This window comes from Kitasatospora sp. NPDC097643 (assembly GCF_040302625.1).
GTDB lineage: Bacteria > Actinomycetota > Actinomycetes > Streptomycetales > Streptomycetaceae > Kitasatospora.
The window spans coordinates 55,997-98,893 of sequence record NZ_JBEOSA010000030.1; the positions used below are offsets into that span (position 1 = coordinate 55,997).

Here is a 42,897-nt window from a genome sequence, read left to right on the forward strand (position 1 = left end):
GGTCTCGGGGAAGCCGTCGACGGTGACCCACACCGGCGAGGCCTTGCCGTGCGGACCCGGGTCCTCGGCGATCACCGCCGGGGCCGCGGAGGCGGCCGGGGCCGAGGCCAGGGCCAGCCCGGAGACCAGGGTGGCGGCGGTGGCGACCGCCAGGAATCCGCGGTGCTGATGGCGCAATGGAACCTCACGGGGGAGTTCGGGGCCGGACGCGCCCGAAGGGGGAAGTGCGACGTGCGAAGTCGCAGACGTGAGGGGCCGTATGAGGCCGTGAAGGCGCCGCCGGTCCTGCCCCCCAACCACCAGCGACGGCGGCATCATATCGCCACGCTCACCCGCCCCCGCCAGCGGGTTTCCGCCGGCCGGCGGCCCCCGGGACACCGACCCGCAGCCGGTGTCCCCGGGCCGTCCGGTCAGGGCGCCGGCCGGTGCAGGTGCGCAGGAGGAGCGTGGTCCGGCGGGTGTTGTCGGCACCGGCGAGCCGGGCCGTCCGGCGCTCCGGCCCGGGCCGCCGACCAGCGACGGGCTCTGCCGAGCCGCCGCCCTCGGGGTGACCCTGAGACGGACCCCGAGACCCGGCTACGCCTCGCCGGTGAGCCGGCCGGCCGCCGAATCGGCTGGCAGGCGGACGCCTTCGCCCGGACGGCGGCGGAGTATGGAAGTACGCCCGCCGGACCGGCCGGACCGGGTGCCACACCACGGAGAACACCATGAGCGCCCGTCTCGCCCGTCCCCGCCACAACCGTCTCATCGCCGGCGTCTGCGCCGGGATCGCCGAGCGCTTCGGCCTGACCCCGTGGACCGTCCGACTGATCTTCCTGGCCTCCTGCCTGCTGCCCGGCCCGCAGTTCCTGATCTACCTGGCCCTCTGGGTGCTGCTGCCCCAGGAGCCGTGAACCAGGGGCCCTGGCCCGGTGGCCGGGCCCTGCGCAGACGACGACGGGCCGCCCGCTCCCGGGATCACCGGGGCGGGCGGCCCGTCGTCGTGCCGGCGGCCGGACGCGTTCCGCGTCAGCCGGTCAGGCCCGGCAGCGGCAGGGTGTTGGTCAGCCCGCCGATGGGCGTCTTGTCGACGCCGGGGATGTTCGGGACGGCGGCACGGTTGGTGACACCGGCGATCGGAGCCTCGGCGGGAGCCGCGGCCGGGGCGGCCTGGCCCGCGGTCGGGGCGAGGGTGCCGAGGGTGCCCGCGACCTTCTCGCCGCCGGGCAGCTTGGTGGCGGCGTCGGTGACCGTGTTGGTCACCGCGGGGTTGGTCAGCGCGGTGGTGGGCAGCCCGACGCCACCGGGCGCGGGGGCGGCGGACGCGCTACCGGCGCCGACCGCCGCGATGGCGACGCCGAGCGCAGCGGTGCCGGCGGCCTTGAGAGCCTGCTTCATGGTTCGTCCCCTTGGTCCTCATCGGTGGCCGACCTCACGCGGCGGCACGGACGGGTGACCGCGGCCACGAACTGTCAGCAGTGACTGGCACACCGTAGTGATCGGATCGCACCGGGACCAAAGGGCGTTCACTCACCCGAGTGAGTAGTCGGATGAACGCCAACTTCCTTGCGAAAGCAGGTCGTTCACCCGACCACACGTACGGGCCGACCGGGCCCGTACGCCGGGACTCAGTTGCCGCCGGTGCCCGCGCTGAACAGCCACTCGGCCTTGAGCTCGGCGTACCCCGGCTTGATCACGTCGTTGATCATCGCCAGCCGCTCGTCGAAGGGCAGGAACGCCGACTTCATCGCGTTCACCGTGAACCACTCCATGTCCCCCAGCGTGTAGCCGAAGGCCTCCACCAGGTGCTCGAACTCCCGGCTCATGCTGGTGCCGCTCATCAGCCGGTTGTCGGTGTTCACGGTGACCCGGAACTTCAGCCGGCTGAGCAGCCCGATCGGGTGCTCGGCGTACGAAGTGGCCGCCGCGGTCTGGAGGTTGGAGGTCGGGCACATCTCCAGCGGGATGCGCTTGTCGCGCACGTAGGCGGCCAGCCGGCCGAGCTCGACGGAGCCGTCCTCGTTCAGCGTGATGTCGTCGACGATCCGCACGCCGTGGCCGAGCCGGTCGGCGCCGCAGCACTGCAGGGCCTCCCAGATCGACGGCAGGCCGAAGGCCTCGCCCGCGTGGATGGTGAAGTGGTTGTTCTCGCCCTTGAGGTAGTCGAAGGCGGCCTGGTGGCGGGTGGGAGGGTACCCGGCCTCGGCACCGGCGATGTCGAAGCCGACGACGCCCGAGTCGCGGTGGCGGTTGGCCAGCTCGGCGATCTCCTGGGAGCGGGCGGCGTGCCGCATCGCGGTGATCAGGGTGCCGATGCGGATCCGGTGACCGGCGGCACGGGCGTTGGCCTCGCCGAGGCGGAAGCCGTCCTGGACGGCCTCGACGACCTCGTCCAGGGTCAGGCCGCCCTCCAGGTGCTGCTCGGGGGCGTAGCGGACCTCGGCGTACACGACACCGTCGGCGGCCAGGTCCTCGGCGCAGTCCGCGGCGACCTTGATCAGGGCCTCGCGGGTCTGCATGACGGCGCAGGTGTGCGCGAAGGTCTCCAGGTAGCGGACCAGCGAGCCGGAGTCGGCGGCCTCGCGGAACCACTCGCCGAGCTCCTTGGCGTCGGTGGTGGGAAGACCCTCGTAGCCGACGGCGGCGGCCAGCTCGACGACGGTCTCCGGGCGCAGCCCGCCGTCGAGGTGGTCGTGCAGGAGCACCTTCGGCGCGCGGCGGATCTGGTCGGGGGTGGGGATGCGCGGGCCGGTGCCCGCGGTGGTGACAGGGATCTGCTTCTCCATTGCGGAAATATAGCCCCTACGCGCGTAGACCCACCACCGGGCACAGGGCCGAATGGTCCAAACTCCGCCCCGGATTCCACCGCCCGGGCCAGAGGATCCACCAAATGCGAAGGCGCTCAGTCGTGCTGGAGCAGCCGCCCCCGCCGGGAGAGCACGAAGTCCCGGAACGCCGTCACCGGCGGGGTCAGCGGCCGCCCGGCCGCCCAGGCCAGCCCGATCGCCCGCCGGGTCCGCGGTGCCGTCACCTCCAGCTCCACCACCCCCGGCCGCGGCACCAGCGCCGGCGGCAGCAGCGCCACCCCCAGTCCCGCCGCGACCAGCCCGCGCAGCGTCTCGGCCTCCTCGCCCTCGAAGGCCAGCCGGGGGACGAACCCGGCCTCCGCGCAGAACCCCTCGGTGATCGCCCGCAGCCCGTACCCCCGCTCCAGCCCGACGAAGGTCTCCTCCGCCACCTCGCCCAGCCGGATCCGCCGCCGCCCCGCCAGCCGGTGGTCCGCCGGGACGACCAGGTGCAGCCGCTGCTCGTCCAGCGGGCGGGCGACGAAGGCCGGATCGTCCGGCAGCGGCGACACCAGGCACAGGTCCAGCTCGGCCGCCCGCAGCCGCTCCAGCATCGCGGCGCCGTAGTCCTGCACCAGCTGGAACCGCACCTGCGGGTGGGCCGCCCGGAACCCGCGCAGCAGCGCCGGCACCGCGTCCGTCCCCATCGTGTGCAGGAAGCCGAACGCCACCCGGCCGGTCGCCGGATCGGCCTCCGCCCGGGCCGCCTCCGCCCCGCGCTCCACCTCCGCCAGCGCCCGCTCCACCGAGGCCAGCAGCAGCCGGCCGGCCCTGGTCAGCCGGACCGTCCGCCCCTGACGGGCCAGCAGGTCCACCCCGAGCTCCTCCTCCAGCCGGGCCACCGCGCGGGACAGCGTCGGCTGCGGCACCCCGAGCAGCGCGGCCGCCTGTGTCACGTGCTCCAGCCGGGCCACCGCGGCGAACTGGGCCAGCCGGGGCGCCAGTCGGACGGCCGGCAGCTCCGGCCCCAGCTCCGCCCGTGACCTCGACTCCGGCCCGTCAGCAGCTTCGGCCCCGATCATCCCGCCACCACCTCGCCTCATACGTCAGTGCATCAATCCTCCCCTGTTCATGCATTGGACGCATCAGCGACACCAGGCCTACCGTCGTCGACATGCAGCCCGCCGATACCAGGGCATCCGTGCCCACCCCGGATGCCCCCGCCCCCACCCCCACCCTCAGCGGCGACGACCGCCACCGCCCCGGCCAGCGCGCCTTCCGCCGCGCCAACCTCGCCCTGTTCGCCGCCGGTGTCGCCACCTTCGTCTTGCTCTACTCCACCCAGGGCCTGCTGCCGGTCCTCTCCACCGACCTCGACCTCACCCCCGGCCAGGCCAGCTGGACCGCCTCCGCCGCCACCCTCGGCCTCGCCCTCGCGCTGCTCCCGGCCAGCGCCCTGTCCGACCGCTACGGCCGCACCGCCGTGATGACGGCCTCCGTCCTGGCCGCCGCCGGCCTCGCGCTCGCCCTGCCGTTCGCGCCCGACCTCACCACCCTGGTCGTGCTGCGCGTCCTCCAGGGCGCCGCCCTCGCCGGCCTGCCCGCCACCGCGATGGCCTACCTCGCCGAGGAGGTCCACCCGAGCGCACTGGCCTCCGCGATGGGCCTGTACGTCGCGGGCAACAGCATCGGCGGCATGGGTGGCCGACTGGTCTCCGGCTGGACCGCCGCCGCCCTCGGCTGGCGCTGGGGCCTCGCCGCCTCCGCCGCCCTCGCCCTGCTGGCCGCGCTCGCCTTCCGGCTGCTGATCCCGGCCGCCCGGCACTTCACCCCGGCCCCGGTGGACGCCCGCGCCCTCGCCCGCACCGTCGGCCGGCACCTGCACAACCCGCTGCTGGTCCGGCTGTACGCGCTCGGGCTGCTGTTCATGGCCGTGTTCGGCGCGGTCTACAACACCGTCGGCTACCGGCTGACCGCCGCGCCCTTCCACCTGCCGCAGTCGGTCGCCGCCTCGATCTTCGTGGTCTACCTGGTCGGCACCGGCACCTCCGCCGCGGCCGGCCGGCTCTCCGCCCGCCTCGGCCGGCGCGGCGCGCTCTACGTCGCCATCGGCGTCACGGCCGCCGGGCTACTGCTCTCCCTCGCCGAGTCCCTGCTCTGCGCCCTGCTCGGCCTGGTCCTGATCACCGCCGGCTTCTTCGCGGGCCACGCCACCGCGTCCTCCGCCGTCGGCCGCACCGCCACCGAGGGCCGCGCCCAGGCCTCCGCCCTCTACCTGATCGCCTACTACCTCGGCAACAGCCTCGGCGGCACCCTCGGCGCCGACGCCTACCACTCCACCGGCTGGCCCGGCGCCGCCACCCTCGCCCTCACCGCCCTCACCCTCGCCGCCGCCGTCACCCTCTACGCCACCCACCAGGCGCACACCACGGCCCGGCAATCGATCGCCAACACCTGACGGATGCCGCCGATACACTCCGGAATATGAGCATCGATCCTGCTGTGTACGCCCGGCTGCGCGAGATCGCGGATCAGCTGCCGCAGGTACCGGGGATAGGGAAGATCGAGATCGCCGATGGCGAGATCGTCATGACGATGTCGCCGGTGAAGCGCCACGAGCTTGCCGTCATCCGCCTTGCACGGCAGCTCAATGCCCAGCTACCGCAGACCCATCCCGGCTACATCGCCCACGGCGGCGCGGACTTGGAGGACGTAGGCCTCGGCCGGCTGCGGAATCCCGACCTGATGGTGTTCCCCGAAGCGGCTCTGGACGATGACGAACCGGCCTTCCTCCCCCACGAGATCCTGCTCGTCGTGGAGATCGTCTCCAAGTCCAACCCCGAGAACGACTACCACGGCAAGGTTCGCGACTACGCGGCCATGGGCATCCCGCTGTACCTGCTCGTGGACCCCCGCAAGGGCACCGGCATCATCCACGACGAACCCGGCTACACCCGCCGCAAGGAGTTCGTGTTCGGCGACACGATCACCGTCGGCCCGTGGGCCCTCGACACCAGCGTCCTGCGGACGTACGCCTGAGCGCACGCCCGCAGGACACCGCACGGATCACGCGATGCGGTCCAGCACGATCGGGTTCGGGGTGAACGCCGTACCCGCCGGGGCGACCTCGATGCCGCCCTCCAGGGCCGCGATGGCGTAGTCGTAGCGCTCCGGGGTGTCGGTGTGCAGGGTCAGCAGGGGCTGGCCGGCCACGACGGTGTCGCCGGGCTTGGCGTGCATCTCGACGCCCGCGCCGGCCTGGACCGGGTCCTCCTTGCGGGCGCGGCCGGCGCCGAGGCGCCAGGCGCAGACGCCCACCGCGTACGCGTCGAGCCTGGTCAGCACGCCCGACGCCGGGGCGGGGATGACGTGCTGCTCGCGGGCGACCGGGAGCGGGGCGTCGACGTCGCCGCCCTGGGCGGCGATCATCCGGCGCCAGTGGTCCATCGCGGAGCCGTCGCGCAGCGCGTCGGCCGGGTCCTTGCCGTGGACGCCCGCCGCGGCGAGCATCTCGCGGGCCAGCGCGAGGGTGAGCTCGACGACGTCGGCGGGGCCGCCGCCGGCCAGCACCTCGACCGACTCGCGGACCTCCAGCGCGTTGCCCGCGGTGAGGCCGAGCGGGGTGGACATGTCGGTGAGCAGGGCGACGGTGTTGACCCCGGCCGTGGTGCCCAGGCCGACCATGGTGCGGGCGAGCTCGCGGGCGTCGTCGAGGTTCTTCATGAACGCGCCGGAGCCGACCTTGACGTCCAGGACGAGCGAGCCGGTGCCCTCGGCGATCTTCTTGGACATGATCGAGGAGGCGATCAGCGGGATCGCCTCGACGGTGCCGGTGACGTCGCGCAGCGCGTACAGCTTCTTGTCGGCGGGCGCCAGGCCGTCGCCGGCGGCGCAGATCACCGCGCCGGTGTCGCGCAGCACCTGGAGCATCTCCTCGTTGGAGAGCAGGGCCCGCCAGCCGGGGATGGACTCCAGCTTGTCGAGGGTGCCACCGGTGTGGCCGAGGCCGCGGCCGGACAGCTGCGGGACGGCGGAACCGCACGCGGCGACGAGCGGGGCCAGCGGCAGGGTGATCTTGTCGCCGACGCCGCCGGTGGAGTGCTTGTCGCTGGTGGGCTGGGCGAGCGAGGAGAAGTCCATCCGGACGCCGGAGCGGATCATCGCGTCGGTCCAGCGGCTGATCTCCCGCAGGTTCATGCCGTTCAGCAGGATCGCCATGGCCAGGGCGGACATCTGCTCGTCGGCGACCTCGCCGCGGGTGTAGGCGTCGATGACCCAGTCGATCTGAGCGTCGCTCAGCTCTCCGCGGTCGCGCTTGGTCCTGATGACGGAGATGGCGTCCATGCGTGCTCCCAGAGGTTCAAAAAGCGAAGAGTGTCGCGAGATGACCGGGTTCCGGCCTACTCGCGACACTCTACGCGCGTAACAAATACAGATGCTAGAGCCGCTCCGGCTTACAGCCGCTCCGGCCCGAACGCGTCCGGCAGGACCTCGCTCATCGGCCGGACGCCCGAGGGCAGCTCGACCAGCAGCTCCGGCCCGCCGTGCTCGTACAGCAGCTGACGGCAGCGCCCGCACGGCATCAGCAGCTCACCCGAGCCGTCGACGCAGGTGAAGGCGGTCAGCCGGCCGCCACCGGTGGCGTGCAGCGCGGACACCAGTCCGCACTCGGCGCACAGCCCGAGCCCGTACGAGGCGTTCTCGACGTTGCAGCCGGTGACCAGCCGCCCGTCGTCCACCAGCGCCGCCGCACCGACCGGGAACTTGCTGTACGGGGCGTACGCGTGGCTCATCGCCTCGCGCGCGGCCGCGCGCAGCCGCTCCCAGTCGATCGCGGAGGCCTGCGGGGACGTCGTCACTTGCCCTGACCCTTGCGGTAGATCTGGCCGTCCGCCTTCGGCGGCCGCAGTCGCTGCGAGGCCAGCGAGAGCACCACCAGGGTGATCACGTACGGCGTGGCGACGATCAGCGGACGCTGCACCTGGTCGGTGAGCGAGTACCAGGCGATCAGGCCCACCGAGACCACGACGGCGATCGCCGCGCCGGTGAACTTGCGCCGGTACAGCTGCCAGAGGGCGAGCAGCGCCATCGCGATGCCGACGATCAGGATCAGCACGTGCACCGACTCCGGGTCACGCAGCTGGAGGCTGTCGGTGAAGCCGAACAGGCCCGCGCCCATGGCGAGACCGCCGGGCATCCAGTTGCCGAAGATCATCGCGGCGAGGCCGATGAAGCCTCGGCCGAGGGTCTGGCCGTCCTTGTAGAAGTGCGCCGCGACCAGCGAGAGGTACGCGCCGCCGAGGCCGGCGAAGGCACCCGAGGCGACGACCGCGTAGTACTTGTACTTGTAGACGTTGACGCCCAGCGACTCGGCCGCGGTCGGGTTCTCACCGCAGGAGCGCAGCCGCAGGCCGAACACCGTGCGCCAGAGCACGAAGTAGCTGACCACGATCAGCGCGCCGGCCAGCAGCACGACCACCGAGATGTTGGTGACCAGACCGCCCAGCACGCCGGCCACGTCGGAGACGAAGAACCAGTGGTGGTTCTCGATGTCCTTCAGGCCGGAGGAGAGGCCCGGGATGGTCATGTACGGCAGCGGATCGGCCGGCGGGGACTGGTTCGCACCGGCGCCCACCGAGATGTAGTCCTTGTAGTAGATCCGGTTGACGTACGCGCAGATGCCGGGGATCAGCAGGTTGATGCCGACGCCGGAGACGATGTGGTCGACGCCGAAGGTCACGGTGATGATCGCGTGCAGCAGGCCGCCGAGCGCACCGCCGAGCATGCCGGCCACCAGGCCGAACCACGGGTTGACCAGGTACCCGGCCCAGGCGCCGCAGAAGGTGCCGGCGACCATCATGCCTTCGAGGCCGATGTTGACCACACCGGCCCGCTCGGACCAGAGACCACCCAGACCGGCCATGCCGATCGGCACGGCGGCGCTGAGCGCGGCGGTGATCTGACCGGAGGAGGTCAGCGAGTGGTTGCCGGTGGCCATGCCCACGGCGGAGAACAGGACCAGGGCACCCGCGATCAGCAGCAGCACCACCGGCCAGGACAGCTTGCGCTTCTTCGCGGGCGCGCCCGGCGCCTTCGGACGGGCGGCAGTTGCCGTACTCACGCGGACACCTCCTTCTTCTCAGTGGCCGCGAGCTGGGCGGCGAGCTCGGCGCCGACCTTCTTCTGCTGGCGGATCAGGCCGTAGCGGCGCACCAGCTCGTACGCGACGACGACGCAGATGACGATGGTGCCCTGCATGACCGCGACGATCTCGAACGGGAACTCACCGTTCTTGGGCAGCGGAAGCTGGTTGCCGGTGGCGTCGAGGAAGGCGAACAGCAGGGCCGCGAAGGCCATGCCGATCGGGCTGTTCCGGCCGAGCAGGGCGACCGAGATGCCGAGGAAGCCGAGGCCGCTCTGGAAGCTCTGGCCGAAGGTGTACGAGTTCTGCAGCAGCTCGGGCAGGCCGATCAGACCGGCCAGACCGCCGGAGACGGCCATCGAGATCATGACCATCTTCTTGACGTTCACGCCGGACGCGGTGGCCGCGGACTCCGAGCGGCCGGTGGCGCGCAGGTCGAAGCCGAAGCGGGTCCGGGTCAGGGTGAACTGGAAGGCCACGCCGACCAGGACGGCGATGAACAGGAAGCCCCAGAGCACGCCGCCGGCCGTGTCGAACGAGAAGAAGTGGCTGGACTCGGAGACCGGAGCGGTCTGGATCGAGTTGCTGGTGGTGCCCTGCTTCGGGGCGAAGATGCCCGGGACCAGCAGCAGACCGACGATCGCGATCGAGATCGCGTTCAGCATGATGGTCGAGATGACCTCGCTGACGCCGCGGAAGACCTTCAGCGCGCCGGCGATGCTGGCGTACAGACCACCGGCCAGCATGGCGGTGACCAGCAGCAGCGGGATCTGGATGATCGACGGCAGGTCGATCTGGCTGCCGATGTAGGCCGTGAACAGCGCGGCGACCCGGTACTGGCCCTCGACGCCGATGTTGAACAGGTTCATCCGGAACCCGAACGCGGCGGCCGCGGCGGCCAGGTAGTAGGTGGTGGCGCGGTTGAGGATCGCCACCTGGCCGTCCGCCTTGGTGGCGTACGTGATCATCACGTTCCACGCCTCGAACGGGTTCTTGCCCGAGGTCGCCAGCAGGACGGAACAGATCACCACGGACAGCACGACCGCGAGCACCGGCGCTGCCAGTGCGAGCACGATCCGCTCACCGCTGATCCGCTTCACCAGGCTCGGCTTGGCGGTGGCGGGGTTGGGACTGGTCATGTTTACTCCCCCGCCTGCGGGTCGTCGGCGGTGTCGGACGGATCGGTGCCCTCGGCCTGGGTGCCCTCGGCGAGCTCCTTGTGGAACGCGGTGAGGTCGTCCTCCACGGACTCGATGTGGCCACGGGCCGCACCGGTCATCGCGGTGCCGAGGTCCTCGGCGGTGACGGTGGCCGGGTCGGCGTCGGCGACCAGGCGGCCGCGGTAGATGACCCGGATGGTGTCGGAGAGGCCGATGAGCTCGTCCAGGTCCGCGGAGATCAGCAGGACGGCCAGGCCCTCGCGCTGCGCGGTCCGGATGTGCTCCCAGATCTGCGCCTGCGCGCCGACGTCCACACCCCGGGTGGGGTGCGCGGCGATCAGCAGCTTGGGCTGGTGGCTCATCTCGCGGCCGATGATCAGCTTCTGCTGGTTGCCGCCGGAGAGGGAGGCCGCGGTGACCTCGATGCCGGGGGTACGGACGTCGTACGCCTCGACGATCCGCCAGGTGTCCTTGCGGGCGGCGGCGGGGTCGAGCAGCAGGCCCTTGGAGTTGGGCTCCTCGGTGACGTGACCGAGGATCCGGTTCTCCCAGAGCGGCGCCTCCAGCAGCAGGCCGTGGCGGTGCCGGTCCTCGGGGATGTAGCCGATGCCGGCCTCGCGGCGGTCGCGGGTGAGCGAGCCGGAGAGGTCCTTGCCGTCCAGGGTGATGGCGCCGGCGTCCAGCGGCAGCATGCCCATGATGGCCTCGACCAGTTCGGCCTGGCCGTTGCCCTCGACACCGGCGATGCCGAGGATCTCGCCCTTGTGGATCCGCAGCGAGATGTCGTCGAGCACGACGCGCTCGATGCCCTCGGCGTCGGTCTTGGCGATCCGCAGGCCCTGGACGTCGAGCATCTCGGTGGTGGTGACGGTCGACTCGCGGCTCTCCGGGGAGGGCAGCTCGGCGCCGACCATCATCTCGGCCAGCTGGCGGGCCGTGACGGCCTTCGGGTCGGCGTCGCCGACGGTGGTGCCGCGGCGGATGACGCTGATCGCGTCGGCCACCGCCAGCACCTCGTGCAGCTTGTGCGAGATGAAGATGACGGTGACGCCCTCGGACTTGAGCTCGCGCAGGTTGTCGAACAGCGCGTCGACCTCCTGCGGCACGAGGACGGCGGTGGGCTCGTCGAGGATGAGGATCTTGGCGCCGCGGTAGAGCACCTTGAGGATCTCGACGCGCTGGCGGTCGGCGACGCCGAGGTCCTCGACCAGGGCGTCCGGGCGCACGCCCAGGCCGTACTGGTCGGAGATCTCCTTGATCTTCGCCTTGGCCTTGGCGCCGATGCCGTGGATGTTCTCGCCGCCGAGGACGACGTTCTCCCACACGGTCAGGTTGTCGGCCAGCATGAAGTGCTGGTGGACCATGCCGATGCCGCGGGAGATGGCGTCGCCGGGGGTGTTGAACTCGCACTGCTCGCCGTTGATCGCGATGGTGCCCTCGTCCGGCTTCTGCATGCCGTAGAGGATCTTCATCAGCGTCGACTTGCCGGCGCCGTTCTCGCCCATCAGGGCGTGCACGGTACCGCCGCGGACGGTCAGGTTGATGTCGTGGTTGGCCACGACGCCGGGGAAGCGCTTGGTGATGCCGCGCAGTTCGACGGCCGGTGTCGCCGTCCCCGCGCTGGGGGTTCCGTCCTTGCGCAGGGGGACGGGATCGGATGCGGTGATGGCGATCTCCTGGTGGTCTGGAGGCGCGTCGTTGCGCTGGGAGGGCCAAGGGAAGACGTGGGGACAGGACGGGGCCCGGGGGTACGCGTTGAGCGCACCCTGCCGGGCCCCTCCCGTGATGCTGTGTCAATCATCGCGCTGCCGGGCGGGCGGCAGTCGCAGCGACGTCCTTGACGCGCGGACCTTACTGGGCCGGCGTGGTCGGGATCTGGGTCGCACCGGACTTGATGGCGTCCGCAGCGGCCTTCAGCTTGTCCTGGATGTCGTCGATCTTGCCACCGGTGGTGGCGAGGGAGACACCGTCGGCCTTCAGGTCGAAGAGCTTGATGCCGGTGAACGGCTGGTTCTTCTTGACCGAGTCGATGTACGAGTACACCGCGTTGTCGACGTTCTTCACCATCGAGGTGAGGATGCTGTTCTTGTACTTCGACAGGGCCGGCTGGCTGGCCTGGTCGGAGTCGACACCGATGGCCAGGGCGCCCTGCTTGTTGGCGACGGCCTCGATGGCGCCGTTGCCGGAGGAGCCGGCGGCGGAGTAGATGACGTCCGCGCCCTTGTCGAGCTGGCCCTGGGCGGCCTCCTTGCCCTTGTCGGGCGAGGCGAAGCCGGAGAAGTCCGGGGGCGTGGTGAGGTAGGTGGTCTCGACCACGATGTTCGGGTCGACGGACTTGACGCCCGCCTTGTAACCGGCCTCGAACTTCTTGATCAGCTCGGTCTGCACACCGCCGATGAAGCCGACGTGCTTGGCCTTGGACTTGTTCGCGGCGGCGACGCCGGCGAGGTACGAACCCTCCTGCTCGGCGAAGACGAGCGAGGTGACGTTGGACGGCTGGTCCTTGTCGTTCGAGTCGATGATCGCGAACTTGACGTCCGGGTGGTCCTTGGCGACCTTGTTGACCGCCGGCTGGTACACGAAGCCGACCGCGATGATCGTCTTGTAACCGCCGTCGATCAGGTTCTTGAGGCGGGTCTCCTTGTCGGCCTCGGCCTCGCCGGCCTTGGCGTCGGCCTCGGTCACCGAGACACCGAGGTCGGACTTGGCCTTGTCGAGACCGCGGGCGGCGGAGTCGTTGAACGACTGGTCGCCACGGCCACCGATGTCGTAGGCCATGCCGACCTTGAGCGAGCCCTCGGAAGAGCTGGAGGAGGCGTTGTCAGTGCTCTTTGCGCCGCAAGCGGCGAGCGAGGCCATGCCCAGGGAACCCGAGAGCACAACCGCGGCGAGCTTCATTGAACGGCGCAAGGGAGTATCTCCTTCTCACACGCACCCATTTAGCGTGGTCGGACGCCACCGTAACGCGCGTAGAACACGGTTGTGTTACGGGCTGCCGGAGCATTCGGGTTGTTATCAAACCGTGGTCTGACGGTCGCCCCGAGGCTCCTTTCCCGTGCGCGGACGGTGGCTGCGAACTGGTGGCGCCCAGTTTACGGAACCACGAATAAAGCCCAAATGATGACAAACTGGACAGATCGCCGCTCAGTGCCCGTCCGGTCCCTCCAGCGCCAGCGCCGCGAACAGCTCCACCCCGATGCCGATCGCCCGCTCGTCCACGTCGAAGCGGCCCTGGTGCAGGTCGCGCACCGTGGTGTCGCCCGGGGCGCGGACGCCGAGCCGGGCCAGCGCGCCCGGGGCGTGCTCCAGGTACCAGGAGAAGTCCTCGCCGCCCAGGCTCTGCTCGGTGCCCTCCACCACCTCACGGCCGTCCCGGCCGAAGCGCGCGTTCATCGCCGCGTCCAGCAGCTCCACCGAGACCGCCTCGTTGACCACCGGCGGCACCCCGCGGTGGTAGTCCAGCGTCCACTTGGCCCGGTAGGTCTCGGCGAGCTTGGCGATCAGCTCGTGCAGCAGGTCCGGCGCCTCGCGCCAGCCGTCCAGCTCCAGGCAGCGGACCGTCCCCTCCAGTTCGGCGTGCTGCGGGATGACGTTCGGCGCCGAGCCGGCGGCGATCCGGCCCCAGACCAGGCTGACGCCCCAACGCGGGTCCATCCGGCGGGCCAGCGCGGCCGGCAGGTCGGCGGCCATCCGGGCGACCGCCGTCACCAGGTCGGTGGTCAGGTGCGGGCGGGCGGTGTGGCCGCCCGGGCCGTCCAGGTGCAGCACCAGGCGGTCGCAGGCCGAGGTGATCGCCCCGGTGCGCAGGGCGATCCGGCCGACCTCCACCTTGGGGTCGCAGTGCACCGCGAAGATCCGGTCGACGCCGTCCATCCCGCCGGCCTTGATCACGTCCAGCGCCCCGCCCGGCATGACCTCCTCGGCCGGCTGGAAGAACAGCCGGACCGGGCGGCGCAGCTCGCCGCCGCGGGCGGCCTCGGCCAGCACCAGGGCGGTGCCGAGCACCACCGAGGTGTGCACGTCGTGGCCGCAGGCGTGGGCCCGGCCCGGGACGGTCGAGCGGTACGGCACCCCGGTCTTGGCGTCGTCGATCGGCAGCGCGTCGATGTCGGCGCGGAAGGCCAGGAACCCGGCGCCCGGGGCCGTCCCGGCCGGGACGATGTCGACGATCAGCCCGGTGCCGCCGGGCAGCACCCGGGGGGTCAGCCCGGCCGCCGTCAGGCGGTCCCGGAGCAGTCCGGTGGTGCGGAACTCCTGGCGGCCCAGCTCCGGGTGCCGGTGCAGATCACGACGGAAGGCGATCAGCTCGGCCTCCAGCCCCCTCACCCGGGCGCGCAGTTCGGCGGTGGGGCGTGCGGTGGCCAGAGTGGCGCCCGGCTGAGCGGGCTCAGGACGGTTCATCTCAACAAGGGTAGGCCTGTTGGGGGGATTTGGCCCGACTTCCGCAAAACTCGTCCCCGGATGGGCGCATACCGGCTGGACAGGTGGGTATGACATCTCGTTTCAGCCGCCTTCCCCGGGGTTGCTTGTCCTGTGCAACGATCACCCGGCCCGGTGGTCACGGCCACCCCGGGCTTGACGCGCACTCAGAAGCGTTCCACCGGCCGGTGGGTGCCCCAGACCCCGCGCAGCGCGTCGCAGACCTCGCCGACGGTGGCCCGGGCGGCCAGCGCGTCGCGCATCGGGTACAGCACGTTCTCCGTCCCCTCGGCGGTGCGGCGCAGCCCGTCCAGCGCCCGGACGACGGCCGCGGAGCTCCGCCCGGCGCGCAGCCGGGCCAGCCGTTCGGCCTGCTGCCGCTCGATCGCCGGGTCCACCCGCAGCGGCTGGTAGGGCTCCTCGGCGTCCAGCCGGAAGCGGTTGACCCCGACCACCGTCCGTTCGCCGGCGTCGGTCTCCTGCTGGAGGCGGTAGGCGGTGCGTTCGATCTCGCCCTTCTGGTAGCCGCCCTCGATCGCGGCCACCGCGCCGCCCAGTTCCTCGACCCGGGCCATCAGCGCGAGCGCGGCGGCCTCCACCTCGTCGGTCAGCGCCTCCACCGCGTAGGAGCCGGCGAAGGGGTCGACGGTGGCGGTCACGTCGGTCTCGTGGGCGAGCACCTGCTGGGTGCGCAGGGCCAGCCGGGCGGCCTTCTCGGTGGGCAGCGCGATCGCCTCGTCGAAGCTGTTGGTGTGCAGCGACTGGGTGCCGCCGAGCACCGCGGCGAGCGCCTGCACCGAGACCCGGACCAGGTTGACCTCGGGCTGCTGGGCGGTGAGCTGCACCCCGGCGGTCTGGGTGTGGAAGCGCAGCATCTGCGAGCGCGGATCCCGGGCGCCGAACTCCTCGCGCATCACGCGGGCCCAGATCCGGCGGGCCGCGCGGAACTTGGCGACCTCCTCCAGCAGCGTGGTGCGGGCCACGAAGAAGAAGGACAGCCGGGGGGCGAAGTCGTCCACGGCCATGCCGGCGGCGATCGCGGTGCGCACGTAGGCGATGCCGTTGGCCAGCGTGAAGGCGATCTCCTGCGCCGGGTCCGCCCCGGCCTCGGCCATGTGGTAGCCGGAGATGGAGATGGTGTTCCAGCGCGGGATCTCGGCCCGGCAGTACCGGAAGACGTCCGCGACCAGCCGCAGCGAGGGCCCCGGCGGGAAGATGTAGGTGCCGCGGGCGACGTACTCCTTCAGCACGTCGTTCTGGACCGTACCGGTGAGCCGGGCGGGCGCCACCCCCTGGGCCTCGCCGACCAGTTGGTACAGCAGCAGGAGCAGGGCGGCGGGCGCGTTGATGGTCATCGAGGTGGACACCTCGCCCAACGGGATGCCGTCGAACAGCACGGCCATGTCCTCGACGCTGTCGACGGCGACGCCCACCTTGCCGACCTCGCCGGCCGCGAGCGGCGCGTCGGAGTCGTAGCCCATCTGGGTCGGCAGGTCGAAGGCGACGGACAGCCCGGTGCCGCCGCCCGCGATCAGCTGCCGGTAGCGGGCGTTGGACTCGGCGGCGGTGCCGAAGCCCGCGTACTGGCGCATCGTCCACGGGCGGCCGGTGTACATCGTCGGGTAGACGCCCCGGGTGTACGGGTACTCGCCCGGCCGGCCGAGCCGAGTGGCCGGATCCCAGCCGGCCAGGGCCTCGGGGCCGTACAGCGGCTCGATCGGGAAGCCTGACTCGGCGCGGCGCGGCTCGGCTGCCATGGGTCTCTCCACGGGATCGGCGGGCGGGAGCACTCGCTGGCAATGTAGGACGTGACCGGCGGGCAGCGGCGGAGACGCGGTTGAGATGATCGGGTGAACGACCGAACGTGCGAACCTGACCGACCAGCCCCCAGGGAGTGGCAATGACCGAGCAGAAGGTGGCCGTGGTCACCGGTGCCAGCAGCGGGATCGGCGCGGCGACCGCCCGCCGGTTGGCCGCCGAGGGCTTCGACGTGGTGCTGACCGCCCGGCGGACCGAGCGGATCGAGGAACTGGCCAAGGAGATCGTCGCCGGCGGCGGCTCGGCCAGAGCGATCACCCTGGACGTCACCGACCGGCCCGCCGTGGACGCCTTCGCGGCCGAGGTCGGCCGGGTGGACGTCCTGGTGAACAACGCCGGCGGGGCGGTCGGCGCCGAGAGCGTCGAGCAGGGCGACCCGGCCGACTGGCTGGCGATGTACGAGGTGAACGTGCTCGGCGTGCTGCACATGACGCAGGCGCTGCTGCCGGCCCTGCGGGCCACCGGCGACGGCACCGTCCTGGTGCTCTCCTCGACCGCCGCGCTGGCCGCGTACGAGGGCGGCGGCGGGTACGTCGCCGCCAAGCACGCCGCGCACACCATCGCCGCGACGCTGCGGCTGGAGCTGTGCGGGGAGCCGATCCGGGTGATCGAGATCGCCCCCGGCATGGTGAAGTCCGAGGGCTTCGCGATCACCCGCTTCCGCGGCGACGAGTCCAAGGCGGCCGCCGTGTACGCCGGCGTGGCCGAGCCGCTGACCTCGGAGGACATCGCGGACACCGTCGCCTGGGCGGTCACCCGGCCGTCCCACGTGAACATCGACCTGCTGGTCGTCCGGCCCCGGGCGCAGGCCGCCAACCACAAGGTCCACCGGGCCTGATCCGGGTCCGGTCGAGCGGCCCGGGGGTGGTGATCCACTGCGTCACCCGCCAGTGGTACACACGTGCGATGACTACCTTTCGGGCCGCCCGCCCACGGGGCCTGGTGACCGCGCTGGCGGCCGGTGCCCTGCTGCTCGCCTCCGGCTGCGACGACACCGCCAAGCCGGCCCAGGACCAGGCCGCCGCCAGCCCGGCCACCAGCACCGCCGCCACCCCCTCGGCCACGCCCACGGCCACCCCGACGCCGACCCCCAAGCCCACCGGCGAGGCCGACCCGGCGCTCAAGCCCTTCTACGGCCAGCAGATCGCCTGGGCCGACTGCCCGGCCGACCCGCAGGCCGAGAAGGCCAAGATCGACATATCCGCGATGCAGTGCGGGAAGCTGCACGTCCCGCTCGACTACGCCAACCCCGCCGCCGACGCGCTCGACATCGCGCTGATCAGGCTCCCGGCCGCCAAGCCGGACCAGCGGGTCGGCTCGCTCATGGTCAACCCGGGCGGCCCGGGCGAGTCCGGGGTCGACATGGTGAAGTACGGCGCCAAGGAGTTCGCCGGCGCCCTGCACAACCGCTTCGACGTGGTCGGCTTCGACCCGCGCGGCACCGGCGACAGCTCGCCCGTCGTCTGCTACGACGACCAGCAGCACGACGCGGCCAACCAGCTGGACACCCCGCTCGACCCGGCGGCCCACAAGGCCGAGCGCGTCAAGCAGTCCACCGCGCACGCCGCCGCCTGCCAGGCGAAGTCCGGCAAGCTGCTGCCCTTCGTCGGCACCCGCAACACCGCCCGCGACCTGGACGTGCTGCGCGCGGCCGTCGGCGACAAGAAGCTCAACTACCTCGGCATCTCCTACGGGACGTACCTCGGCGCGCTCTACGCCGAGGAGTTCCCGAAGAACACCGGCCGGCTCGTCCTGGACGGCGCCGTCGACCCCGCCCAGGACAGCCTCGACCACGGCGTGGACCAGCAGATCGGGTTCGAGAAGTCCTTCGAGCGCTTCGCCCGGGACTGCGTCGAGAACCACGCCGACGAGTGCTCGCTGGGCAAGGACCCGGAGAAGGCCGCCCAGAAGGCCGCCGACTTCCTGGACGGCCTGTACGACCACCCGATGACCACCAAGGACGGCCGCAAGCTCGGCCGCGACCTGGGCTGGACCGGCACCATCTCGATGCTCTACGGCGACGAGCAGAAGTCCTGGAAGTACCTGCGCGCCGGGCTCGGCTGGGCGATGAAGGGCGACAAGGGCGACTACCTGCTGGCCTTCGCCGACGCCTACAACGGCCGCGACGAGAAGGGGCACTACAGCCCGCTGGAGGAGGCGAACGGCGCGATCAGCTGCGCCGACGTCGCCCGCCCCGCGCCGTCCCCGGAGCGCGCCCAGGCCGCGGTCGCCAAGCTGAAGGCCGAGGCGCCGCTGCTGGCCAAGGACGTCACGGTGGACGACTACAGCGAGCCCGGCTGCGCCTACTGGCCGTTCAAGACCCAGGAGAAGCCGCACACCATCCGGGCCGAGGGCGCCGCCCCGATCCTGGTGGTCGGCAGCACCGGCGACCCGGCCACCCCGTACGCCTCCGCCGAGTCGCTGGCCAAGGGCTTCGCCAACGCCACCCTGCTCACCCGGGAGGGCGAGGGCCACGGCGCCTTCGGCAAGGGCAACGCCTGCATCGACCAGGCGCTGGAGGCCTACCTGACCGAGGGGACCATGCCGGCCGCGGGCACCCGCTGCTCCTGAGCCGGGGCGCCCTCCGGGGGGCGCCGCGCGGCGATTAGCAGACGAAGGCGGGGAGGGCGCTGACAGGAAGGTGTCAACGTCACAACTTGATAGCTCGTTCGGATGAATTCCGCGTGCGCCCTCCCCAACTGATGAGCGCTCAACTACCGTTGAGCCGCTGCTCGGCGGGCGCCGAAAGCCTCCCCGCAGCCCCCATACTTCAGCTGCTCCACCCCATCCCACCGGCACCTTCCCGCCCTCACGAGGAGGACCCGCTGGCCAGCGACATCCCGCCGCAGCGGCTCGAACCCGAATCCGAACCGACCCTCCTCGGGCTGCACCGCTTCAACGAGGCCGACGTGGGCGCCGCCGAGGAGGCCCTGCTGGCGTGCTGCGGCAGCCACCGCTGGGCCCTGCGGCTCACCGCGCACCGGCCGTACCCCGACATAGAGTCCCTGCTGGCCGCCGCCAGCGAGGCGTCCTACGACCTCCGCCCGGCCGACCTCGCCGAGGCGCTCGCCGACGAGAGCTGGATGCCGCAGCCGCTGCTCGGCATGCGGGCGCCGGGCAGCCAGGCGGCGCACACCGCGCTGCGGGCCGCCCACGCGGCGTACGAGGCCAGGTTCGGCCACGTCTTCGTGGTCTGCCTGGAGGGCGTGGCCCCCGAGGAGATGCTCGACACCGTGCTCTCCTCGATCCGCACCCGGCTGGCCAACGACCCGGACGAGGAGCGGCTGATCGCGGCGGACGAGCTGCGCCGGATCGCCCTCACCCGGCTGGAGCACCTGGTCGCCACCCATTCGGAGGCCGCGGCGCGCTGAGCGGTGCACTGTGTGACCCGCCGAGTGACCCGCTCCTCCGCTACCTCCGCGCCTGCGCGGCGCGCAGCTTGGCCACCTGCTGCCGCACGATCCGCTCGTCCGGCGCGGTGGCCGGCTCGGTGGCCACGCCGAAGGTGGTGAACACCGCCAGCACCGGGCCGACCCGGGCCAGCACCGCCCGCTGGGAGAGCACCGCCGTACCCGATTCATTCGTGAGGGTGAATCCGGTCGCCGCGTCCGCTCCCCCGGGAGTGGGCGTGTCCTCCCGCCGCAGCCGGTGCCTGGTCCGGATCGGCTCCCGCCGGCCCTGCTTCTCGGCCGGCGGCGCCGAGGCCGTCGAGGTGAACGAGGCGCACGGGCCGAACAGCCGCTCCAGCTCCCCCTGGAGGCCGGCGGCCCGCCCGGACCGGTAGCCGAGCAACCCGCCGTACACCCCGCCCCGGGGGTCGGCCGCCCGGGCCACGCTCAGGTCCGTCTCCGCGTACGGGTAGCCCGGGGCCGGCGAGGCCGGGGCGGCGCCCGCGGAGCCGGCCGGGGTCACCGCGTCCAGCAGCGGCTGACAGGCCGGGACGTCCGCGACCTCCCGCCCGGCGCCCGTCCCGGTGTCACCGTGACCGGGCGTCATCACCGTCACCGTGTAGCCCGCCCCGAGGTCGGCGTCGGTCAGCGCGGCCGCCCGCAGCTCGGCCGCCGACAGCTCGCGCCCGGGCGCGGCCCGGTCGACGGAGGCGCCGTCGACCGTGGTGCAGCCCACCGCGAGCAGCAGCGCGCAGACGGGGAGGACGGCGGACGGTCGGGCGGGGCGGAGCGGCACGGGGGCCTCGGCAGGGGTGTCGGCGGCGGGCTCGGTGCGGGAGCGGGGCGCCACCGTAGCGCAGCCGGACCGTCACCCAGCGCGACCGATCGTGCTTTGGTTCCCGCCGAACTAGGCCAGTCGTGCCTGATTGATCACACCTGAGGCCCCCGGAGGCGGTTCGCGAGAAGGCGTCGATAGGATGCTCGCGGCCGGTGGACCGTACCCGGCCGGGCTGACCGACACCGAAGCCGGCCGAGCCCCCAATCGCTTCCGGAGGGTTTTTCCGTGCCGGCTGGAACGCTGTACCGCGGCCGGGAAGGCATGTGGAGCTGGGTGGCTCATCGAGTCACCGGCGTCCTCATCTTCTTCTTCCTGTTCGCCCATGTCCTGGACACCGCGCTGGTGCGGGTGTCGCCCGAGGCGTACGACACCGTCATTCAGACGTACAAGACGCCGCTCGTGAACCTGATGGAGTACGGCCTGGTGGCCGCCATCCTGTTCCACGCCCTGAACGGCCTGCGGGTCGTCGCGGTGGACTTCTGGGCCAAGGGCCCGAAGTACCAGAAGCAGATGCTCTGGACCGTCGTCGGCGTCTGGGTGCTCCTGATGGCCGGCTCCTTCTACGGGATCCTGCAGCACACGCTGATCTCCTGGTTCGGGAAGTGAGCTGACACATGTCCACGGAAATCTCCGACGCCCTGGTGGTCCCCTCCGCGCAGGCGCACACCGGCAAGGGCCTCGGCACCGGCAACCCGGCCGACGCGTTCGTCATCGAGCCCCCGCGCCAGCGGACCAAGAAGACCCCGCGCCGCACCCGCACCAACTTCGAGATGCTGGCCTGGCTCTTCATGCGCCTGTCCGGTGTCGTCCTGGTCGTGCTGATCCTCGGCCACCTGCTGATCATGCTGGTGCTCGACGGCGGCGTCTCCAAGATCGGCTTCGCCTTCGTGGCCGGCCGCTGGGCCTCGCCGTTCTGGCAGGTCTGGGACCTCCTGATGCTGTGGCTCGCCATGCTGCACGGCGCCAACGGCATGCGTCAGGTCATCAACGACTACGCCGAGAAGGACTCGACCCGGCTCTGGCTGAAGGGCCTCATGGGTACCGCCACGGTCTTCACCGTGCTGCTCGGGACCCTGGTGATCTTCACCTTCGACCCCAACATCTAATCGGGCAATCGGCAGAGGCCAGAGGCGAGTTAACCCCCCATGCAGATTCACCAGTACGACACCGTCATCGTCGGCGCCGGTGGCGCCGGCATGCGCGCGGCCATCGAGTCGACCCAGCGCAGCCGCACCGCGGTCCTGACCAAGCTGTACCCCACCCGGTCCCACACCGGCGCGGCCCAGGGCGGCATGTGCGCCGCCCTCGCCAACGTCGAGGAGGACAACTGGGAGTGGCACACCTTCGACACGGTCAAGGGTGGTGACTACCTGGTCGACCAGGACGCCGCCGAGATCATGTGCAAGGAGGCCATCGACGCCGTCCTCGACCTGGAGAAGATGGGCCTGCCCTTCTCCCGCACCGAGCAGGGCCGGATCGACCAGCGCCGCTTCGGCGGTCACTCCCGCAACCACGGCGAGGCCCCGGTCCGCCGCAGCTGCTACGCGGCCGACCGCACCGGCCACATGATCCTCCAGACGCTGTTCCAGAACTGCGTCAAGCACGGCGTCGAGTTCTTCAACGAGTTCTACGTCCTCGACCTGCTGATCAACGAGGGCAAGACGGCCGGCGTCGTCGCCTACGAGCTGGCCACCGGCGAGATCCACGTCTTCCAGGCCAAGTCGGTCGTGTTCGCCTCCGGCGGCACCGGCAAGTTCTTCAAGGTCTCCTCCAACGCCCACACCCTCACCGGTGACGGCCAGGCCCTGGTCTACCGCCGCGGCCTGCCGCTGGAGGACATGGAGTTCTTCCAGTTCCACCCGACGGGCATCTGGCGCATGGGCATCCTGCTCACCGAGGGCGCCCGCGGCGAGGGCGGCATCCTGCGCAACAAGGACGGCGAGCGCTTCATGGAGCGCTACGCCCCCGTCATGAAGGACCTCGCGTCCCGTGACGTCTGCTCCCGCGCGATCTACACCGAGATCCGCGAAGGCCGCGGCTGCGGTCCGGACGGCGACCACGTCTACCTGGACCTCACCCACCTGCCGCCGGAGCAGCTGGACGCCAAGCTCCCGGACATCACCGAGTTCGCGCGCACCTACCTCGGCATCGAGCCCTACACGGACCCGATCCCGATCCAGCCCACCGCGCACTACGCCATGGGCGGCATCCCGACCAACGTCGAGGGTGAGGTGCTGCGCAACAACACCGACATCGTCCCGGGCCTGTACGCGGCCGGCGAGGTCGCCTGCGTGTCCGTGCACGGTGCCAACCGCCTCGGCACCAACTCGCTGCTGGACATCAACGTCTTCGGCAAGCGGGCCGGCATCGCCGCCGCCGACTACGCGCAGACGGTGGACTTCACCGAGCTGCCCGAGAACCCGGCCGAGAAGGTCCAGTCGCTCGTCGACGGCCTGCGCGAGTCCACCGGCACCGAGTCCGTGGCGCAGATCCGCAAGGAGCTGCAGGAGACCATGGACGCCAACGCGATGGTGTACCGCACCGGCGCCACCCTGAAGCAGGCGGTCGAGGACATCGCCGCGCTGCGCGAGCGCTACAAGAACGTCTCCATCCAGGACAAGGGCTTCCGTTACAACACGGACCTGCTGGAGGCCGTCGAGCTGGGCAACCTGCTCGACCTGGCCGAGGTGCTGGCGGTCTCCGCGCTGGCCCGCGAGGAGTCGCGCGGCGGCCACTACCGCGAGGACTTCCCGACCCGTGACGACGTGAAGTTCATGCAGCACACCATGGCGTACCAGGAGGTCGCGGCCGACGGCAGCACCTCCATCCGCCTCGACTACAAGCCGGTCGTCACGACCCGCTACCAGCCGATGGAGCGTAAGTACTGATGAGCACTCCGACCGTGGAGAAGCACTCGGCCGCTCTGGACGCGGCCGAGGCCGGTGCCACCCAGCTGATCACCGTCACCTTCCGGATCCGCCGGTTCAACCCGGAGGAGCACCCGGACCCGGTGTGGGTCGACTACCAGCTGACGATGGACCCGAAGGAGCGCGTCCTGGACGCGCTCAACAAGATCAAGTGGGAGCAGGACGGCACCCTCACCTACCGCCGTTCCTGCGCGCACGGCATCTGCGGCTCCGACGCCATGCGGATCAACGGCCGCAACCGGTTGGCGTGCAAGACCCTGATCAAGGACGTCGACCCGGAGAAGCCGATCACGATCGAGGCCATCAAGGGCCTCACGGTCCTCAAGGACCTGGTCGTGGACATGGACCCGTTCTTCCAGGCGTACAAGGACGTCATGCCGTTCCTCATCACCAAGGGGAACGAGCCGACCCGCGAGCGCCTGCAGTCCGCCGAGGACCGCGAGCGCTTCGACGACACCACCAAGTGCATCCTGTGCGCCGCGTGCACGTCGTCCTGCCCGGTCTTCTGGAACGACGGCCAGTACTTCGGCCCGGCCGCCATCGTCAACGCGCACCGCTTCATCTTCGACTCGCGCGACGAGGGTGCCGAGCAGCGCCTGGAGATCCTCAACGACCGTGAGGGCGTGTGGCGCTGCCGCACCACCTTCAACTGCTCCGAGGCCTGCCCGCGCGGCATCGAGGTCACCAAGGCGATCCAGGAAGTCAAGCGCGCCCTGGTCACCCGCCGCTTCTGACCCCGCCTGACCACGACGAAGGGCCCCGTCCACCCGGACGGGGCCCTTCGTCGTGCCGTCAGCGGAGGACGCCGTAGTCCTGCGGCTCACTCCAGCCGGCGAAGTTCACCAGGTGCCGGTCGGCGTTCACGGCCCACAGGTCGGGCGTGCCGTCGCCGTCCACGTCGCCCGAGCTGCCCAGCGTCGGGTAGGCGGCCGTGCTGAAACCGGTCGCGACGACGTTCGCCTTCGGGTTCGCGAGGGCGGCGAAGTCGAAGGTGCCGTCGGCCTTCTTCGGGATCGGGTAGGCGTGCAGCTGCCCGGTGGCCCGGTCCCGGGCCCACAGGGCGAGGTTGCCGGCGGCGTCCGGGCCGGGGGCGATCAGGTCGTAGCCGCCCCAGTCACCGGTGCTGGTGAGCTTGCGGACCTCCTGCCAGCCGTAGGCGAAGTTGCCACCGGCGTGCAGCCAGAGGTTGCCGCCCTCCAGGGTCAGCAGGGACGGCGAGTCCGAGGCGTCGATCGGACCGAGGGCGACGATCTGGTCCGCCTTCGACCAGTCGGCGGCGTAGTCCGCGGGGCAGGCCACCTTCGTGCCCGCCTCGTCGACGCAGCTGCGCGAGCGCCGTGCTCCGGTGAGGCCACCGGTGAAGGAGCCGTAGTCGGCGTTCTGGTACAGGTAGAGGTATCCCTCACCGGGCCTGTGCAGGAAGAAGTCGTCCGAGGACGGCGCGTGGGTGTCCGACCAGCCGCGATGGGCCACCTGGTAGGTCGACCAGCTCGTCCGGTCGGGCGAGCTCACGGCCCTGATCGTCGAGTTGGGCGTGGTGTCGCCCGCATTGACGCTGATGTACTGAAGGTTGCCCTGCGCGTCGGGCAGCACGATGTCCGCGACTCCGTCGCCGTCGACGTCGCCGAGGGTGTGCGGCGGGTTCGGGTTCGACGGGGCGTAGAAGGTGTAGGACGCCGCGCTGACGTTGCCCGCGTTGTCGATCACCTGGACGTTGAGGTTGTTGGTGCCCCAGTCCAGGACCCGCAGGTTGACGGTCGCCGTGCCGTCGTCCTCGGGCGTGACGGCGTCGGGTGCGTCACAGCCGGCGACGCCGAGCATGCCGAAGCCGTACCGGAAGCAGGCGACGCCGGAGGTCTCGCCGCCGGCCGGGGCCTGGTCGGCTCCCTTGAGGACGAAGGTGCCGGTCTGGCCCGCGTACTTGGTGGCCTTGCCGCTCGCCGGAAAGTCGGTCGAGCCGACCGTGACGGTCGGGCTGGTCGTGTCCAGCGTGAAGTGGCAGTCCGCCGAGGGGGCGGAGGTCTGCGTTCCCTGTAGCGCCCAGGCGTGCCAGGCGTAGCTGTGCCCGTCCAGCAGACCGGGGACGGTGATGCCGGCCTCCTGGACGTAGGCCTGGGCCTCGCCGGTGAACACCGGCTCCTCGGCTCCGGTGGTCACGTCCCAGACGCCGAACCGGGCGCCGGTGCCGGTGACCTTGGCACTGAGCGCCGGGCCGCTGATGGTCCGGCCGATCCAGGTCGGGTCGCCGGTCGGGCCGCAGGCGCTGGTGCGGTGCTCGACGCCCTGGCCGGTACCGAGGACGGCCGGCCCGGCGGCATCGGCCACGGCCGAGGTCGGTACCGCGACGAGCCCGGCGGCCAGGGCCGCCGCAGCGGCCCCGCCGAGCCTGCGGACATGCAGGTGCTTCATCAGATCCCCACCCCTTGTATCGAGATCACCCGAACACGCGATCAAGCGGTGGAGATCCTGCCAGGGGGGCCTGACAGCAGCAACGGGGATTTCAGTCGGTGGCCGGGGTGGTGCGGCGGGTGGCGCGGAGGCCGCGGAGGCCGATGGTGCCGACGGCGATGCCGAGGGTGAAGGAGGTGACGGCGAGGAGGAGGTGGATCCAGAAGAAGGCGGTCGGCTGGGAGTGGTCGCCGTTGGTGAAGGCCTGGCCGCCGGAGTCCTTCCAGAGGTTCTTGACGAAGGTCGTCCAGATGATGATCGACCAGACGCCGAAGGCGGTCAGGAACCAGGAGGTGCGGCGGCTGAGCTTCATGGGGTCCTCGGCGGGGTGTGGAGGTGGTGTGCACAGCCAGTATGCGTGGGCCGCCGATCGGCGTACGGCGGGGCCCTGCTGCGGACGTCGGGGGTCCGGAATGGGTACGGTCTGCTGGTGCCCACACGCCGTCACAAGTTCGCGCACCTGTTCGCCGCGGCCGCCGCGGTCCTGCCGGTCCTGCTCACCGCCCCGGGGGCGGTCGCCGCACCGTACGCGCCGCCTCCGCCCGCCGCGATCGGCGGCGAGCGGCTCGGGCTCCCCGGGGTCCAGGTCGCCCCGCTGGCCGGCGCGCCCGCGTTGCCGGGGGACCTCACCGGTCAGTCCTGGATAGTCTCCGACGCGGTGTCAGGCGAGGTGCTGGCGGCCTACAACCCGCATCTGAGGCTGCCCCCGGCCAGCACCCTGAAGATCCTCTTCGCCGACACCGTGCTGCCCAAGTTCGACCGCAACCTGGTCCACAAGGTCGCGGACGAGGAGATCCTGGGGATCGGCGCCGGCAGCAGCCTGGTGGGCATCAAGGAGAACCTGGAGTACCGGGTCGAGGACCTGTGGCGCGGGGTGTTCCTGAGCTCGGGCAACGACGCCGTGCACGTCCTGGCGCACATGAACGGCGGCGTCCCGCAGACCGTCGCCGAGATGCAGGCGCGCGCCGACGGCCTTCAGGCCCGGGACACCCGGGTGATCTCCCCGGACGGCTACGACATGGACGGGCAGGTGTCCTCCGCCTACGACCTCACGCTGTTCGCCCGGGCCGGGCTGCGCAACCCGGACTTCCGGATGTACTGCGCCACCCGCGACGCGCTGTTCCCCGGTGCCGTCGACAAGAACGGGCAGCGCGGCAGCTTCGGGATCGCCAACACGGACCGGCTGCTGGGCAAGTACCCCGGCCTGATCGGGGTGAAGAACGGCACCACCACCAACGCCGGTTCGACCTTCGTCGGCGCCGCCGAGCGCAACGGCCGCACCCTGCTGGTGACCGTGATGCACCCGGCCTCGTACCAGAAGGTGTACGACGAGACGGCCGCTCTGCTGGACTGGGGCTTCGCGGCGGCCGACAAGGTCCAGCCGGTCGGCCGGCTGGTGGACGAGCTGCCGGCCGGTGCCGCCGAGCCGACCGGCCAGGCCGGCGGCACCGCCGGTACGCCCGCGCCCCCGCCGCACCCCTCGCCGACCGCCCAGCCCACCACCGCGCCCGCCGCCGCCCGGGCCGCCGAGCCCGCCGCGGCGGACGGCCTCGGCCTGACCGGCTGGCTGACCGTCGCGGTGGCGCTGTCCGGCGGCGGCGTGGTGGCGGTGGTCCTGCTGCGGCGCCGTCGGGCGGCCGGCGGACCGGCGGCCGACTGACCGGCGGGCGCCCGGCGGCCCGGCCCGGCCTCAGTGACGAGGCCGGGCCGGCGCGTTCCCGCCCTGCTCCGCCTCGTCGGCCGCCGCCACCAGGGCCAGCCCGTGCGCGCGGGTGCGCTGCCGGGCGGCCTCCGGGTCGGCCAGGGCCGTCCAGGCGACGCAGAACATCAGCAGCCGGCAGACGAAGTTGATCCACAGCAGCAGCGCCACCGGCACGCCGAAGGCGCCGTACACGCTCTTGCCGGCCACCGAGCCGAGGTAGGAGGCGAGCAGGATCTTCAACGCCTCGAAGCCGACCGCGCCGATCAGCGCGCCCTGCAACACGTCGCGTCGGCGCTGGCCGACGATCCCGGGGAAGGGCGCCAACAGGTAGGCGAACAGCAGCGTGTCGCAGGCGACCGCGATGAGCAGGCCGACCCCGGTGAACAGGTAGCCGCCGCTGCTCAGGCCGATCCAGTCGGCGATCCGGCCGGCCAGTGTCGTCCCGGCGGCGGAGGCGGCCAGCGAGACCAGCGACACCAGGCCGAGGCCGCCCAGCACCAGCACGTCCCAGGCCTTGCGCAGCACCGGGTTGCCGTCCTCCTGGGGCAGCTGCCAGATGTCCCGGATCGAGGTGCGCATGGTGTCCACCCAGCCGAGGCCGGAGATCAGCAGCAGCGCCCCGCTGACCAGCCCGACGGCGCCCGCGTTGGCCACCAGGGACGGCAGGTTGAGCGCGTCGGAGATGCCCGGCAGCTGGTCGGAGATGTGCTTCTGGATCTCGGCGACCCGGCTGTCGCTGAGCGTCGCGGCGGCGATCGCCAGGCCCACGGTGAGCAGCGGGAACAGCGCGAGGAAGCCGAAGAAGGTGACCGCGCCGGCCAGCCGGTTGCCGCGGGCGGTGCTGAAGTGCTCGTACACCCGGTACGGCCGGCTGCGCAGCACCCGGGCCACGAGCGGGCCGATGACCGGAAGTCGGGTCAGGAAGTCCACGCGACCGGTTATACCGGCCCGTCCCCCCGGCCGGGGGCCGGACTCGGCGTACGCCGTCCGGGTCAACGGCGGACCCCGGCGGCAGCGCCCGCCGACGGACCCTAGCGGCGGACCAGCCGGCGGGCCCGGGCGAGGGCGCGGACGGCCTGGTAGGCGCCGTAGCGGCCGTGGCTGAGCAGTTCGGTGCGCACGCCGTCCACCCCGGCCGGCGGGCGGTAGCCGGCCGGCCGCAGCCGCGCGCAGTGCGCGGCCGCGCGGCGGAAGTACTCGCGGCGGTCGCCCGGCGGGACCCGGCCGGGCTTGGAGACCACGGTGTTGAGGTGGTGCAGCATCCGGCCGTAGACCACCGGGCGCCAGTGGTCGAGGTCGGGGCGGCCGTCCAGGAAGGCGAAGACCAGGTCGTACTGGGCGAAGACGTCGAAGTGCTTGCGGCTCGCGGTGGCCAGGATGTTCCCGCCCTCCTGGCGCTGGCGGTAGTGCACGCCGACCTCGTCGAGCAGGGTGATCCGGGCCGCGGCGAGCAGCGCCGGGTACGTCCAGGGGGTGTCCTCGTAGTAGCCGGCCGGGAAGACCAGCCGCTGCTCGGTGATGAAGCCGCGGCGGTAGGCCTTGTTCCAGACGACCTGGAGCAGGTCGAGCAGGTCGGGGCGGGCGGCGAGGTCGAAGACGTCCGGGGAGGCGGCGCCGAAGACGTGCGCGGAGGCGGCCCGGACGATCCGGCCGTCGACGTAGGTGCGCGCGTAGTCGTAGACCAGGACGTCCGGGTCCCCGGTGGCGGCGAGCCGGTCGTCGACGGCCTTGAGCAGGTTCGGGGTGAGGGTGTCGTCGCTGTCGAGGAAGACCACGTAGTCGCCGGTGGCGACCTCCAGGCCGGCATTGCGGGCCCGACCGAGGCCGACGTTCTCCGGCAGGTGCAGCACCCGGACCCGGGGGTCGGCGGCGGCCGCCTCGTCGAGCAGCTCGCCGCAGCGGTCCGGGGAGCGGTCGTCCACCGCGATCAGTTCGAAGTCGGGGCCGCCCTGGCCGAGCACCGAGTCGAGGCACTCGGCGAGGTAGTCCTGGACCTGGTACACGGGGACGATCACGCTGAAGCGGGGCACGGGGCCCAGCGTAGTGGCCCGGAAGGGGCTCAGAGCCCGGAGGTAGGATCGGGCGCACAGACGCACCGATTCAAAGTGCGGCCAGGCCCCCACGGGCCGCCACGCTCCTTCCCGAGAAAGGCCTGCGTAGCCGATGGCTCCCCGCCTCTCCATCGTCGTTCCGATCTACAACGTCGAGCGTTACCTGGTCGAATGCCTCGACTCGATCGCCGCCCAGACCTTCACGGACTTCGAGTGCGTCATGGTCGACGACGGTTCGAAGGACGACAGCGCGGCCCTCGCCGAGGCGTACGCGGCCAAGGACTCCCGCTTCCGCCTGGTCCGCCAGGTGAACAAGGGCCTCGGCGCGGCCCGCAACACGGGCATCCGGCACATCGACCCGGACTCCGAGTTCCTGTGCTTCGTCGACAGCGACGACTCGATGCCGCCGAGCGCGTACGAGCTGATGATCAGCACGCTGGACGAGACCGGCTCGGACTTCGCCACCGGCAACGTGCTGCGCTTCCGCGCGGTGGGCTACTACCAGTCCGGCGGGCACTCCCGGCCGTTCAAGGAGACCCGGCTCAAGACCCACATCACCGAGATCCCGGCGCTGGTCACCGACCGCACCGCGTGGAACAAGGTGTACCGCCGCTCGTTCTTCGACGCGGCCGGCATCCTCTACCCCGAGGGCATCCTGTACGAGGACGCCCCGGTCAGCGTGCCGCACCACTACCTCGCCAAGAGCGTGGACGTGCTCTCCGAGCCGATCTACCACTGGCGCGAGCGCGAGGTCGGCGAGATGTCGATCACGCAGATGCGCACCAACCCCAAGGGCCTGGTCGACCGCGTCACCTCGGTCGAGCTGGTCCGCGGCTGGCTGAAGAAGCAGACCGAGCCGCGCTTCGCCGAGTACCTGCGCTCCTACGACGAGAACACCCTCGTCGAGGAGATCCCGATGTTCTTCTGGTCCGTCGTGGACGGCGACAAGGAGTACCGGGACGCCTACGCCAAGAACGTCAGCCGGCTGCTCCGGGCGATCGGCCCCGAGCTGGTCCGCAAGCTGCGGGCGCCGCTGCGGCTGAAGTACCACCTGACCCTCGCGGGCCGGATCGACGAGTTCGTCGAGCAGATCAAGTACGAGGGCGAGAGCAACGGCGGTGTCCAGGCCCGCGGTCTGCTGCGCCCGTACGCCGACTACCCGTTCCTGCGCGGCGGGCGCAAGAGCGTGCCGGCCGGGGTGCTCAAGCTGGACAACTCGCTGGTCATGCGCAGCCGCCTGTACGAGACGGCCTGGGTCGGCGGCCGGCTCCAGCTGACCGGGCACGCGTACCCGGAGCAGCTGGGCGCGGCCAACAAGCACGACATGGTCCGCACCCTGGTGCTGCGCGAGGCCAAGGGCCGCCGGGTGCTCGCGGTGCCGATGAAGACCACGTACAGCCCCGAGGCCACCGCCAGCTGCAACCACGACCTGTACAACTGCGACTGGGCCGGCTTCACCGTCTCCCTCGACCCGCAGAAGCTCAAGCACCGCGGCCAGTGGAAGGACGGCAACTGGCGCGTCCTGGTCGCCGGCGCCGGCAAGGGCGGCGTCTACAAGGGCCGGATCTCGGCCGGCTGGAGCGACACCGCGCAGTACATCCCGGCGCACTGGGTCGAGCCGGACGTGCGGATCGTGCCGTGGGTCCGGGACAACTTCGTCTACCTGCGGGTGGAGACCGTCCGGGCCCGGGTGACCGGCCTGGCCGCGCAGGGCGGCCGGGTGGAGGTCTCGGGCGCGGCCCGTTCCGGCGCGAGCTACGCCGGGGCGCGGCTGCGGCTCACCCACGTCGAGTCGGACCGCGAGCTGGCCTTCCCGGTCGAGCTGGGCGCGCCGGTCGGCAGCCTGCAGCCGTTCAGCGTGTCCTTCCCGGCCACCGAGCTGACCGCCGTCCGTGAGGCCTGGGCCGAGCTGGACCCGGTGGCCGCCGAGCGCGGCCGCGACCGCTGGGACACCGCGCTGGTGCTGGCCGACGGCAGCATCGTCCAGGTGGCCTGGGACGACCGCAACGCGCCCGCGCAGCTGCACCTGCCGCTGAACCCGGACGCCCCCACCGACCGGCGCCGGGTGCTCTACTCCAAGCCCTCCCCCGGCGGCTACCTCCAGTTCTCCGACCAGCTGCTCCAGCCCGTGGTGGACGAGGTCTCCGCCCGCGGCGCGGACGGCTTCCTGCTCAGCGGCTCCTTCCCGCTGCCCGGCACGCACCGCTGGGAGCTGGTGGTCCGGCACAACTGGCGCGAGGAGGAGCACGTCTACCCGGTGGAGATCGCGGACGGCCGGTTCCGGACCGCGCTGCCGGCCGTACCGACGGCCTCCTTCGCCGGCCGGGTGCCGCTCGCCCAGGGCACCTGGGGCGTCTTCTTCCGTCCGCTCGGCGCCCCGGTCGAGGAGATGCCGAGCTCGTACGCGCTGATCTCGCCGGAGTGCTTCGGCGCGCTGCCGCTGGAGGTGGAGTCGCGCGGCAAGCGCATCGTGCTGGAGCGCCGCCACCACGACGGGCTCTCGCTGGAGTCGCACTCGGCGCTGCTGCCCGAGGAGCGCAGCGGCCACCGCCAGCGCCAGCTGCGGACCGTCGACTACCCGGCCGCCCGCCGGCACCCGGTGCGCGACACCGTGCTGTACAACGTCGGCCTCGGCGGCCTGTACGCCGACTCGCCGCGGGCGATCCACGAGGAGCTGGTCCGCCGCGGCCTGCCGCTGGAGCACCTCTGGGGCACCGACGACTTGCAGGCCGACCTGCCGCAGTCGGCGAAGGCGCTCCGGCTCTGGAGCCCGGAGTGGTTCGAGGCGCTGGCCACCGCCAAGTACGTCGTCACCAGCACCCACCTGCCCGACTTCTTCGTCCGCCGGCCCGGCCAGGTCGTCGTGCAGACCTGGCTCGGCAGCCCGCTGAAGCAGATCGGCTTCGATTTCGAGAAGGTCTGGTTCACCGACGCGAACTACCTGAAGGGCCTCGCCAAGGAGATCCCGAACTGGAGCCTGCTGGTCGCCGGCAACAGCTGGTCGGCCCCGGTGCTGAAGCGCGCGTTCGATTTCAAGGGCGAGATCCTGGAGAGCGGTTCGCCGCGCAACGACCTGCTGTTCGCGTCCGACCGGGAGAAGACGGCGGAGCAGGTCCGCGAGCGGCTCGGCCTGCCCGAGGGCAAGAAGGTCGTGCTCTACGCGCCGACCTGGCGCGAGGACCGGCGCCGCCCCAACGGCGGCTACCAGCTGGACCTGCGGCTCGACCTGGAGGCGGCCAAGGCCGCGCTCGGCGACGACCAGGTGCTGCTGGTGCGCCGGCACAGCGTGATGTGCGGCCAGATCCCCGGCGCCGGCAACGGCTACGTCTGGGACGTCGGCAGCTACCCCGACATGGCGGAGCTGCTGCTGATCGCGGACGTGCTGGTCACCGACTACTCGGCGAGCGTCTTCGACTTCGCCGCGACCGGCAAGCCGATGCTCTTCTTCACCTACGACCTGGAGCACTACCGCGACAACCTGCGCGGCTTCAGCCTGAACTTCGAGGCCGAGGCGCCCGGCCCGCTGCTGGGCAGCTCCGAGGAGCTGGTCGACGCGCTGGGCCGGGTGGACGAGGTCGCGGCGGCGTACGCCCACAAGGCCGCCGCGTTCCGCGAGGCGTACTGCGACCTGGACGACGGCAAGGCCTCGGCCCGGGTGGTCGACGCGATGCTGCGCAAGGAGTAGTCCGCGAGGACCCCGGAGGCGCCCGGCACATGCTCGTGCCGGGCGCCTCCGCGCATTCCCCGGGGTTTTCTGAGCGGATCCTCACCCTTTGCGCCCGCTTTGCCGTCGAACTCATGTTTCGCTGACGAATTTCTGAGGAAATTCGACGAACCGTACAGTTGACCCGGGATGTACTCCCGGTATGGGATATCGATTCGGCCCCGGCACCGGTCGGCACCGCTCCGGAGGCCTCCCGGTCCACCGCCATGGTTCGGTTCCCGTCCCGAAGGGCTCACACCCCGCATGCCTGCGCTCACACGGTTCGTCCTTCCGCACGCCGCCCCCCGTGTGACCGCTGCGCTGCCCACCGCCGACGAGGACGTCGCCTTCGGCCTGCTGCGCGCCCGCTGGACCGGCCGCGGCCTGGAGCTCACCGGCTTCGCCCGCCCGGACGACCTCGACACCGGCCGCCCCGGCTCCGCCTGGACCTGGCTCACCCTGCGCCACCCCGACCCGGCCCGGCCCCCCCTCCACCTGCGCTCCAGACCCCGCAGAATGCCCGAGGTCACCGACGACAGCGCGCAGGCCGACCACAACCACGACTGGTCCGGCTTCACCGCCCTGATCGAGGCCGACCGGCTCCGCCACGGCACCGAGTGGCTGCTCGGCGACTGGCAGATCGAGACCACCCTCTTCACCCGCCCCCGGCCCACCCGGCTGCGCCGCCAGTACGGCGGCCTCGCCCCGCACTGGTGCGGCTCCGGCGAGTACCCGCCGGCCCGCTGGGTCGACCGGGACGTGCGGCTGCTGCCGCACTTCGTCGACGGGCGGCTGCGCCTGCGGCTCGAACGCCCGGACGTCCGGCTCACCCACGCCTCCCCCGGCGCCGACGGCCTCGACCTGCGCGGCACCGCCGACCACTGCCCGGCCGGCACCGTGCTGCGGCTGCGCCACCGGCAGAGCGAGGCCGTCATCGAGCGGCCGGTCGCCCGCACCGGCAACGCCTTCGCCGTCCACGTGCCGTACCGGCCGTTCACCGCCGACGGCCGGGGCGACGGCGACCTGGAGCACTGGGACGCCGAGCTGCTGCACCCCGACGGCACCACCGAGCAGCTCTGCCTGGACGAGCGCGGCGGCCCGGTGGCCGGCCAGCACCGGCTGCCCGACACCCCCGACCGGGTGCTCTACCTCAAGCACCTCGCCGACGGCCGGCTCCAGCTCTGCGTCCAGCCCGCCGCGGGCCTGATCGACCGGATCGCCGTCCGGCCGGCCGGCTTCGAGCTGAGCGGCCACTGTCCCGACCCGGACCCGGGCCGGCTGGAGCTCGTGCTGCGGCACAGCGGCACCGCCGACGAGGTGCGCAGCCGCGTAGAGCCGGGCGAGGACGGCCGCTTCCGGGTCCGGGTGCCCGCCACCCGCACCGGCTCCGACGGGACCGCACTGCCGCTGCGCAAGGGCATCTGGGAGGCCGCGCTGGAACCGGTCGGCCGGCCCGGCCCGGCCCGCCCGCTGCTCGCCGCGCCCGGCACCGTCCACGCGCTGCCCGCGACCACCTCGGCCGGCGGCAAGCGGATCCTGTTGCAGCGCCGCTGGTGCGACACCCTGCTGGTGGACTCCACCCCGGTGCTCGGGCCCACCGAGCGCAGCGCCTGGAGCCAGACCCGGCTGCGCACCGTCGGCTACCCGGCGGCCCGCCGCGAGCCGCTGCGCGAGGCCGTGCTGTACGACGTGTTCGGCGGCCGCGGCTACGCCGACTCACCGCGCGCGGTGCACGCCGAACTCGCCCGCCGGGGCGAGCCGTTGGAGCACCTGTGGGTGGTCGACGACGCCCAGGCCGAGCTGCCGCCCGGGGTCAGCCCGGTCCGGATCTGGAGCCCGGAGTGGTACCGCGCGCTGGCCACCTGCCGGTACGTGGTCGGCAACACCCACCTGCCCGACTTCCTGGAGCGCCGCCCCGGCCAGGTGGTCGTGCAGACCTGGCACGGCTCGCTGCTCAAGCGGATCGCCCACGACGTCGAGAACCCCTGGCTGGCCGACCACGGCTACCTGGCGGCACTCGACCGGGAGACCCCGAACTGGAGCCTGCTGCTCTCCCCCAGCCCCTTCGCCACCCCGATCCTGCGCCGCGCCTTCCGCTACGCCGGCGAGATCCTGGAGGCCGGCTACCCCCGCAACGACCTGCTGGCCCGCGCCGACCAGCGGACCGCCGCGGCCGTCCGCCACCGACTGGGCATCCCCGAGGGCAAGCGGGTCGTGCTGTACGCGCCGACCTGGCGCGAGGACCAGCAGCGCGGCAACGGCGACGGCTTCCGGCTCGACCTGCGGCTGGACGTCGACCACGCCCGGCGCCTGCTCGGCGAGGACCACGTGCTGCTGATCCGCCCGCACGCGCACGTCCGCGAGCCGCTGCCGGGCGCCGGGGACGGCTTCCTGTACGACTGCGGCGACTACCCCGACCCGCAGGAGCTGCTGCTGATCGCGGACGTGCTGGTGACCGACTACTCGTCGATCATGTTCGACTTCGCGATCACCGGGCGCCCGGTGTTCTTCTTCACCTACGACCTGGAGCACTACCGGGACACCCTGCGCGGCTTCTACTTCGACTTCGAGCCGCAGGCCCCCGGCCCGCTCGTCCCCACCTCGGCCGAACTGCTCGGCGCACTGCGCGAACTCGCCGACTCCGGTGCCGCGCTGCCCCCCGGCTACGCGGAGCGCTACCGGCGTTTCCAGGCCGGGCACTGCGTGCTGGACGACGGCGGCGCGGCCCGCCGGGTGGTCGACCGGATGCTCGAACTAGGGCGCACGAACGGCTAGTTCAGCAGAATCCGTAGTCCCGCCAGGGCCGCCAGACCTCGTCCGCGTCGAACCGGGAGAGGCTGAACCCCGGCACCTGGAAGGCCGCCCGGAAGCCGCGCGCCTGCTCGTACGCCTGGTCCAGCACGTCGTCCGGCAGGCCGTGCGCCACCGTGACGTGCGGGTGGTACGGGAAGGCCAACTCGCGGGCCAGCGGGCCGGAGCGGATGTCCGCCTCCAGCAGCCGGCACTCCTGCGCCCCCTCCTCGACCCGGACGAACACCACCGGGGACACCGGGCGGAAGGTGCCGGCGCCGCTCAGCAGCATCCGGAACGGCCGGTGCGCGGCCGCCACCGCCGCCAGGTGCTCCTCGATCTTCGCCAGCCCCTCGGCGGGCACCTCGGTCGGCGGCAGCAGAGTGACGTGCGTCGGTATGGAGCGGGCCTGCGGGTCACCGTGCGCGGCCCGCGCGTCCTGGATCTGCGCGCCGTACGGGTCCGGGACGCTCACGGACACGCCGATGGTGAGCAGCTCGGGGAGCTCCTCACCATCGGGCAGTCGTGTCAGTGGGGTCACCGCTTGGCGGCCGGGAGGAAGCCGATCCGGTCGTACACCGTCTCCAGCGTCCGCGACGCCACCGCGCGGGCCTTCTCGGCACCGATCGCCAGCACCCGGTCCAGCTCCGCCGGGTCGTCCAGGAAGGTGCGGGTGCGCTCCTGGAACGGGCCGACCCACTCGGTGAACAGCTCGGCCAGTTCGGTCTTCAGGGCGCCGTACATCTTGCCCTCGAAGTGCTCGACCAGATGCTCGACCGACTGCCCGCTGAGCGCGGAGTGGATCCGCAGCAGGTTGGAGACGCCCGGCTTCTCCCCCTCGTCGTAGGAGACGACGGTGCCGGTGTCGGTGACGGCGCTCTTGAACTTCTTGGCGCTGACCTTCGGGTCGTCCAGCAGGCTGACCAGACCCTTGGCCGAGGAGGCCGACTTGCTCATCTTGATGCCCGGGTCCTGGAGGTCCTGGATCTTCGCCGTCTCCTTGAGGATGTACGGCTTCGGGACCGTGAAGGTCGGGACGTAGCGGGAGTTGAAGCGCTCGGCGAGGTCGCGGGTGATCTCGACGTGCTGGCGCTGGTCCTCGCCCACCGGGACGGCGTCCGCCTGGTAGAGCAGGATGTCGGCGATCTGGAGGATCGGGTAGGTGAACAGCCCGACCGTGGTGCTGTCGGCACCGTACCGGGAGGACTTGTCCTTGAACTGGGTCATCCGGGAGGCCTCGCCGAAGCCGGTGAGGCAGTTCATCACCCAGGCGAGCTGCGCGTGTTCGGGCACGTGCGACTGGACGAAGAGCGTGCAGTGCTCCGGGTCGAGGCCGGCGCCGAGCAGCTGGGCAGCGGAGATCCGGGTGTTCTCGCGCAGCACCTGCGGGTCCTGCGGCACGGTGATCGCGTGCAGGTCGACGACCATGTAGAAGGCGTCGTTGTCCTTCTGCAGGTCGACCCACTGGCGCACGGCGCCGAGGTAGTTGCCGAGGTGGAACGAGCCGGAGGTGGGCTGGATGCCGGAGAGCACCCGAGGACGCTCCTTGACCGGACCGGTGACCGCTGCGTTGACCATGCGGGCCATTGTTCCAGTTCCACCGGTCGCTCAGGAAACGTCCGCCCCTGGAGGATCTGCCAGTGTGACCGCACTCACCCTCACCCGGGCGATCCGCCGGCCCTCCAGCTTGGCCACCGTCAACAGCACGCCCCGGCCTCCCTCGACCGGGATCCGCACCTGGTCGCCGTCCCGGGGCAGTCGGCCGAGCGAGGCGACCAGGCAGCCGGCCACCGTCTCGTACGGGCCCTCGGGGAGGGTGACGCCGGTCTCCTCGGCGAAGTCCCCGAGGTTGAGCAGACCGTCGAGCTCCACGCCGCCGCCGGCCAGTCGGCGGGTGGTGGCGGTCTCCGGCCGGTCGTACTCGTCGCGGATCTCGCCGATCACCTCCTCGACCAGGTCCTCCAGGGTGACGATGCCGGCGGTGCCGCCGTACTCGTCCACCACGATGGCCAGGTGGTGGCCCTCGCGGCGCATCTCGCCCATCGCCTCCAGCACCAGCTTGGTGCCGGGCAGCAGCTTGACCGGCCGGGCGAGGTCGCGGACCTTGACGGCCTGCTCGCCGCGCGCGCCGTACAGGTCGCGGACGTGCACGAAGCCGACCACCGCGTCGGCGCTGCCCTCGACCACCGGGTAGCGCGAGTGCGGCGAGGTGTCCGCCTGCTGCCGGACGGCGGCCAGCGGGCGTTCGGCGTCCAGGAAGGTCACCTCGGTGCGCGGGACCATCACCTCGCGCAGCTGCCGCTCCCCGGCGGAGAACACGTCCGCGATCAACGCCCGTTCGTCGCTGCCGAGTTCGGTGTTGGCGGCGACCAGGCCGCGGAGCTCCTCGGAGCTCATCGAGCCGCGCCCGGCGGCCGGGTCGCCGCCCAGCAGGCGGACCATCAGATTGGTGGAGTGGCCGAGCAGCCAGATCACCGGACGCAGGGCCACCGACATCACGTCGACCACCGGCGCCGCGATCACCGCGATGGACTCGGCGCGCTGGAGGCCGATCCGCTTGGGGGTGAGCTCGCCGAGCACCAGCGAGACGTAGCTGATCACCAGGGTGAGGCCGACCAGGGCGAGCGCGTCGGCGACGCCCTCGGTGAGCCCGGCCCGGACGAACAGCGGGGCGACCTTGCCGGCCAGGGTGTCCGCGCCGAACGCGGCGGACAGGAAGCCCATGCAGGTCACGCCGACCTGGACGGCGGCCAGGAAGCGGTTGGGGTCGGCGGCCAGGTGCGCGGCCCGGGCGGACCGCCGGCTGCCGTGCGCCTCCAGCGTCCGGATCTGGCCCTCGCGCAACGAGATCAGCGAGATCTCGGCGACGTTGAACAGCCCGCCCAGCAGGATGAAGACGAGGACGAGCGCGGCGTCCCCGAGGGTTTCGTTCACAGCGGGTCAGTGTAAGGCGGCGGCCCGCCGCCCCACGGTAGGAGGCGACGGGCCGTCGGAGGTTCAAGGGGCTCAGATGAGGCCGAGCTCCTGGACCGCGTCGCGCTCCTCGACCAGCTCGTTGACCGAGGCGTCGATGCGGGCGCGCGAGAAGTCGGAGATCTCCAGGCCCTGGACGATCTCGAACTTGCCGTCCTTGGTGGTGACCGGGAAGGAGGAGATCAGGCCGGCCGGGACGCCGTAGGAGCCGTCGGAGACGACACCCATGGAGGTCCAGTCGCCCTCGGCGGTGCCGTTGACCCAGGTGTACACGTGGTCGATGGCGGCGTTGGCGGCCGAGGCGGCCGAGGAGGCGCCGCGGGCGTCGATGATGGCGGCGCCGCGCTTGGCGACGGTCGGGATGAAGTCGCTCTCCAGCCAGGCCAGGTCGCTGCCGACGGCCTCGAAGGCCGGCTTGCCGGCGATCTCGGCCTGGAAGATGTCCGGGTACTGGGTGGCGGAGTGGTTGCCCCAGATGGTGACGCGCTTGATGTCGGAGACCAGGGCGCCGGTCTTGGCGGAGAGCTGGCCGACGGCGCGGTTGTGGTCCAGGCGGGTCATCGCGGTGAAGCGCTCGGCCGGCACGTCCGGGGCGTTGCGCTGGGCGATCAGGGCGTTGGTGTTGGCCGGGTTGCCGACCACCAGGACCTTGATGTCGTCCGCGGCGTGGTCGTTGATGGCCTTGCCCTGCGGGCCGAAGATGCCGCCGTTGGCCTGGAGCAGGTCGCCGCGCTCCATGCCCGCGGTGCGCGGACGGGCGCCGACCAGCAGGGCGACGTTGGCGCCGTCGAAGGCCTCGGCCGGCTTGTCGGTGATGGTGATGTCGCGCAGCAGCGGGAAGGCGCAGTCGACGAGCTCCATGGCGGTGCCCTCGGCGGCCTTGAGGCCCTGGGGGATCTCCAGGAGGCGCAGGTTCACCGGCACGTCGGCACCGAGCAGGTGGCCCGAGGCGATGCGGAAGAGCAGCGCGTAGCCGATCTGGCCGGCCGCTCCGGTGATGGTGACGTTGACGGGGGTGCGGGTCATTTCTACCTTCTCCAGCAAATCGCCAGGTGCCCCAGGCACATCGGCGCGCTGGAGCCGAGGATGTTCTCTCGACGTCGAGAGACCGGCGTCAGGTTATCGCAAAGGGAAGCGTACGCCGCCTGTGCGGGCCCGGCCGCGGCGTCTGATACGTCACAACGCACCGCGGCCCCCGCCCGGGTTTCGGGGCGGGGGCCGCGGGGAAGCGACGCCGGTCAGTGCTTGGGCCGGCCGATCAGCTGGCCGATGTTGTCCAGCAGCGGCATCTCCAGCCACGGGTTGGGCTGGGCCACCAGGGTCAGCAGCACGATCGACGCGCCGAGGAAGGTCAGCACCAGCACGTCGGTGAAGCGGCTGCGCACCGCCAGCATGCCGACCTCGGGCAGCACCAGCCGCAGCACGGCGCCCAGCAGCACCCCGCCGCCGAGGATCAGCAGCCCGTACTTGAAGCCGTCCTTGAAGTCGGCGAACCAGGTGACCGCGAGCCCGGCGCCGACCACCAGCAGGACCAGCGTTATCGGCCACTGCCGCACCGGCAGGGCGTGGTCGCGCCCCAGGGCCGCGGCCGAGCCCTCGGGCGGCAGGGTGCCGGTGGTCTTGACCGGCCTGCGCCGGGACCGCGCCGGTCGCGGTTCAGTCATGCTCGCCGTCCCTGGGGTGTCAGATGCCGGCGCGGCGCTCGGCCGCCTCGACGATGTTGTTGAGCAGCATGGCGCGGGTCATCGGGCCCACGCCGCCGGGGTTCGGGGAGATCCAGCCGGCCACCTCGGCGACGCCCGGGTGCACGTCACCGACGATCTTGCCCTCGCTGCGGCTGACGCCCACGTCCAGCACCGCCGCGCCCGGCTTGACGTCCTCCGGCTTGACCAGGTGCGGCACGCCCGCGGCGGCCACCACGATGTCGGCCTTGCGCAGGTGGTAGGCGAGGTCCCGGGTGCCGGTGTGGCACAGGGTCACGGTGGCGTTCTCGCTGCGGCGGGTCAGCAGCAGGCCGATCGAGCGGCCGACGGTGACGCCGCGGCCGATCACGACCACCTCGGCACCGTTGATCTCGACGCCGTGCCGGCGCAGCAGCTCGACGATGCCGAGCGGGGTGCACGGCAGCGGGCCCTCGATGCCCAGGGCGAGCCGGCCCAGCGAGGTCGGGTGCAGGCCGTCCGCGTCCTTGTCCGGGTCCATCAGCTCCAGGACCGGGTTCTGGTCCAGGCCCTTGGGCAGCGGCAGCTGGACGATGTAGCCGGTGCAGGCCGGGTCGGCGTTGAGCTCGCGGACGACGTTCTCGACGTCCTCCTGGGTGGCCGTGGCGGGCAGCTCGCGCTGGATCGAGGCGATGCCGACCTCGGCGCAGTCCTTGTGCTTCCCGTTGACGTACCAGCGGCTGCCCGGGTCGTCGCCGACCAGGACGGTGCCGAGGCCGGGCGTGACGCCCTTCGCCTTGAGGGCCGCCACCCGGGCGGCGAGTTCGGACTTGATCGCGGCAGCGGTGGCCTTGCCATCGAGAATCTGGGCAGTCATGACCCCATTCTCCCGGATCGCGACCGGCGCCCGTACCACGGCGGCACCGGCTCCGCGGGGCGACCGCACCCGGCCCCGTCGCACGACCTGCGGGGCAGCCGGTGACGGGGCCCGCGGCGCCGCCGGACGGGTACGGATGATCCTTACCACGTTGCGGTTGCGCCACAGTCTTGGTCCGGTGCTCAGAACCGGCTGGACACGGCCCTGCCGTCCGGTTGACGATATGCGGGCATTCCCTGCCGCGACCCGGCCCGGTGACGGGCCGACGGACACCACGGCGGGGCGTACCCGGGGGAAAGAGCCAGTGAGCCGATCAGACCAGACCGAGCAGTCCGACCGCCGCGACGTCGTCCCGACCGCGGCGTGCCCGTCGTCGACCCTGCTCGCACCGCTCCCGCCGCGCTCACCGCGTGCCTGAGCCGACCGCGCCCGGCACCGTTTCCGGAGCCGTCACCACGCTGCCCTGGCGTCCCGTCCGGCCGGCGGCCCGACCCGCCGGCCCGGAACCGGGCCCTCCGCTGTCCCGTCCCCACGTCCCCGTAACTGCCCGGAGGCATCCATGAGTTACCCGCCCGACCCGAACAACCCGTACGGCCAGCCGCAGGCCCCGGGCTACGGCTACCCGCAGCAGGCCCCGCCTGCCGCCGGCTACGGCTACCCGCAGGCCGCGCCCGGCTACGGCTTCGCGCCGGCCGTGCCGCAGACCATGCCCGGCCTGGTGACCACCGCGCGGGTGATGCTGTTCATCGTCGGCGGTGTGCAGACGCTCCTCGCGATCATCTACGTGGTCATCGCCGCGGCCGCCAAGGACGCGACCAACACGCTGAGCCGGAGCACCAGCGACGACAACCCGTTCACCACGATGGGGAACGCCGCGGCCGGTGTCGTGCTGGTCTTCGGCGTGCTGTTCGCGCTGTTCGCCGCGCTGTCGATCACCCTGGGCGCGAAGTTCGGCAAGGGCGGCCCGGCCGTCCGCATCACCACCATCGTGTACGGCTCGCTCGGCGCGCTGATGGGTCTGCTGATCCTGCTCGGCGCGGTCAGCGGCGGCACCGCGGTGGGTCTGATCATCGCCCTGATGTGGCTGGCGATCAGCATCATCTGGATCACCGCGATGTGCACCCGGGACGGTGTGGCCTGGTTCAACCGGCCGCGCTACTGATCCGGCCGGCCCGGCACCCCGGTCACCGGCGGCAACGTCTCGCTGTACAACCAGACCGGCGAGGTCGCCATC

The 42,897-nt window shown here is 71.9% G+C and carries 37 protein-coding genes (1 of these 37 running past the window's edge); 14 read left to right on the top strand and 23 right to left on the bottom strand.

Features of this window, described 5'->3' with window-relative positions:
- A protein-coding gene (locus tag ABTY15_RS20400) for a hypothetical protein (protein ID WP_350593608.1) crosses the window boundary here: on the bottom strand, window positions 1-177 show its 5' portion. It extends 1,260 nt beyond the left edge of the window; 177 of the gene's 1,437 nt are visible here — the first part of the coding sequence; its start codon is at window positions 175-177; its stop codon lies off the left edge, out of view.
- A 530-nt stretch (window positions 178-707) separates the two neighbouring features.
- On the opposite strand from ABTY15_RS20400, the gene ABTY15_RS20405 reads away from it, so the two are divergent.
- The gene (locus ABTY15_RS20405) at window positions 708-893 is read left to right on the top strand and encodes a PspC domain-containing protein (protein ID WP_350593613.1); all 186 of its coding nucleotides are present in this window, start codon (window positions 708-710) and stop codon (window positions 891-893) included.
- Between the two features lie 115 nt (window positions 894-1,008).
- Here the strand turns inward: ABTY15_RS20405 and ABTY15_RS20410 are convergent, their stop codons facing one another.
- From ABTY15_RS20410 to ABTY15_RS20420, 3 genes are all read right to left on the bottom strand, one after another.
- Window positions 1,009-1,377 (bottom strand): ATP-binding protein, encoded by a 369-nt coding sequence (locus ABTY15_RS20410; protein ID WP_350593617.1) that lies wholly within the window; start codon window positions 1,375-1,377, stop codon window positions 1,009-1,011.
- Between the two features lie 230 nt (window positions 1,378-1,607).
- Window positions 1,608-2,765 carry an adenosine deaminase gene (locus ABTY15_RS20415; RefSeq protein WP_350593622.1) on the bottom strand — a complete coding sequence of 386 codons (1,158 nt, stop codon included), beginning with the start codon at window positions 2,763-2,765 and terminating at the stop codon, window positions 1,608-1,610.
- A gap of 116 nt (window positions 2,766-2,881) precedes the next feature.
- Window positions 2,882-3,847: a LysR family transcriptional regulator gene (locus ABTY15_RS20420; RefSeq protein ID WP_350593627.1), complete on the bottom strand. Its 966-nt coding sequence runs from the start codon at window positions 3,845-3,847 to the stop codon at window positions 2,882-2,884.
- Between the two features lie 92 nt (window positions 3,848-3,939).
- Between ABTY15_RS20420 and ABTY15_RS20425 the strand changes: the two genes are divergently transcribed.
- Both ABTY15_RS20425 and ABTY15_RS20430 read left to right on the top strand, forming a co-directional pair.
- Window positions 3,940-5,223 (top strand): MFS transporter, encoded by a 1,284-nt coding sequence (locus tag ABTY15_RS20425; RefSeq protein ID WP_350593633.1) that lies wholly within the window; start codon window positions 3,940-3,942, stop codon window positions 5,221-5,223.
- 26 nt (window positions 5,224-5,249) lie between these two features.
- Window positions 5,250-5,804 carry a Uma2 family endonuclease gene (locus ABTY15_RS20430; RefSeq protein ID WP_350593639.1) on the top strand — a complete coding sequence of 185 codons (555 nt, stop codon included), beginning with the start codon at window positions 5,250-5,252 and terminating at the stop codon, window positions 5,802-5,804.
- 27 nt (window positions 5,805-5,831) lie between these two features.
- Here ABTY15_RS20430 and ABTY15_RS20435 read toward each other — a convergent pair whose 3' ends face one another.
- The 8 genes from ABTY15_RS20435 to ABTY15_RS20470 all read right to left on the bottom strand — a co-directional run bounded on the left by ABTY15_RS20435 (window position 5,832) and on the right by ABTY15_RS20470 (window position 16,243).
- On the bottom strand, window positions 5,832-7,109 hold the full coding sequence (locus ABTY15_RS20435) for a thymidine phosphorylase (protein ID WP_350593645.1): 1,278 nt from the start codon (window positions 7,107-7,109) through the stop codon (window positions 5,832-5,834).
- 110 nt (window positions 7,110-7,219) lie between these two features.
- Entirely contained in the window at window positions 7,220-7,624 is a 405-nt protein-coding gene (locus tag ABTY15_RS20440; protein ID WP_350593651.1) for a cytidine deaminase, read from the bottom strand.
- The gene (locus ABTY15_RS20445) at window positions 7,621-8,886 is read right to left on the bottom strand and encodes an ABC transporter permease (RefSeq protein ID WP_350593656.1); all 1,266 of its coding nucleotides are present in this window, start codon (window positions 8,884-8,886) and stop codon (window positions 7,621-7,623) included. The genes ABTY15_RS20440 and ABTY15_RS20445 overlap by 4 nt, the downstream gene beginning before the upstream one ends.
- Window positions 8,883-10,046 carry an ABC transporter permease gene (locus tag ABTY15_RS20450; protein ID WP_350593663.1) on the bottom strand — a complete coding sequence of 388 codons (1,164 nt, stop codon included), beginning with the start codon at window positions 10,044-10,046 and terminating at the stop codon, window positions 8,883-8,885. The genes ABTY15_RS20445 and ABTY15_RS20450 overlap by 4 nt, the downstream gene beginning before the upstream one ends.
- A gap of 2 nt (window positions 10,047-10,048) precedes the next feature.
- Window positions 10,049-11,572, bottom strand: a complete 1,524-nt coding sequence (locus ABTY15_RS20455) for an ABC transporter ATP-binding protein (RefSeq protein ID WP_502893551.1) — start codon at window positions 11,570-11,572, stop codon at window positions 10,049-10,051.
- A gap of 346 nt (window positions 11,573-11,918) precedes the next feature.
- Window positions 11,919-12,977: a BMP family lipoprotein gene (locus ABTY15_RS20460; protein WP_350593671.1), complete on the bottom strand. Its 1,059-nt coding sequence runs from the start codon at window positions 12,975-12,977 to the stop codon at window positions 11,919-11,921.
- 234 nt (window positions 12,978-13,211) lie between these two features.
- Window positions 13,212-14,468, bottom strand: a complete 1,257-nt coding sequence (locus tag ABTY15_RS20465) for an amidohydrolase (protein ID WP_350593675.1) — start codon at window positions 14,466-14,468, stop codon at window positions 13,212-13,214.
- Window positions 14,469-14,653: 185 nt separating this feature from the next.
- A complete protein-coding gene (locus tag ABTY15_RS20470) occupies window positions 14,654-16,243 on the bottom strand; it encodes an acyl-CoA mutase large subunit family protein (RefSeq protein WP_350593681.1) in 1,590 nt (529 codons plus the stop codon).
- Between the two features lie 143 nt (window positions 16,244-16,386).
- Here ABTY15_RS20470 and ABTY15_RS20475 point away from each other — a divergent pair, with 143 nt between their 5' ends.
- From ABTY15_RS20475 to ABTY15_RS20485, 3 genes are all read left to right on the top strand, one after another.
- On the top strand, window positions 16,387-17,142 hold the full coding sequence (locus ABTY15_RS20475) for an SDR family NAD(P)-dependent oxidoreductase (RefSeq protein WP_350593686.1): 756 nt from the start codon (window positions 16,387-16,389) through the stop codon (window positions 17,140-17,142).
- 68 nt (window positions 17,143-17,210) lie between these two features.
- On the top strand, window positions 17,211-18,875 hold the full coding sequence (locus tag ABTY15_RS20480) for an alpha/beta hydrolase (protein WP_350593695.1): 1,665 nt from the start codon (window positions 17,211-17,213) through the stop codon (window positions 18,873-18,875).
- Window positions 18,876-19,006: 131 nt separating this feature from the next.
- The gene (locus ABTY15_RS20485) at window positions 19,007-19,675 is read left to right on the top strand and encodes a 2-oxo-4-hydroxy-4-carboxy-5-ureidoimidazoline decarboxylase (RefSeq protein WP_502893547.1); all 669 of its coding nucleotides are present in this window, start codon (window positions 19,007-19,009) and stop codon (window positions 19,673-19,675) included.
- Window positions 19,676-19,715: 40 nt separating this feature from the next.
- Here the strand turns inward: ABTY15_RS20485 and ABTY15_RS20490 are convergent, their stop codons facing one another.
- Window positions 19,716-20,543 carry a hypothetical protein gene (locus ABTY15_RS20490; RefSeq protein WP_350593700.1) on the bottom strand — a complete coding sequence of 276 codons (828 nt, stop codon included), beginning with the start codon at window positions 20,541-20,543 and terminating at the stop codon, window positions 19,716-19,718.
- Between the two features lie 213 nt (window positions 20,544-20,756).
- Here ABTY15_RS20490 and sdhC point away from each other — a divergent pair, with 213 nt between their 5' ends.
- The 4 genes from sdhC to ABTY15_RS20510 are packed head-to-tail and all read left to right on the top strand — an operon-like array spanning window position 20,757 to window position 24,192.
- Window positions 20,757-21,137 (top strand): succinate dehydrogenase, cytochrome b556 subunit, encoded by a 381-nt coding sequence (gene sdhC / locus ABTY15_RS20495; RefSeq protein WP_350593709.1) that lies wholly within the window; start codon window positions 20,757-20,759, stop codon window positions 21,135-21,137.
- Window positions 21,138-21,145: 8 nt separating this feature from the next.
- Window positions 21,146-21,637, top strand: coding sequence for a succinate dehydrogenase, hydrophobic membrane anchor protein (sdhD, locus tag ABTY15_RS20500; protein WP_350593725.1), 492 nt, complete (start codon window positions 21,146-21,148; stop codon window positions 21,635-21,637).
- A 39-nt stretch (window positions 21,638-21,676) separates the two neighbouring features.
- A complete protein-coding gene (gene sdhA / locus ABTY15_RS20505; protein ID WP_350593736.1) occupies window positions 21,677-23,419 on the top strand; it encodes a succinate dehydrogenase flavoprotein subunit in 1,743 nt (580 codons plus the stop codon).
- Window positions 23,419-24,192, top strand: a complete 774-nt coding sequence (locus ABTY15_RS20510; protein ID WP_350593744.1) for a succinate dehydrogenase iron-sulfur subunit — start codon at window positions 23,419-23,421, stop codon at window positions 24,190-24,192. Before sdhA ends, ABTY15_RS20510 begins: the two co-directional genes overlap by 1 nt.
- Before the next feature lie 58 nt (window positions 24,193-24,250).
- Here ABTY15_RS20510 and ABTY15_RS20515 read toward each other — a convergent pair whose 3' ends face one another.
- Window positions 24,251-25,867, bottom strand: coding sequence for a hypothetical protein (locus ABTY15_RS20515; RefSeq protein ID WP_350593752.1), 1,617 nt, complete (start codon window positions 25,865-25,867; stop codon window positions 24,251-24,253).
- 91 nt (window positions 25,868-25,958) lie between these two features.
- Window positions 25,959-26,219: an SCO4848 family membrane protein gene (locus ABTY15_RS20520; protein ID WP_350593758.1), complete on the bottom strand. Its 261-nt coding sequence runs from the start codon at window positions 26,217-26,219 to the stop codon at window positions 25,959-25,961.
- Between the two features lie 117 nt (window positions 26,220-26,336).
- Here ABTY15_RS20520 and ABTY15_RS20525 point away from each other — a divergent pair, with 117 nt between their 5' ends.
- A complete protein-coding gene (locus ABTY15_RS20525; protein WP_502893548.1) occupies window positions 26,337-27,566 on the top strand; it encodes a D-alanyl-D-alanine carboxypeptidase family protein in 1,230 nt (409 codons plus the stop codon).
- 30 nt (window positions 27,567-27,596) lie between these two features.
- Here ABTY15_RS20525 and ABTY15_RS20530 read toward each other — a convergent pair whose 3' ends face one another.
- Entirely contained in the window at window positions 27,597-28,538 is a 942-nt protein-coding gene (locus tag ABTY15_RS20530; RefSeq protein WP_350593770.1) for a YihY/virulence factor BrkB family protein, read from the bottom strand.
- Between the two features lie 101 nt (window positions 28,539-28,639).
- Window positions 28,640-29,638 carry a glycosyltransferase family 2 protein gene (locus tag ABTY15_RS20535; protein ID WP_350593783.1) on the bottom strand — a complete coding sequence of 333 codons (999 nt, stop codon included), beginning with the start codon at window positions 29,636-29,638 and terminating at the stop codon, window positions 28,640-28,642.
- A gap of 133 nt (window positions 29,639-29,771) precedes the next feature.
- Here ABTY15_RS20535 and ABTY15_RS20540 point away from each other — a divergent pair, with 133 nt between their 5' ends.
- Both ABTY15_RS20540 and ABTY15_RS20545 read left to right on the top strand, forming a co-directional pair.
- The gene (locus tag ABTY15_RS20540) at window positions 29,772-33,344 is read left to right on the top strand and encodes a bifunctional glycosyltransferase/CDP-glycerol:glycerophosphate glycerophosphotransferase (RefSeq protein WP_350593792.1); all 3,573 of its coding nucleotides are present in this window, start codon (window positions 29,772-29,774) and stop codon (window positions 33,342-33,344) included.
- Between the two features lie 282 nt (window positions 33,345-33,626).
- Window positions 33,627-36,137 (top strand): CDP-glycerol glycerophosphotransferase family protein, encoded by a 2,511-nt coding sequence (locus ABTY15_RS20545; RefSeq protein WP_350593796.1) that lies wholly within the window; start codon window positions 33,627-33,629, stop codon window positions 36,135-36,137.
- A gap of 1 nt (window position 36,138) precedes the next feature.
- Here the strand turns inward: ABTY15_RS20545 and ABTY15_RS20550 are convergent, their stop codons facing one another.
- The 6 genes from ABTY15_RS20550 to ABTY15_RS20575 form a co-directional block, all read right to left on the bottom strand.
- Window positions 36,139-36,693, bottom strand: a complete 555-nt coding sequence (locus tag ABTY15_RS20550; RefSeq protein ID WP_350593801.1) for a 2'-5' RNA ligase family protein — start codon at window positions 36,691-36,693, stop codon at window positions 36,139-36,141.
- The gene (gene trpS, locus ABTY15_RS20555; RefSeq protein WP_350593914.1) at window positions 36,690-37,685 is read right to left on the bottom strand and encodes a tryptophan--tRNA ligase; all 996 of its coding nucleotides are present in this window, start codon (window positions 37,683-37,685) and stop codon (window positions 36,690-36,692) included. The genes ABTY15_RS20550 and trpS overlap by 4 nt, the downstream gene beginning before the upstream one ends.
- A gap of 75 nt (window positions 37,686-37,760) precedes the next feature.
- Window positions 37,761-39,086, bottom strand: a complete 1,326-nt coding sequence (locus ABTY15_RS20560; protein ID WP_350593807.1) for a hemolysin family protein — start codon at window positions 39,084-39,086, stop codon at window positions 37,761-37,763.
- 72 nt (window positions 39,087-39,158) lie between these two features.
- A complete protein-coding gene (locus ABTY15_RS20565) occupies window positions 39,159-40,151 on the bottom strand; it encodes a malate dehydrogenase (protein WP_350593815.1) in 993 nt (330 codons plus the stop codon).
- 212 nt (window positions 40,152-40,363) lie between these two features.
- Complete coding sequence (locus tag ABTY15_RS20570) at window positions 40,364-40,789, bottom strand: DUF3017 domain-containing protein (RefSeq protein WP_350593828.1); 426 nt, start codon at window positions 40,787-40,789, stop codon at window positions 40,364-40,366.
- 19 nt (window positions 40,790-40,808) lie between these two features.
- Window positions 40,809-41,663, bottom strand: coding sequence for a bifunctional methylenetetrahydrofolate dehydrogenase/methenyltetrahydrofolate cyclohydrolase (locus ABTY15_RS20575; protein WP_350593833.1), 855 nt, complete (start codon window positions 41,661-41,663; stop codon window positions 40,809-40,811).
- A gap of 559 nt (window positions 41,664-42,222) precedes the next feature.
- Between ABTY15_RS20575 and ABTY15_RS20580 the strand changes: the two genes are divergently transcribed.
- Window positions 42,223-42,825, top strand: a complete 603-nt coding sequence (locus ABTY15_RS20580; RefSeq protein WP_350593839.1) for a hypothetical protein — start codon at window positions 42,223-42,225, stop codon at window positions 42,823-42,825.
- Window positions 42,826-42,897: the final 72 nt, after the last annotated feature.

What these genes read in the sequence shown, in the direction of transcription:
- ABTY15_RS20545 (WP_350593796.1), top strand. Translation starts at nt 33,627, where the DNA reads ATGCCTGCGCTCACACGGTTCGTCCTTCCGCACGCCGCCCCCCGTGTG.
- ABTY15_RS20480 (WP_350593695.1), top strand. Translation starts at nt 17,211, where the DNA reads ATGACTACCTTTCGGGCCGCCCGCCCACGGGGCCTGGTGACCGCGCTG.
- ABTY15_RS20485 (WP_502893547.1), top strand. Translation starts at nt 19,007, where the DNA reads ATGAGCGCTCAACTACCGTTGAGCCGCTGCTCGGCGGGCGCCGAAAGC.
- ABTY15_RS20570 (WP_350593828.1), bottom strand. Translation starts at nt 40,789, where the DNA reads ATGACTGAACCGCGACCGGCGCGGTCCCGGCGCAGGCCGGTCAAGACC.
- ABTY15_RS20470 (WP_350593681.1), bottom strand. Translation starts at nt 16,243, where the DNA reads ATGGCAGCCGAGCCGCGCCGCGCCGAGTCAGGCTTCCCGATCGAGCCG.
- ABTY15_RS20420 (WP_350593627.1), bottom strand. Translation starts at nt 3,847, where the DNA reads ATGATCGGGGCCGAAGCTGCTGACGGGCCGGAGTCGAGGTCACGGGCG.
- ABTY15_RS20515 (WP_350593752.1), bottom strand. Translation starts at nt 25,867, where the DNA reads ATGAAGCACCTGCATGTCCGCAGGCTCGGCGGGGCCGCTGCGGCGGCC.
- ABTY15_RS20475 (WP_350593686.1), top strand. Translation starts at nt 16,387, where the DNA reads ATGACCGAGCAGAAGGTGGCCGTGGTCACCGGTGCCAGCAGCGGGATC.
- ABTY15_RS20410 (WP_350593617.1), bottom strand. Translation starts at nt 1,377, where the DNA reads ATGAAGCAGGCTCTCAAGGCCGCCGGCACCGCTGCGCTCGGCGTCGCC.
- ABTY15_RS20450 (WP_350593663.1), bottom strand. Translation starts at nt 10,046, where the DNA reads ATGACCAGTCCCAACCCCGCCACCGCCAAGCCGAGCCTGGTGAAGCGG.
- ABTY15_RS20425 (WP_350593633.1), top strand. Translation starts at nt 3,940, where the DNA reads ATGCAGCCCGCCGATACCAGGGCATCCGTGCCCACCCCGGATGCCCCC.
- ABTY15_RS20575 (WP_350593833.1), bottom strand. Translation starts at nt 41,663, where the DNA reads ATGACTGCCCAGATTCTCGATGGCAAGGCCACCGCTGCCGCGATCAAG.
- sdhA (WP_350593736.1), top strand. Translation starts at nt 21,677, where the DNA reads ATGCAGATTCACCAGTACGACACCGTCATCGTCGGCGCCGGTGGCGCC.
- ABTY15_RS20565 (WP_350593815.1), bottom strand. Translation starts at nt 40,151, where the DNA reads ATGACCCGCACCCCCGTCAACGTCACCATCACCGGAGCGGCCGGCCAG.
- ABTY15_RS20520 (WP_350593758.1), bottom strand. Translation starts at nt 26,219, where the DNA reads ATGAAGCTCAGCCGCCGCACCTCCTGGTTCCTGACCGCCTTCGGCGTC.
- ABTY15_RS20540 (WP_350593792.1), top strand. Translation starts at nt 29,772, where the DNA reads ATGGCTCCCCGCCTCTCCATCGTCGTTCCGATCTACAACGTCGAGCGT.
- ABTY15_RS20455 (WP_502893551.1), bottom strand. Translation starts at nt 11,572, where the DNA reads ATGGGCGAGAACGGCGCCGGCAAGTCGACGCTGATGAAGATCCTCTAC.
- ABTY15_RS20510 (WP_350593744.1), top strand. Translation starts at nt 23,419, where the DNA reads ATGAGCACTCCGACCGTGGAGAAGCACTCGGCCGCTCTGGACGCGGCC.
- ABTY15_RS20415 (WP_350593622.1), bottom strand. Translation starts at nt 2,765, where the DNA reads ATGGAGAAGCAGATCCCTGTCACCACCGCGGGCACCGGCCCGCGCATC.
- sdhD (WP_350593725.1), top strand. Translation starts at nt 21,146, where the DNA reads ATGTCCACGGAAATCTCCGACGCCCTGGTGGTCCCCTCCGCGCAGGCG.
- ABTY15_RS20580 (WP_350593839.1), top strand. Translation starts at nt 42,223, where the DNA reads ATGAGTTACCCGCCCGACCCGAACAACCCGTACGGCCAGCCGCAGGCC.
- ABTY15_RS20435 (WP_350593645.1), bottom strand. Translation starts at nt 7,109, where the DNA reads ATGGACGCCATCTCCGTCATCAGGACCAAGCGCGACCGCGGAGAGCTG.
- ABTY15_RS20405 (WP_350593613.1), top strand. Translation starts at nt 708, where the DNA reads ATGAGCGCCCGTCTCGCCCGTCCCCGCCACAACCGTCTCATCGCCGGC.
- ABTY15_RS20465 (WP_350593675.1), bottom strand. Translation starts at nt 14,468, where the DNA reads ATGAACCGTCCTGAGCCCGCTCAGCCGGGCGCCACTCTGGCCACCGCA.
- ABTY15_RS20430 (WP_350593639.1), top strand. Translation starts at nt 5,250, where the DNA reads ATGAGCATCGATCCTGCTGTGTACGCCCGGCTGCGCGAGATCGCGGAT.